Raw genomic sequence first — 57,671 nt, 5'->3', positions numbered from 1 at the left:
CCATTCCCAGCGGTGTATGGCGATACATCAAGGAGGGGCGGATGGTCTGGCCTCTGACATGGGCCGTAATTATAGGGACCCTCCCGGGGGTCTTTGTCGGGGCCTGGGTCCGGATCCGTTATCTTCCCGATCCGACAAACTTCAAGTTCTTTGCCGGGTTTGTTCTCCTCTATATCGGGCTCCGACTTCTTCTGGATATGCTCCACAGCAGGACGGATCGTCCCGGCTCGGGCGGAGCGGGGGACTTTGTTGCGGGAGAAACCTCCTTTTCACTGCGCCGGGTACGCTTCACCTTCAACGGAACGGTCTATTCCTTCCCCGTACCGGGGGTGCTGGCGTTTACCTTTATCGTGGGGATCGTGGGGGGGATCTACGGGATTGGCGGCGGAGTAATCATTGCTCCTTTTTTTATTACTTTTCTCAAACTCCCCGTCTACATAGTGGCGGGGGCCTGCCTGATGGGAACGCTGATTACCTCCATTGCCGGTGTGGGTTTTTATCATCTGTTGGCGCTCCTCCATCCGGAGATGTCGATTGCCCCGGACTGGTCCCTCGGGGTGCTCTTCGGAGCCGGAGGGTTTGCCGGGATTTATCTCGGCGCCCGCGTTCAGAAATATGTTCCCGTCGTCGTGATCAAATTGATCCTGACTTTGTCTCTCCTCTTTGTTGCCCTGCGATATCTTGCCGGGATCTTTCGTTGATTTTATACAAATCCCTTGAGTTTAAAGGGGAACTTTGCTACAGTTCATCAGATTTTATCCTTAGGAATCGTAAAGTTCGGAAAGACAGGGAATCGTAGTTACGGGAAAAAAAATGATCGATCTCCACACACATACCCTTTTCAGTGACGGGGTTCTCATCCCCGCAGAGTTGGCGCGGCGGGCTGAAGTTGCCGGATACCGGGCGATTGCCTTTACGGACCATGCCGATCATTCCAACATCGAACAGATCCTCCATGGCATTGTCAACGGCTGCAAGGCATTGAACGAAAGAGGAAGCCTTCGTGCGATCCCCGGTGTGGAGATTACCCATGTCCACCCGGACGATTTTGCCGTCCTGGTACGGCGGGCAAGGAAGTCAGGGGCGCAGATCATCGTCGCACATGGGGAGACCCTGGTTGAGCCGGTCAGGGCGGGGACCAACCGGGCGGCCATCGAGGCCGGTGTCGATATCCTGGCCCACCCGGGGCTGATCACGGAAGAGGAAGTCAAAAAGGCGGGGGAACGTGGAGTTCTGCTGGAGATTACTACCCGTAAAGGGCATTCTCTCTCCAACGGTCATGTGGCTTCCCTGGCCGTCAAATTCGGAGTGCCGCTGGTGTGTAATACCGATTCCCATGCGCCGGGTGATCTGGTGACGAAAGAGATGGCTCGCAGGATCCTGCAGGGAGCGGGTCTGCATGGAGCAGAGGTGAAAAAAGTATTTGAACATTCAGAACGATTCATCAATGAACTTTCGTAAGTTCACAGGGAGGAACAATGGCAAAACATAAAACAAATACACAGGAACCGGATGAATTTCTGGAGGCACTGAAACGGGGCTACATGTATGTCCGGGAAAACATAAAGTTTGTCTCGATGATTGCCGGAGGAATCCTTGCGGCGGTTCTGATTATCCTGTTCGTTCTCTATCAGGTCAAATCCGCCCGCATTCAGGAAGCAACCGCCCTCGACAATGCCGTCTCGGCTTTCCATCAGGGGCGCTTGAAGGATGCACTGGAGTTCCTGAAAGCGTTTTCCGGGAAGGAGGATCTCGCTGCGGCCCGGGCGGAGATGTACCGGGGGAATATCTTCTACGACCAGGCGAAGTATAAAGAAGCCTTACAGCATTACCAGGCGGCCCTGAAAATTGCCCGAAGCAAGAAAATTGAAGTGGTTCAGGACCTGGCCCATCAGGGGATTGCCGATACGGAACTCGCTTTGGGACATCCCGATCAGGCGGAGGCGGCCTTCCATAAAGTGGGGGAGCGGTTCCGGGATTTTGCCCTGCTGGAACTGGGACGAATCTACGCTGCTCAGGGGAAGATACGAAAGGCCGTCAAGGCGCTTGACGATTTGATCAACAACTACTCTGATTCTCCCTGGGTTCCCGCTGCCAAAGAACTGAAAGGACAGCTTGTACCGTGACCCGGCCTGTTTTCTCTCCGGATTGTGAGAAACCGTAATGTCCCCATCGGCTGTACTCGATTTGGGCACCAATACCTTCCGCCTCCTCATCTTTCGTTCGAATCCTGCTCGGAAATTGACTCGGCTCCGCGTGGAGCGGCACACTCCACGGATGGGGGAGGGGGCCGCTGAATCGGGCCGGATTTCTCCGGCGTCCTGCAAACGGGGAGAGACCGTGCTCAGACAGTATGATGCGATCCTGCGCAAAGAGAGGGTCGCTGAGGTCCGGGCGGTTGCAACGGGCATCTTCAGGGTTGCAAAGAATGCCGGCGCAGTCCTCCAGCGGTTGTCCCGGGCGCTGTCTCATCCGATTCGTGTGATTTCCGGAAAAGAAGAAGGTCGGTATACCCTCTCGGGGCGGGCTCGATCCGTCCGACCGGTCGGCTTGCTTCTTCTTTGATATCGGCGGGGGAAGCACCGAACTGATCCGGCAGGACGGGAGGAGTGGGGACCGCATTGTGAGTCTTCCCATCGGGGCTTTGACTCTGAAGGAGCGGTTTGGCTCCGGCGATCCCCTGACGCAAAAAGAGTATGACCTGATGCGGGAGAGGATCGGGGAAACACTGGACGGGGTTGACGACTTCTTCTTTCCGGACCGGCGCTTGATGGCCGTCGGTACGGGCGGGTCGGTGACGACCGTGGCCTTTATGCTCCGGCGGGAGCGGCAATATCGTTCGGACAGGATCCATCGGACGGTGCTGACGGCCCCTCATGTGGTTTCCCTTCTTCAAACCGTACGCCCCCTCACCGCGGATGCGATCCGGGAACGTTATTTTCTGGAACCGGGCAAGGCGGATATTGTACTCTTCGGGGGAGTTCTTCTCCTGGAAATCTTGTTGAGGATTCCCGGGCAGCGTATTACCGTGAGTGATTATGGTCTTCTTGAAGGGGTGGCACTGGAAAGAGGAAGATGGGAGATCACAGGAAAGACGGTGAGGATGCAGAGAAAAAAAGGATAAGATCAAAGACGGAAAGCATCAACCGCAAGGGTATCTACCCGGCAATTTTGCCGTCCACCATCTGGACGATCCGGTCGCTCTTCCGTGCGAGATCTTCGTTATGGGTGGCCAGAACGAAGGTGACGTTCTGCTTTCGGTTGATCTCCTTCAGCAGTTCGTGAACGGATTCCCCCGTGGTGGTGTCGAGGTTGCCCGTCGGTTCGTCGGCAAAGACGATCTTCGGATTCATACAGAGGGCCCGGGCAATGGCGACCCGCTGTTGCTCGCCGCCGGAGAGTTCCCCCGGCTTGTGTTCGGCCCGATCCTCAAGTCCCACTTCAGCCAACTGTTCCCGGCCGCGGGCCAGACAGGCCCGGCGTGATGCACCGGCAATCAGATGGGGCATGATGACGTTCTCCATCGCTGTGAACTCAGGCAGGAGGTGATGGAACTGGAAGACAAACCCGATATCCCGATTCCGGAATTGAGACAGCGCCCCGTTGTCGAGTGAAAAAATATCCTTTTCTCCGTAGAGTACCTGTCCTGCCGTGGGGCGTTCCAGCGTCCCCAAGATATGGAGGAAGGTGCTCTTTCCCACGCCCGAGGCGCCGCAGACGGCCATCATTTCCCCTGTGCGGATGGTGAAATCAATCCCTTTGAGGACCTCCAGCTTTTTCGTACCGGACTGAAATGATTTTTCCAGCCCCCGGACTTTGATCAGTACATTGTCGGTCGCCATTGTTTCTCCTCACCTTTAGGAGGTTTCTACCACAGGGGCAATCAGGAAGTAAAGCAATATTGATATCTCTCAATGACAGAGTTGTTCAGACCGCTTCATTGTCGAGTTCAGGATATTTCATTGTCCATGGTTTGTGCGGCGAGGGTGCTTTGCAGATCCAGGGATTTTACCCCGTTCCGGGAAGCGGATGCAGTCGGGTGCCGGAGATGGTTCCGGAATCAGTACTCGTTGATGGCCTGAAAGAGTACTTCCGGATCGAACTTGACCACGTAGTGATCACATCCGACCTGCTTCCCTTTTTCCGTATTGGCTTCTCCGCTCAGGGAAGAGTGGAGGATCACGGGGATTTCTTTGAACCGTTCATCGTCTTTGATTTTTTCCGTCAGGGTATAGCCGTCCATCTCCGGCATTTCCACATCGCTTAAAACAAGATAGACGACCTCCCGGAATGAGCTTTTTTTACCTTCGGTGGCATCATACAACTCATTTAATCGGTTCCAGGCCTGCTTGCCGTCCACAACCAGATCAACCTCATAATTTGCTTTCTTTAATATGTTGGCGACCTGTTTCCGGGCGACGAGTGAGTCGTCGGCAACGAGGATTCTTCGTCGGGCGCCGTCCTTTTTCTTTGCTGCCTGGAGTGCCCCTTCCGAATTTTCTTTGTTGGATGTCAGTTCCGCCAGGATTTTTTCGAGATCCAGAATCAGCAGGAGCCGATCATTTTCGATCATCGTTGTGCCGGTAATATTCCCATCGTATTTTTCATTCATGATATCCGGTGGGGTACTTATTTTCTCCCATTCGATCCGACGGATCTTCGTTGTCTGATGCACGACAAAGCCCAGGGGGGTGTTGTTGAATTCCGCGACGATGATCTTATTTTTTTCCATGGGACGTTTGGGTTCGGTAATCCCCAGCCATTTTGCAAGGTTGATGATGGGAATGGTCTTCCCTCTCAGGTGAATGATTCCCATGAGGAAGGCCGGGACGTGGGGAACTTCCGTAATATCGGTCATCCGGATGACTTCGGTTACTTTGGAAACATTGATTCCGTAGACTCCCTGCGAGACCGTACCGTCATCGCTCTCTTTGTCAATGTGGAACTCCAGCAGTTCGATCTTGTTGGTTCCGACTTTCAGAACGAGTTCGTCGTTACAGAGCCCTGTACTCATCGTTTCCCTCAACTTTCCGGATTCCCCGAAGTCCTGTGGGTTAAAAGTCAAAGCAGTGCAAACAAGAAGAGATTCTGCTTGATACTTTCTTATCGAATTTGTGCTGGAAATACTTGAGGAATTTATTTTCCGATTTTGCAATCGGATATCGGGGGCAGAAGACGACGGGGATAGGCAAAATCTTCCTATCTCCTTGCGGGGAATTATTGATGGATTGCTTTATAGAAAGGATGAAGTAAATGTTCTAAGTTATTGTAACAATATGTGTATTGGTGTATTTACAATACATGCTTCCCGGTGTCGGTATTTGGCACGGACCTTGCTTTTATGAGAGGTGTTTTCAGTAATTCGTCGGCATAAAACGGATTGGAGGAGTCCCTTATGTCCAACCAGGGTGGTTTTTATGCAGCCGTATCGGGCGGAATGGCTCAGGAAAAGCGGCTGGAGATTCTGACGAATAACCTGGCCAATATCAACACGGATGGTTACAAGAAAGATGTTCTCTCCTTCCGGTCTTTTCTGAATAATGCCCAGAGTGCCCGCGGCGAGACCGATCTGGTGGGAATTTCCGATTTTCGTACCGACTTCAGTCAGGGAAAAATCGTGAAGACAGGGAACACCTTCGATCTGGCCCTGAGCGGGAATGGCTTCTTTGAAATTGATACGCCTCAAGGGGTCCGTTATACCCGGCAGGGAGACTTCACGTTGAATTCCGACAACCAGCTTGTTACGGCCGATGGGGACCCGGTCTCCGGTTCCAGTGGTCCTCTTGTGATCGATGGGGCGCATGTGACGATCGGCACGGATGGAGAGGTCACGGTCGATCAGTCCTCGGTGGGACAGGTAAAAGTGGTTTCCTTTGCCGATACGTCGAAGCTGGAAAAAGCCGGGGCCGGACTCTTCATCAACAACGGCGGTCCGGGGAATCTTACACAGGATCTGAACGTGAGTGTTCGGCAGGGCTATGTTGAAAAATCGAATGTCAATATGGTTGAAGAGATGCTGCAGTTAATTGATGTCTCCCGTTCTTATGAATCCTATCAGAAGGTGATCCAGTCAATGGACGATGCGTCCAAGGCGGTCACATCGGAATTGGGAAGAGGGTAGGGATAACGCAGTAGAAAGGAGTCGATTATGATCCGTGCATTATGGACGGCTGCGTCCGGAATGGAAGCCCAGCAACTGAATATCGATGTGATCGCGAATAACCTGGCGAATGTCAACACCACGGGATTCAAGCGCAGCCGGGCGGATTTTCAGGATCTTCTCTATCAGACCCTCCGTGAGGCCGGAGCGAGTTCTTCCAGCAGTACCATCTATCCGACCGGGATGCAGATCGGTCTCGGCACCCGAAATGCCGCCATACAGAAGATTTTTCAACAGGGCGAATTCCAGCAGACCCAGAACCCGCTGGATTTTGCCATTGAAGGGCGTGGATTTTTCCAGATCCTCCAGCCGAACGGTGAGACCGGGTACAGTCGTGCCGGTTCTTTCAAGCAGGATGAACAGGGGCGTCTCGTGACATCCGATGGCTTTCCGCTGGTTCCGCAGATTACGATTCCCGCAGATACTTTGAATATTACCGTCGGATCGGATGGAACGGTATCCGTGATGCAGGCGGGACAAAACGCATCGACCCAGGTGGGTCAGATACAGCTTGTATCCTTTGCCAACCCCTCCGGACTGAAAAGTATCGGAAGGAATCTTTATACAGAGACCGCCTCCTCCGGTAGCCCGACAACGGGGACACCCGGTGAGAACGGGGTCGGGACGCTCGCACAGGGGTTTCTGGAACTTTCCAACGTGAACATCAGTGAGGAACTAATCAATATGATCGTCGGCCAGCGGGCCTACGAGATCAACTCCAAAGCGATTCAGACAGCCGATGAAATGATGCAGACTGCCAACAATACCAAGAGGTAAGAGCGAATGAAACGACCGGTGCAGATGGTTCTTTACAGTTTTCTTCTCTTGATTCTTGCTGACGGGGCGGTCGGTGCAAAGATGAACATTACTCTGCAAAAGCGTGTTCATGTGCGAAAGACAGTCCTCTATCTTCAGGAGATTGCCCGGGTCCATATGGATCCCGGCACCGTCGTTCCCGACCTTGGGAGCCTGGAAATCGGTCCTGCACCGCTTCCCGGGAAAAAAATCATCATCACACGGTCTCGCCTTCTGCTGCTCCTCAAATCTCGGAAGATCCGGGCCCGCGACGTACATTTTTCCGGTGCGGAACAGACCGTCATCCTCCGAGATGCACAGACCGTTACGGCCAGGCAGATCCGCCGGGTGGTCAAACAATACCTTGTGAAAGAAATTCCCTGGAGATCGAACGAGGTCGAAATCGGCCGGATTACGGGGCCTCGTGATCTGCTTCTGCCCGCTGGCAAGATTGCCTGGCAGGTGATTTCCCAACCGCATACGGATTTTCTCGGGACCACACCTCTACAGGTGATCCTTGAGACGGCGGGGGAAAAGAAACAGATTTGGGTGAACGCCGATATCCGGGTTTATGTACCGGTCGTGACGGCACGCCATCCCATTGCCCGAATGAGCCAGATTGATGCAAATGATGTTGTTGTGGAACGACGGAATCTGGCCGGCATGAACTCGGATTATTTTTCCTCCGTCAAGGACATTGTCGGAACCCGAAGCCGGAGTTTTATCCGGGCCGGGGAACCGATTCGTAAAAACGAGGTCGAGATTCCTCCGGTGGTCCGGCGGGGCGATCTGGTCACCATGCAAGTCGAGAACAATCTGTTCAGGATTATTGCACGGGGAAAGGTGCTGGAAAACGGAATTCCAGGCGCCGTGATACGGGTTCAGAACATTGCCTCCAAGAAGGAAGTCTACGGCAAGGTGATTGACGGCAGCACGGTGCGGATCGAGACATGGTAGCATGGAGTGTACAAACCACAGAGGAACAGGTGAGATGATGCGGAGATATCTTCTGATTTTGTTCATGATATTCATGGCGGGGTGTGCCGGAACAACCCGGCTGTTTCACAAATCACTTCGCGAAAAAGCAAAAATGCCGACGCCGATTGTGCAGACCCCGGTTGTGTCGGCCCCGGCTCAGGCTACCGGATCTCTCTGGACGGGGGAATCGAATCGGAACATGCTTTTTGTCGACAACAAGGCCCGGACGGTCAATGATATTGTGACGATTGATATTGTGGAAAGTTCTACAGCGACCAAAAAGGCATCAACCAAACTTGGCCGTTCCTCGCAGATTTCTGCCGGGATGCCACATCTCTTCGGTCAGGAAACCCGTCTGGACTCGAGACTCTCCCGGCTGCAAACCTCCAATGGTGCAGGAACGACCAGTGCCAACGCACTTGATCTTGCCAACATTCTCGGGGCGTCCACCAAAAACGACTTTGATGGAAGCGGAGAGACAACCCGCAGTGGAAAGCTGAGCGGCAAGATGACGGCGATTGTGACGGAGGTCCTCCCGAACGGCAATCTGAAAATCCGGGGCAGACGTCTGGTCACGGTAAACGGGGAGGAACAGATTATGGTCCTGACCGGGACGGTCCGTCCCGATGATATCAGTGCGCAGAACATCATCCTGTCCACGTTTATTGCGGATGCCAGTATTTCCTATTACGGCATGGGAGTCGTGGGGGATAAACAGCGGCCTGGGTGGCTGGCCCGGGGATTCGACAAGTTCTGGCCCTTCTGAGTTTCGGAAAGGAATGACTTCGTGAATGAAAACGATCAAAATTTCCCATGGAGTGAAACCATGATCCAGCCTCTTAAAGTGTGGATACTGTTGTTGGGGATGCTGTTACTTCCGGGGTTCGCTTTCGGTGCGCGCATCAAGGATCTGGTGAACATCGAAGGGGTCCGGGATAACCAGTTGTTGGGGTACGGCCTGGTGATCGGGTTGGACGGCACGGGGGATGATACCTCCACGATCTTCACCAACCAGAGCCTGGCCAGTATGCTCCAGCGTCTTGGGGTAACGGTGAACCCCGCTAAGGTGAAGGGGATCAAGGCGGAGAATGTCGCTTCCGTGATGGTGACGACGACGCTTCCTCCTTTTGCCCGGAATGGCAACCGGCTGGATATCAAGATCTCCTCCATCGGGAATGCGTCAAGTCTGCGGGGGGGGACCCTTCTCATGACGCCGTTGAAAGGACCTGACGGTAAGGTTTACGCCGTAGCACAGGGGGAGGTTTCGGTCGGTGGTTTCTCTTTTGGGGGTGCGTCGGGCGGAGGAGTACAGAAAAACCATCCCACCGTCGGCGTCATCTCCGGCGGGGCACTGGTCGAACGGGAGGTGCCGATGACCGTTTTTCATCAGGGACGCATTCGTGCAGCCCTGCGGACTGCTGATTTCTGTACCGCAAACCGGATTGCTAAAGCCGTCAATCAGTACTTTGGAGCGCATACGGCGAATGCTCTTGATGGTGGAACACTGGAGGTGATGCTGCCGAAAGACTTTCAGAACAATCCGGTCTCCTTTATTTCCCGCCTGGAAGCGATTGATGTGGCTCCTGATACCTATGCCCGTGTCGTCCTGAATGAGCGGACCGGAACGGTCGTTATGGGGGAACACGTACGGATCTCAACGGTGGCCATTTCCCACGGAAATCTCAGTATTGAGATCAAGGAACGGGTCGGTGTTTCCCAACCGAGGGCACTGGCCTCGGGGAAGACCGTGACGGTTCCGGATACGACGGTTAAGGTCTCGGAGGAAAAGAGAAAGTTGATGCTCGTTCCTGCCGGGGTCAGTATCGGTGAGGTCGTGCGGGGCCTGAATTCCATCGGGGTCTCCCCTTCGGACTTGATCGCTATTTTTCAGGCCATCAAGGCGGCGGGGGCCTTGCAGGCGGAACTGAAGATTATTTAGATTGGAAACCGTATGAAAAATATTTCGCCCCTTCAATCCGGGTTCGCACAATCCGGGTTCATGGAAAAGTCTGAACGAATTGAAAAGACCTTTGCCGGCACCTCCCCTCACTCCCAAGACAAAAAAGAAGCCATCAAGGCGGGACATGAGTTTGAATCCTTCCTGCTGACTTATATGATTAAAAAGATGCGCGATACGGTGATGCAGTCGGATCTTCTGGGTAACCGGAAGGCGGAAAATATTTATCGTTCCATGCTCGATGAACAGATTGCGCATGAACTTTCTCAACGGGGAGGACTCGGTCTGGCCGACATGATCAGCCGTCAACTGGAACGGCAAACCGGAGCAAGACATGCGTCGCCCCTGAAAGTCGAATCATCACTGCAGGGGGTGGGACATTTGAATCAGGATTTAGGTCTTACCGTTTCGGCACAAATTTCATCCGGTTACGGGTGGCGGCGGGATCCCTTCACCGGAGAGCGGAAATGGCACGACGGGATCGACATTGCTCTTCCAGCCGGGTCTCCGGTGCGGGCGGCCGGCAACGGAAAGGTGATATTCAGTGGGGAAATACGGGGGTATGGAAAGGTTGTTATCCTGCGTCATGCCGGTGGTGTGGAAACGGTCTATGCCCACAATCAAGAAAATGAATGCAGGGAAGGGGAGTATGTCCGGAAAGGGGAGATCCTCGGCCGTGTCGGTTGCACAGGCCGTGCCACCGGGCCTCATCTCCATTTCGAGATTAGAAAAGCTGGAAAGGCAGTCAACCCCTCCCGCTATATTCATTCCCGGATGGCAGTGATATGAGGGACCGACGGAAATGAAAAATGCGGCAGATCATAAAGTTTCGGGAAGAGTTTGCCGATAAGAAAAAAAAAAGCCTTGCTGTGAGAGGCGGAGACGGGTGCAATATGAAAAGGAATGAACATGCAATCACGTACAGTGTACTTCCGGGACAGAATCGACATTTCCGTCACATGAAACCCCATCCGACCGGGGAGGTTCCCATGAAGAAAATGGAAACTTTCGAGGCCCTTCTTGATGTTTTGCAGGAAGAGGTCCGAATTTACCGTTCCCTCATTGATCTTCTTCAGGAAGAGCAGAAAGGGCTGATCCTGGCCGACCTGGAAGTGATCGAAGAGGTTGAAAAAAAGAAAGAAACGGTCTATCTGAAAAGCAAACTTCTGGAAGAGAGCCGTCAAACCCTTGTGGAGAAGATCTGTTCCCTTTGCGGCATTCCCGGAGAGGACCCTCCTCTTTCCCGGATCATTCAAGCCTCCGGCGGCCGCTGCTCGGTACCTCTGTCCGCCTGTCAGGGGGAATTGCGTGAACTCCTGACGACTGTTCAGAACCTTGTGAAGATGAATGAAGGTCTTGTAGGGACCTCCCTGGATTTTATCCGCGGGTCCCTCTCGATTTTTCAGCATCCCTCCGGTCAACCGGTCTACAGCCCGGACGGACAAATCGAGACAAAAGAGGAATCGGAGTGTCGTGTGAATCAGCGGGCATAGAAAGGCAAGGACAGCATGGGTGCAATTCTCGGGATTCTCGATACAAGCTTGAAATCGCTTCAGAGCCAGCAGATTGCGCTGGAAGTGAGTTCGCATAATATTGCCAATGTTAATACGCCGGGCTATTCAAAACAGTCTGCCGTGATGGAGACGACCAATCCTGCCTCTCTTGGATCGGTCGGTCAGCTTGGTACGGGAGTCATGGTTTCACATATCGAACGGACTCACGATAATTTTACGACCAACCAGATTAATCTTCAGGAACAGTACTACGGGAGTGCAACGGCAAAGAAAGCGACCCTGACGGCAGCAGAGATGGTCTTTAACGAATCGAACGGGGGAGGGCTGGGAAGCGCGATCAGCGATTTTTTCAATGCATGGGAGAGCCTTGCAGGACGTCCGGAGAGTTCGGCGGAACGGACCGGAGTGGTACAAAGCGCGAACAATCTGGTATCGGAGTTCTCCCGTGTCTATGAGCATGTCAGCGGTGTCAAGGATGAATCGGATCGGTCCATTTCCAGCGTCGTGGACCAGATCAATGACTTGTCGTCGGAGATTACCGATCTGAACGTTCAGATTCAGTCGATTGAGGCCGGGGGACAACATGCCAATGATCTGCGTGACAAACGGGACTTGTTAATACAACAGATATCGGAACTGGTTGGCGTTCATTCTCTGGAGGCGGATGACGGGCTGGTTTCCATCGTCCTGCCTGGAGGAATCTCTTTGGTCCAGGGAATTTCCTATAACTCCCTTTCCGTCACGAACGGCAGTAGCGGCAGTGTTGTGAATCTGGTTGATTCTACGGGAACGGTCACTGATATTACGAGCCGGATCAGCGGGGGAAAGTTGGGCGGCAATATCCAGGCCCGGGATGATGATATAAAAAGCTATCTTGATACCTTAAACGATCTGGCTGCACGGATCGTCATTGAAGTGAATAAGGTTCACTATGGCGGGTACGGTCTCGACGGTTCTACAGGCAATCTCTTTTTTACCCAGGTTCCTCTGACGAGCTCCGCCGACAGTAGTAATACCGGCGGAGCCTCGATTAGTACCGGAACGATCAGTGACCCGACCGCGTTGACGGCTGACGATTATGAAATTCGATTCACCTCGTCTTCCGCCTATGATGTCGTCAATACCACGACAGGGACGACCGTTGCCACCGGTTCCGGCTATACCTCGGGAGGAAACATTACGGATATCCCCGGCATTACGGTGGTCATCACCGACGGGGGGGGAGCGCCGGCTGCAGGTGACATCTTTTCCGTTGGGATCAATAAGACCGGTATGGCAAAAGGAATTTCCGTGAGCAGCGCCGTGGCCTCCTCGACGGATAAAATTGCCGCGGCCACGGAAGATCCCATCTCCGTCAGTGGAACAGGGGACAACCGGAATGCACTGGCCATCGGAGATCTGACCGACAGCGACACCATGAATGCCGGTACGGCGACCTTTGGAGAGGCCTACAGCTTTCTTGTGTCGGACGTCGGATATGCGTCCAGCCAGGCGGAGAAGGATGAGAACCTCTATGACCTTTCCATCCAGGAACTGACGAACCTCAGGGATTCGGTCTCCGGGGTCTCCATTGATGAGGAATCGGTCAATCTGATAAAATATCAGAATGCCTATAGTGCTGCCGCCCGAATGTTCAATGTTGCCAAGGACTTGATGGATATTTTGGTGAACCTGGGACGTTAGATGCGAGGGACATGATGCGTGTTTCCAACAGTCAGATCTACAATATGGCCAATCGTTACCTGGAGCAGACTTCCACGGCCTATTTTAATGCCAACGAACAGGTCTCGTCCGGGAAGAGAATCAACCGGCCTTCCGATGACCCAAACGGTGCCGGACGCGTCACCCGTTACCGGGCGGATCTTTCACGACTGGCCCAATACCAGGAAAATATCAGCCATGCGAGAACCTTTCTCAATCAGACGGAATCGACGCTGAACCTGATTAATAGTCTACGGGTTTCCGCCAAAGAGATTGCTTTGCAGGGGGCCAACGGGAATCATTCATCGACGGAACTGGATAACATGGCACAAAGTATCGCGACGATCAAATCGCAGCTGGTAAGCTTGGCAAATACCCAGGTAGGGGATGAGTACATTTTCGGCGGATATGACGTCTCCTCCCCTCCTTATGACAGCAGCGGTAATTATTCCGGCGACGACGGCGAAATCGAGATCCGGATCGGGAAGAACAGTACGATCAAACTGAACTTTCCCGGCGAGAATGTGTTGGGGGCGGCCGGGGGGGTTGATCTCTTCCAGACGTTGACCGACCTGCAAACCGCGTTATCCGGAAATGATCTTTCCGGCATCCAGACCAGCATCGGAAATCTTGATGCGTCGGAAGAACAGATCATGTCCGCCTGGTCCATTACGGGCTATCGGGTGAACAATCTTGATGGTGCTTCCAACGTTCTTGATCAGATCAACCTTGACACGACGGAGTTGATTTCCGATACGGAAGATGTGGATATGAGTCAGGCCATGATGAATTTTTCAAAACAAGAGGTTGCTCTTCAAGCGGTGATGGCATCCTCGGCAAAAATCCTCCAGACCAATTTATTGAATTTTCTGAAATAATCTTTCCCCGGTTTTGCGCCGGAGAGGATGGTGAGGTCCCCATGCTGGTCTTGACAAGGAAGTTAGGCCAAGATATTTTTCTGAACGACGAGATTCGTATTGTTGTCAAAGAGATCAAGGGAAAACAGGTGCGGATTGGAATTGAAGCGCCGGCCTTCGTTTCCGTTTACCGCGGCGAAATTTACCGCCAGATTCAGGAAGAAAATCGCCGGGCTTCTGCAATGAACCTGGAGGAGGCCCGGGATATGGCGGAATTCCTGAACCGTAAAGAAAAACCGGAATAGTGTTGAGAGAGGAGAACCTTTTGATTATCCAAACAAGGTTGTTCGGCGAGATTGAAATCGAAGAGGAGAAGCTCCTGACCTTTCCGTCCGGACTTGTGGGAATGCCTCATCTCAAAAGGTTTATTCTGCTGGACCGGGAGGAGGACAGCCCTTTCCGGTGGATGCAGTCGCTGAACGATCCTTCCATTGCCTTCCTGACCTTGGAACCACAGGTTTTTCGTTCCGACTATCATGTGATGGTGCAGCAGGAGGAAGTCGCCCATCTCGGGATTACGGAGGAGACCGAAACGCTGGTCCTCTGCATTGTGACCCTTTACCGGGAACCGAAGACGCTCACGGCGAACCTTCAGGGGCCCCTGGTGATTAATGTGGAAAAACGGCAGGGAAAACAGGTGATCCTGCTGGAGAATCAATATACGCCCCGTCACGATATTCTGCAGGAAATCGGCCATGGGCGAGGTGACCGGCATGGGGAACCGGAAGGCAATGTTCTGGAATTAAAGCAGGGGAGATGAACTGCCTGGCGGACGAGCAGAGTATGAACCAAGACGGAAAAAGCCGGAGATGAACCTCGGCTTTTTTGATTGGCCATAATATCATGCCGTGATATCAAGCAGTGTCCCTACGGGTTCTTCCTCGGTCCGGAAAAAAGCGGCGTTGGCCTCGAAGCCTCGCTGGGCATTGGACATTTCGAATATTTCTTTGCCGAGATCTACATCATTGGAACTTGCGGTATTGCTGTTTCCCTCCACCGGTTGAGAAAAGGCCTCCTCGGTATTGACCTGCTCCACCTGAGAGCTGACGCCTCCTTCGCTGTTCGTCTCGAAGGCGAGGCGGCTTCTCTTGAAGTCCTTTGATTCAGCATTGGCGATGTTGTTTGCGCCGACACCGACCTTTTTTCCCTGTGCAACCAGACCTGAGTAGGCGGCGTGCAATCCATCAATCATGATGTCTTACCTCCGATCTACTCCCGAACCCTCCTGCGGAAAATCCGCGATCAATCGAGTGGTGCTACATTTCCAGCAGTTCCTCCCTTATTTGATCCAGCATCCGGCCTGCGACTTTATTGCTGTCCACCCGGTAGATACCCTGATCGACGGCCCGTTTAACCTCTTCGACTTTTGAGGCTCGGATCTCCGGGGTCGTCCGGACAATTTCGGAGGCCTGCAGGATGCCCTGAGCCTGACCGGAGATCTCAATCCGGTCTCCCTGCAGGGTGTTGTTGACCTCCGTATTTTTCCGTCCCTGAGTGGAGGATGGTTCAATGCCCTGCGTCTCGGGTTTCCGTTGCAAGGGATCCTGACTATGAATCTGGTTTGAAGAGGGGATCTTCATTTTTTCTCCCATGAAGTAACGTGCAATAAAAACAGATAGTTAAGGGGTTAACCTCATGTTTGGTGTTAAGTTTTGCATTTCTTCCTCTCCTTTCTCTTACATCTTATCGGCAGTCTCGGCGCGAACTTTAGAAAAAAACGAAGAAATGTTAAATTTTTTTATCCGATGAGAAAGAAGAAATATCCCTGAAGTGTCGGTTCTGCGCGGGAGAGCGGTCGTACCGTCAGAGGAGATTGCCGTTATCGAAACTTCCCCGGTATCTTCTCCGTTCTTCCATCAGAACGTCAAAAACATTGGCGTTGAAGGCCGGGATGACACCGGCTTCACCGGAATCGGGCTGAATCATGTAGCGGAAGGAGGCCAGTTGCCCATGTTTTTCCGCCATGTTTTTCCATCCATTAACGAAGAGAGGGCACTCATCGTTGGTGCAGACCCAGAGAAAATTGCTCCCCCAGATCGGAATCTCGGAATACCGGAGATCCGGCATCTGATATTCTTCCATCGTACGGCTGCAATGTGGACAGGTGGGGTTGGTTTCGTTTTTCAATGGGGCTCCTTTTTCTTTCATTGAAAGTGCTTAGATCATACCTGCATTGAACAGGGATTGCAACCTTCAAAAGGTATTTATTCGTCCATCAAAAGGAAGGTGTTCGGATTCAGACGAAGCGGCAGATCTTCCTCAACGGGATGGTCATGATCTTTCAGGAGCTTGAGTTGAATCACCGCCTCTTTCGGTTCCAGAAAGATGATGACGGAGAAGAGGTCATCCACCTCGTGACAGGGAGCGGGAATTCCTCGCTCGTTGATGATTTTTGAATCCCGGTGTGTCCGGGCGGAGAACCAGACCTCCAGTGATCGATCCTTGGCCAGATATTCAAAGGCCGCCAGCGTATCCCAGCCGGAGTCTTCCTTTTCAAAATCGAAACCGTCGATCAGGAGAATCTCCGGCAGAAAACCGCCGTCTTTGGCGAGGTCCTCCAGATCCAGGGCGAGCTTTCGTACGGTAAAGGTCTCCGGAGTATAGGAGAGAATGATGCGCTGCCGTTCCAGCTCTTCGGAGAGCTTTTCCGGGTTTTGGATTTCGAAACCGGTGCAGAGGTCGGAAAGTATCTCACGATACCAGAGCCGGATCTCCTCCACCGATTCCCCGATTCCTACATGGACGGCCTTCTGGTTCTTGAACAGACTGTCCAGCGCTACATGGATCAGGCAGGCCGTCTTGCCGACTCCCGCCCGGGCCATGAAGACACCGAGGTTGCCTTTTCCCAAACCTCCCTGTGTTGCTTTTTGCAAGATTCTCATCGGACTCTTCAAGGTGAACTCCTGTTTCAGCATCGTCCGGTCTCCCGGTTCAGGATTCCTCAGACGGGGGATCTTCAGAAAGAAGAACGTGCGAGGTTACACAAAACCTTATGCGCTCTTTTTCTGCTCGGAATATTCTTTGACCAGTTCTTCCGCAATGCTTTGCGGGACCTGCTTGTAGCGGGCAAACTCCATGGTGAATTCCGCCTTTCCCTGCGTGGAGGAGCGGAGTACCGTAGAATATCCGAACATTTCGGCCAGCGGGACCTCGGCTTCGACGACGGAGAAGCTTCCGTCTTCCGTGACCCCGGAGATCATCCCCCGGCGTTGATTCAGGGTGCCGAGAATGGAACCCTGGAATTCCGAGGGACCTTCCACTGCGACCTTCATGATCGGTTCCAGAATGACTGGTTTGGCTTTGGCGTAGGCCTCCAGAAACGCACCTCGGGCGGCCTGTTGGAAAGCAACGTCGGAAGAGTCCACGGAGTGGGAACTTCCGTCATTGATCGTGATCTGAATGCCGGAGATGGGAAAACCGATGAGCCGTCCCTTCTCCATGCATCCCTTGAATCCCTTGTCGCAGGAGGGGATGAATTCGGTCGGAATTGCCCCGCCTTTAATTTCATCGATAAAGTTGTATTCGCCGTCGGGATAGGGTTCCATGAACCCGGCTACCCGGCCATACTGTCCGGAACCGCCGGTCTGTTTTTTATGGGTATAGTTGAAATCCGACCGCACGGAAATGGTTTCCCGATAGGCCACCTGGGGCATACCCGTTTCTACAGCGGCACTGTATTCCCGCCGCATCCGTTCGATGTAGACATCCAGGTGCAGTTCACCCATCCCGGAAATGATCGTTTCGCCGCTTTCGGGATCCACATAGGTACGGAAGGTCGGGTCTTCCTTGGTGAAACGATTCAATGCCTTGGACATGTTCACCTGAGACTTGTTGTCCTCCGGTGTCACCGTCAGGCTGATCACCGGTGCCGGGACATGCATGGAGGTCATGGTGTAATTCAGTTCCTGGGCGGTGAAGGTGTCTCCCGAGGAGCAGTCCACACCGAAGAGTGCAACAATGTCGCCGCTTGCGGCCTCTTCGATATCCTCCATATTGTCGGAGTGCATCCGGACCAGCCGACCGACCTTGATCTTCTTCCCGCTCCGGGTATTATAGAGAGTATCTCCCTTGGCGATCTTTCCCTGATAGATCCGGATATAGGTAAGCTGTCCGTAGCGGCCGTCCTCAAGTTTGAAGGCCAGTGCGACCGTCGGATCCTCCGGAGAGGAACTGAGGGTGACTTCCGCTTCGTCCTGATCGAGATCAAGGGCCGTATTGGTGACTTCTTCAGGATTGGGAAGATAGTGAATGACGGCATCAAGAAGATTCTGGACCCCCTTGTTTTTATAGGCCGATCCGATGAAGACCGGTGTCAGTTCCAGAGAAATCGTCCCCTTGCGGACGGCTTCGTGAATCAGCTCCTCCGTGACGTTTTCTTCGAGGATTGCCTCCATCAATTCATCGGAAAACATCGAGACGGCATCAAGCATCTCTTCCCGTTTCGCATCCGCCTCCTCCTGCAGTTCCGCCGGGATCTCTTCGATGTGCAGCTTCTCGCCGTTATCACCGTCGAAGTAGCAAGCCTTCATCGTGACCAGGTCGACGACCCCCTGCAAGTCGGCTTCGAGGCCGATGGGAATCTGCATGGCCACGGCATTGTGTCCTAATTTTTCCCGCAACTGGGTGATGACACGGTTAGGATTGGCTCCGGAACGGTCACACTTATTAATGAAGGCAATCCGGGGGACGTTGTAACGCCGCATTTGGCGGTCAACGGTAATCGACTGGGATTGCACCCCGCCGACCGAGCAGAGAACGAGGACGGCGCCGTCGAGGACGCGCAGTGCCCGTTCCACCTCGATGGTAAAGTCCACATGTCCCGGGGTGTCGATAATGTTGATGAAACTGTCCTTCCATTCGCAATAGGTCGCGGCGGAAGCGATCGTAATTCCCCGCTCCTTTTCCAGTTCCATGGAGTCCATGGTGGCACCCACGCCGTCTTTCCCCTTGACATCATGAATGGCATGAATCCGGTTCGTGTAAAAAAGAATCCGTTCCGTCAGGGTCGTCTTCCCGGAGTCGATGTGTGCGCTGATCCCGATGTTGCGTACTTTGTTTTGGTCTGTTCGTTTCATCTTCCTGCATCCTTTATGTTGCTCAATGTCATGACAATATAGATTGCCCAAACGCCGACAACCTTTGACGGCGTTACCTGATCGTTGATGTTTTCGGGTGAATCCGCAAGAAACACGCAGGCTCAATCAGAGGTGGGGTGATACGGTTTGCCCTTGGATTCCAACTCCCTGCAAAATATTGTTTAAAACCCCTGAATCCGACCTTTCCTTTCCAGCCGAATCCAAACACTGCATATTACTATTACAAAAAAATAAAGTCAACCAAATAATTTTCCTGGACTTCCCCCAATTTTCCAGCTGGGTTCAAACATCTGTTCAGTCGATGCTACACACAGGCAGGTGTGACAGAGGAGAGTATTGGGAAAAACGAAAAACAAATGCAAAGATCATTCGCCACATGGAAAAAATGTATATCAGATGATGCTTTTGCCCCCAATCGCCGAGACGGATGCGGCCCGGCACCCAGGCCTGGCCGACTTTCCCTGAGTTTCTCTGCAAGGTTCCCCTCATGAGGAACCCTGCACGAACCCGAGCAAGTCGATGGATCATTATTGTTTGGGGGGATATTTGCGCAACTTTCTCTGGAGGGTGCGCCGATGTACACCGAGTTTGCGGGCCGCAGCGGAAATGTTCCCCTGGCAATCATGGAGGACACGGTTGATGTGCTCCCATTCCGACCTGGCCAGTGACGGGGAAGAAAAATCGCTTTCTTCAAGCTGCAAACGCAGATCAGTGTTTCTGGCAAAAGCACTAATGATGTCATCTACATCCGCAGGCTTTGGGAGATAACAGACGGCCCCTAATTTGGTTGCTTCAATGGCGGTAGCGATACTGCCATACCCGGTGAGTACCACTATTTTCATGTTCGGATGGATCTGCTGCGTCTTTTTGATCAGTTCGATGCCGTTTTTTCCTGGCATCCTGAGGTCAACCACCGCCATGGCGGGCTGATGGAAGCGGATTTTGCTCACGGCTTCATCGTAATTGCCGGCAGAAAAGACCGTGTAACCCCTGCTTTTGAATGCACGGGTCAGACGATTTCTAAAAACGACCTCGTCGTCGACCAGCAAGATCGAATGCTCCATTTTACAATTCCTTTCCTGGGGGAAGAGCGTTCGCTTTCGCCGGTTTTATGGCGATTTTTTCAAGAGCGAAAGAGAGGGTGGCCGTGGTGCCTTTTCCCAACTCGGAATCAAGGTGGAGAGATCCTCCGAATTGTTCCGCAACGGTTTTGGCAAGAAAGAGCCCCAAACCGAGATCCTTGCCCGGACTTTTCGTGGTGAAGAAGGGATCGATCGCCTTGTCGAGGGTTTCCGTTTCCATGCCGGTTCCGTGATCTTCAACAATAATATACAAAAATCGACTGTCCGTGTTGCAGTAAAGCCGGATTTGTCCATCCGGTTTTGAGGCGTCGAGGCCGTTCTTGACAAGACCTCTGATCACTCGTGCCAGGGTTCGACAAGGGATACGAAACACAAGGTTGCCGGCCGCGGAGTCAAGCAGAATCAGGCGGTGCCCTTGTTCCGAAAACGGCTCAACGGCTTCGGCAAGCAATGCATTGATGCTGATCTCCTCCAGTTTCTCTCCCATCGGCTGGCCGGCATCCGTGGCCATCTGGTTGAGGATCCTACGACAATGCTCCACCTGCTCCCGGATCAGGATTGTGTCGTCAATGTGTTCCGAACTTTCCCCTTGCCGTTTGAGTGAGTGTAACATTTCTCCGGTGGCCACAGCAATCACGGAAAGAGGTGTGGAGAGTTCGTGGGCGGCGCCGGCGGCCAGCGTCGCCAATGATGCCAGCTTCTCGCCCCGCATCTTCTCTTGCTGCAAAGAGATCAAGGTTTCCTGATGATACTCCAATGTTTTGCGGATCTTGCCGACAAAAAAGACAATGAAAACGGCGGTGATCGCAAAGGCGACCCACATCCCCTGCAAGTGCATGACCATGGGAAGCTCAAGATGTGAACCGTGGGCCATGGGCAGATGAAAAGGGCTGCCGGAGAGGGTTTCCCACTGAGGAAAAGGCAAGGGCAGTGGACTGAGTGACGACAACAGAAAAAAACTGCCGTAGCAACAAATAGCGAAGAGGCTCATCCCCCAGGCCCAAGCCGATTTCATAAGGATCGTGGCAAGCACGATGTACACGAGATAAAGAAAGGTGAAGGGGTTCATCGGACCACCGGTGTCAGCCAAGAGGACAGTGAGTAAAACCAAATCGAGGAGGATGACCGGGTTGATGAGCCATCCCGGAATGGTCGACCCACGATGCACCAGCCATTGGAAGAAGATGTTGCTCCCCGCTTCAAAAAGAATGATGGCGGCAACGATGCCCCAGGGCAGCTCAATCGCAAAAGCGAGATGGACGATCAAGACCAGGAAGGTCAGACAAGCCACCGCCCCCCAACGCAAATGCAACAGCCATCGGAATGCAATCTGAGTCGGGGCGGTAGCCATCTGCCTTCCAGGGTGAAAAGCGGCATTTTGCATGAAGACCTCCTGCGTGAAGGCAATGAGTAAATCGTTTTCAATAAAACAAGGGCCTGTACTTGGAAGTCCGGATCAACGTATTTCGGCAATGGCTAAAGAGCAAAATAGCATAACAATAAAACAAATGTAACATGAATCCTGGATCATTGCATTCAGGGGCCTCACGCGAACAGGTCGCACAGTGATTCAATTCGTTCTCTTCGCCGGGCGAGTCATTACCGACCGTCCCCTCAGCAATTTTTCCCTCTTGCGACAATTTGCCGCATTCCCGGATCACGACCTTGTGTTATTCTGGATTCCATTAATCCGTACATACTCCAGAACGTTAATACAAGATCAGGAGGTGAAATTTATGGAAGAAAAATATTGCATCCTTCCTCTGTTTTTCTGTCTTGTTTTTGTAACTTCCTCCGCCGTGGCCGACCCTCTGCAGCCGGGGCCGAAAGTACGCTGTCCCGTCTGCGGGATGTATGTTGCCCCCTATCCCGGCTGGGTCAGCTCGCTCACATTCTCCGAAGGCTCCCGTCTCTTTTTCGATGGTCCCAGGGACCTCTTTACCTATATCTTTCAACTTCCTGCCGAGGGGCGGAAATCCTCGGACATCACCGTCATTCGCGTGACCGACCACAAAACACATGATTGGATTGATGCACGATCGGCCTGGTTCGTTTTGGGATCCTCTGTTTCCGGACCGATGGGGGAAGAGCTGATTCCCTTCGGATCCAAGGGCGAGGCGAAGGCCTTTCTTGCCGAACGGGGGGGAACAGCCCTGCTCGCCTTTGACGAGATCACACCGACCACCTTGGCGGAACTCTCCGCTACGGGGGGCTTCGCCCACACGGGCGGGTTCGAGCCGATCGGGGTCATGGGGGCACATACCCACCATCCTGGCGGGATCATGCTCTCCTACCGCTATATGACGATGAAGATGGAGGGAAACCGGGACGGGACCGAGCGGATAGGGAAAGATGAAGTTCACAAGACATTTATGGTCGTCCCCGAGAAGATGACCATGGAGATGCACATGCTCGGTGCCATGGTTGCCCCTGACCCCGACCTCACCTTCATGGCTATGGTCCCCTATCTTGTCATCAAAATGGACAACGAGCGGAAGATGATGATGAATGTGCAGAGGTTTACAACAAAATCGGAAGGGGTCGGTGACGTGAAGGTGAGCGTCCTCTGTCACTTCTTCCATCAAGACACGCACGACCTGATCGCAAAGGTTGGCCTCAGTCTCCCCACCGGCTCCATCGACCGGAAGGATGATACCCCCACCGGGAAGAACCAGCATCTGCCTTACCCCATGCAACTCGGATCGGGGACCTTCGATCTCCTCCCCGGCATTACCTACCTTGGGAGAAGCAACCCCTGGTTCTGGGGCGCCCAGGGGATCGCCACCTTCCGGCTGGGGGAAAACAGCAACGACTATACCCTGGGGAACCGAATCGACTTGACCGGCTGGCTCACCCGCAGGGTGAATCGGAAATTCAGCCTCTCCGTACGGCTCGACGGAACATCCTGGGGGAAGATCGATGGCGCCGACTCCGACCTCTCCCCGACGATGACCGCCATGACTCCTACGGCCGATCCCGAGCGGCGGGGAGGGACCCGTCTCGACCTCCTCCTCGGGTTGGCCTTCGATACTTCCGGGGGCCGTCACCGGGGGCACCGTCTGACCCTCGAAGGGGGACTTCCCCTCTACCAGCGTCTCGACGGACCCCAGTTGGAGACCGACTGGAAGTTGACCGCCGGGTGGCAATGGACCTTCTGAAAGGACCGGGAAAGAATGAGAGTTGAAAATTTGGAATTGAAAAGCCAAATCAAAACGCTGAAAGCTTCCGGCTCGTAAGGATTTTGGTTTGACGGTGAACAGGGCGTGTGCTTGAATGCCCCGAGCAGAAATGGGGCGGACCTTTTATAATATTTCCCGGCGGGAAAACCGGAATGAAAACAACAACCATCCTGCGAATGCTCTTCCTTTTTCTCACCTTTATGACTCCGGGGGGGATCGCCCATGCTGACCCGGCCCACCCGGGTCCGAAGGATCATTGTCCGGTCTGCGGCATGTTTGTCGCGAAGTATGACCGATGGCTCGCACAGGTGGTCCTTCCCGACGGCCGTCACCGCTTCTTTGACGGCCCCAAGGACCTCTTCCGTTATATCCTGGAACCGAAGAAGTACGACCATGATGTGGACAAGAATCAAATCCGTGAGGTCTATGTCACCGACTACTATACGACCCAAACCGTTCCTGCCGAAAAGGCCTTGTTTGTCGTCGGAAGTGACGTGATGGGCCCCATGGGGCCGGAACTGGTGCCGGTGTTGGGCCAGGAAAAGGCTGAAACCTTCAGGAAGGACCACCGTGGGAAACGGATCCTTTCCTTCCACGAGGTCACCCTTTTAGACCTCCCGGGGATGCAATGAAGAAGCACAAGATCTTTCTCGGCATCACCATCGTGGAGTGCCTCGTTCTGGGGCTGTTATTCTTTTTTTCCCGCGTCTGCCTGACCCGGGAAGAACGGGTAATCCCGGCAAAGAGAGAACTGGTGAAAACTCTTGAACTGACGGACCTTGCGATCTGGACGGAGGCCCGTTATACCCGGCATCCTTCGCAGGCGGACTGCTTCACCCCTTTTCAGGATTCCCCTTCCGCCTTCGAGCATTTTCCGGCCGGCTCGATCCTGGCACCGGGGAGGCCGGCGGATTCAACAACCACCTTGCAAATCCGGCGGTAAAGTCTATATCATGCGACGTCTGAAGATCCTCGAATACGCCCTTTCCTCCCTCCTGCGGAGAAAATACAAGAACCTCTCCCTCGTGATCGTCTATGCCTTGACCATCTCGATCCTGGCCTCCATTCTTTTTCTCACCCATGCATTGAAGCAAGAGGCCGAAGCGGTTTTTTCCGATGCGCCGAACCTGATCGTCCAGAAGCTCTTCGCAGGCAGGCACGACCTCATCTCGACGGACGATATCCATTTGATCCGCAAGATCCCCGGTGTCGGCGATGTCCATCCGCGATACTGGGGCTACTACTTCGACGCCCTCTCCCAATCGAACTATACCTTCATGGGGATCCGGGAGGGCCTTCCCGGACTCAAATTGGTGGAAGGGCAAATGCCTGCCGAAGAGGGGGAATGTACCATCGGCCGGGGGGTCGCCCGGGCGCAGTTCACCGGCCTGGGGGACCAACTGGTCCTCATCGACAGCCGGAACAAGAGTGTCAAATTCCGCATCGTCGGCATTTTTGATGCCGCCTCCAACCTGCTGAGTAACGATCTGGTCCTGATGACCCGGAAGGGCATTCAGAAATTCTTCGACTTTCCCTCCAACCGGGCGACGGACATTGTTGTCGAGGTTTACAATCCCGAAGAAATTTCCACGGTGGCCGCAAAGATCAGAAAGATGCTGCCGGGCACCCGCCCCATTGCCAAAGACGAGATCTTCCGGACCTATGACTCGGTCTTCAACTGGCGGAGCGGCATGATGCTCACCCTCTTCTCCGCCGCCCTCTTCGCTTTTTCGATCCTCGCCTGGGACAAGGCCACGGGGATCAGCGGCGCGGAAAAGAATGAGATCGGGATTCTCAAGGCCGTGGGATGGGACACGGCGGACATCCTGGAACTGAAGTTTTGGGAGGGGATCGTCATCTCCTTCACGGCCTTGCTGGGGGGACTGACTGCCGCCTTCGTCCATGTCTTTTTCTTCAACGCCCCTCTGTTGACCCCGGTCCTTAAGGGGTGGTCGGTCCTTTTCCCGACCTTCCGGTTGACGCCTTATATCGATCTCTACCAGGTGTTCGTCATCGCATTGTTGACGGTTGCTCCCTACATTGCCTGCACGGTGATCCCTTCCTGGAAGGCGGCGGTAACGGACCCGGAAATGGTAATGAGGAGTTGATCATGAGGGAAACGAATCTGATCCAAACGGAAGGAGTGACGAAGATCTACAATGCCCACCAACCTGATGAGATCCGGGCGCTGGAGGGGATCTCTCTCCATATTGCACCGGGGGAGACAACGGTTTTCAAGGGACCGAGCGGCTCGGGCAAGACCTCTCTTTTAAGTCTCATCGGCTGCATGGCCCGTCCAACCTCCGGCAGGGTGATCGTCCGCGGGAAGGATGTGGCTAAACTTCCGGAGCGTTTCCTGACGCAGATCCGCAGGAGGACCTTCGGTTTCATTTTCCAGCAGTTCAACCTGATTCGGAAGGCCGATGTGCTGGAAAATGTCACCCTCCCCCTGTTTCCGGGAAGGAGATCCTTCACCGAGATCCGGGAACGGGCGGAGTCACTCCTCGACCGGTTCGAGCTGACCGGGAAAAGACATCGGAAGGTCCATCAACTCTCCGGCGGAGAACAACAGCGGGTCGCGATCGCCCGGGCGCTGATCAACAATCCGGAAGTTCTCATCGCCGACGAACCGACGGCCCATCTGGATCGAAAACTGGCGGAGGACCTCGTGGAGATCCTCTCCTCCCTCCACCGGGAAGGTAAAACGGTCATAATGGCCACCCACGACCCCTTTCTCTATGACCATCCCTTCGTCAACCGGATCATCGAGATACAGGACGGACGGATTGAAGGAGCCCTCCCGTCGTGATTCTCCATCCCGGCATCCTCGCCCTTCTTGCAGGCTCCGTCATCACCTTCGCCATGCTCCTCTACGCCGCGGGAACGGGCATTCAGATCCTTCGGGGCTGGGATTTCACAAGCAGTTCGGAAAGACAACTACTGCTTGAACGCAAGACCTTCCTCGTCTCGACGATTGTTAACTACACCTTCGGTTTTCAAATTCTCTCGCTCCTTCTTTTTCTCTATACCGCCGATAGGCTTCATCCGCAATTCGTCGGTGCCATGTGTGCCACGGGTTCCCTCAACGCCAACCCTGCAGGATGGAATGTCCTTTTTCTGAAGATCATCCTCGGTTTCGCCTCCGCCTTCTGGATCACCGGAAACATCCTGGACCAGCGGGCCGAAGACTTCCCCCTGGTTCGACCGAAATATACGGCTCTTTTGTTCCTGACGCCCCTCGTCGGTCTCGACCTCTATTTCCAACTCCGTTACTTTACGGGACTTCATCCGGAGGTCATCACCTCCTGCTGCGGTTCCCTCTTCAGCGAAAGGGGATTTACCATCGCCTCCGGTCTGGCGGCCCTTCCGCCCCGGCCGATGATGCGCCTCTTCTACGGGACCCTTCTCGCCGACCTGGGGGTTGCCCTGCTCTGTCTGAAATCGTCCTCCGGAACGAGTCGGATACTCCTCGCGCTCTTCTCCGTGGTCACTTTTTTCGTTGCCATCGCATCGATCGTCTCTTTCGTATCGATCTATATCTACGAACTCCCCTCCCACCACTGCCCCTTCGACATTCTGCAGCAAGGTTATGACTTTGTCGGCTACCCGATCTACCTGACTCTTTTTGGCGGGGTCTTTTTCGGGATCCTGCCGGGCCTCTTTCATCCCATGAAGAAGATCGCAACCCTCCAGGGGTTGATTGAGGGGACGGAACAGAAATGGATTCTCCTCTCCATCCTGTTGATCTGCTCTTTCGTGGTGCTCTGTTCCCGGCCCGTGGTCTTTGGGGCCTTTACTCTGCAGGGGTATCGGTAATCCTCTACGCCCATAGGATAGGGTGAGAGTGGGGGGTGCTACGTTTCTTCCACCACATTCTTCGCGGTCCTATTCGTAAACAGGTGACCAATCTGTACGGACACGCACAGAGCCTCTTAGAACTTTGTTATTTTTATATTGATACCTGCATATGAGTCTGTTACTGGTTTATAATAGCCGAAAAACCTCAGGTACAATATCAGGGAGTTTTCTATCATGTTATTGTTAGGGGTAATCAGCGTCAAGAGGTCTTCCTTTATGCCGAAGATTACCAGCAATACCGGAACCGCCTGATAACCTATCAGAGATGCTATTCGTGTACATTCTACGCTTAGGTCCTCCTGTCGAACCATGTTCATCTGTTGATTGAGCAAGACGAAACGGACCTGTCCAAAATCATGTAGGGGCTTCAGTAAAGCCTGAGTCCAGGACTCTCCCTTTTCAAAAGTGAAGAATTCCGATACGATTGGATAGAATACTGTATCACTCTTGGATGGACGAACAAGGGAGGGATAACTATTGTATTTTCAACAGGTTTCGGTAGGAAAGATGCGGAATTTCGCCTATCTTTTCGGTTGTGAGAAGAGCCGGGTTGCGGCGGTCGTGGATCCCGGATTTGAGGTGGAAAAGATCCTGGACTTGTCCAGAGCTGATGAATACCGGATCGGGTACATCTTCATCTCCCACGGCCACGGGGACCATATCTGCGGTTGTCGGAAGATGATCGATGTGACTTCCGCCCGGGTGGTGGCGCACCGTGCCGAAGTGGAGGGGCTCCGGCAAGCGGGCCTTCCTGTCGATCTTGCGGTGGATGAGAATGATGTCGTGAAGGTGGGCGATGTTTCTGTTCGGGTTCTCCATACCCCCGGTCATACGCCGGGGGGGCTCTGTCTGCTGCTGGACGGGGAAAAACTGATTACCGGAGATACCCTCTTTGTAGGGGACTGCGGGCGGGTGGATCTTCCCGGCGGGGATGGAAAGGCCCTCTACGACAGCATTCAGGGAAAACTGATGCTGCTCGATGATGCCGTGGAGGTCTGGCCGGGACATGATTACGGGGAACGGCCTTCTTCCACCATTGGTAAAGAAAAAAAGGGGAATGCCGCGATGACCTGCCGGAGCTTTGAGGAGTTCATGGCACTTCCGTGAAGGTGAGTGAGAAGAAGGGACAGGTCTTCAGGGACGGTCCTGAACCGAGCGGGTTTCATTACTGTATCAATTCGGCGGCTCTGCGTTTTGTGAAGTAAATCCCTGGGGCAGGGCGGTCTGTCTTTCCTCGGCTTCCAGCCTTCCCCGGATCGCCCGCATAATCTTGTAGGTCTGGGTCCGGGTGTACATTTTGATAAACCAGCCGGGGTAGTACCGCCCGATATTCAGATAGGTGACCTGCTTGACGTGGGAGTGATCCCCCCGGTCGGTGATCTCAATGGTTCCGTCGTTTCGAAGGATGTTCCCGCCCACCTTTTGCCACCGGGCGATAGCCTTTTTCTTGTCGAACCGTACCAGAAGGGTACTTTTCAGATCTTCGAAAGGCCAGGGGAGATCCATGACGACCTCCAGGATCAGCCGGTTTGAGGATCCATGAAGGACTTTCGACCGGATATCCTTCGGCATGAAGGTGTTCAGGTTGTAATAGTCGCAGATGACCCCGCAGACCTTGTCCTTCGTAGCCTGAAAATCGGCTTCCATGGTGTACTTCTTGACCCCCTTTTCCCCGGTATCTTTCAGGGAATAGGTGACGTTGGTCAGCATGACCCCTTTTGCAACTGGTTTCACGGCCGCTGCCGGCTCAGCCGCAACAAAACAGGTTAAGAAAAGTATCTGGAAGATCCATCCTGTCCCGGCATTTGGTTTCCGCATCGATTTTCTCCTTTTTCTCTCTCAGTCAAACTATAAAATCTACCGGGAGAATGTCAAGCGATGAATTGATACAGGGGATGAATGAATCACCTCAACTATCGGAAAATTCAACGGTTTCGTTGACAGGGAAAGACCCTGTGGGGTATACTTGTTCAGAAGGTTGCCGGGCAGATACGACGTTTGTTCGGTGATTTGACAAACGGAAGATTTGAGGTCATAAAGATGTAACAACGTCCTTCCTGGGGAGGCTCTATGAAAAAGAAGAGGGTAGTGATCGTGGATGGGGTTAGGACCCCTTATATCAAGGCCTGGACCCTCTTTGATAACCTCTCCGCATCGGAACTCGGCTGCATCGCTGTCCGGGAACTGCTGGAGCGTCTTGATCTCGACCCTGCCGTCGTCAATGAAGTGATCATCGGAAATGTGGGCCAGCCGGCAGATTCGGCGAATATCGCCCGGGTAATCTCTCTCAAGGCCGGAATCCCGAGAGAGGCCCCAGCCTATACCGTCCAGCGGAACTGCGCCTCGGGGATGCAGGCCGTCATCAATGCGTATCGCCAGATCATCCTCGGCGAGTCCGGGGTCATCATCGCCGGCGGCGTGGAGTCGATGAGTAACATCCCCTTCTTTTATTCGAAATCCCTTCAGGGAATTATTCAGGCCTTCCAGCGTGCGAAATCTCTTCCCGCCCGAATCAAGGTACTCTCTTCCCTCCGCCCGGCTCATTTCAGGCCGGTGATCGGCCTCCTTCTCGGTCTGACCGATCCGGTCTGCGGCCTGAACATGGGGCAGACCGCCGAAGTCCTCGCCAGGGAGTTCGGGATATCCAGGGAGGATCAGGATGCCTTTTCCCTCGTGAGCCACCAGCGTGCCGAAAATGCGATTGAGGAGGGCCGTCTCGGTGATGAGATCGTTCCGGTCTACGTGCCGCCGAAATTCAAGGGGGCTGTTGCGCAAGACAACGGTGTCCGGAGAGGTCAGTCTCTGGAAGCGTTGGGTAAACTTAAGCCCGTTTTTGATAAACGCCACGGCACGGTCACGGCGGGGAACTCCTCCCAGATTACCGATGGTGCGGCGGCCGTCCTTGTCATGTCGGAGGAGAAGGCCGCCGAACTCGGTTACGAACCAATGGGGTTCATCCGCTCGTACGGATTTGCGGGTTGCGATCCCGGCCGGATGGGGTTGGGACCGGTCTTTGCCACGGACCTGGCCTTAAGAAAGGCACAGCTTGCCTTTGAAGACCTTGACCTTTTTGAGATCAACGAGGCCTTCGCCGCCCAGGTCCTGGCCTGCGAACGGGCGATCTCCTCAGAGGATTTTGCAAAAAAACATCTCGACCGGAAATCCCCTCTGGGAGAGATCGACCGAAAAAAACTGAATGTCAACGGCGGGGCGATCGCTTTGGGCCATCCCGTGGGCTCCAGCGGCACCCGGTTGATCCTGACCCTTTTGAAAGAAATGAAGCGGCGGAAGTTGCACCTCGGCCTGGCCACCCTCTGTATCGGCGGCGGACAGGGGGGCGCCGTGATCGTGGAGAGATGAACCGGTGCAAACGGCTCGAGCGGTTTAAACAGCTTGAACGGTTTGAACGGTTTGAACTGATTTTATACCCCCGGAGGAATCATGATGGATTCTCCAATCGATGTTCAGATTCGTGAAGACGGCATTGCGCTTTTGACCTTTGACCTTCCGGGTGAAAAGGTGAACAAGCTCACCTCCGCCGTGATGGAGTCCTTTTCGCAGGCGATCAACGACCTTGCTGCGAATCACGATGTGCAGGCGATCATCATTAAAAGCGCGAAGAAGGGAATCTTTATCGCCGGAGCCGATATCCGTGAGATCGAGGGAATTGCGGAGCCCCATCACGGAGAGGATCTGGCCCGGCGGGGGCAGATCATCCTCGACCGTCTGGAGAGCCTTCCCATCCCGGTGATCGCCGCCATCGACGGTGTCTGCCTCGGCGGCGGGATGGAACTCGCCCTGGCCTGTCACTACCGTATCATTACGGACCATCCCAAAACCGTCCTCGGTCAGCCGGAAGTGAAATTGGGGATCATCCCCGGGTTCGGCGGCACCCAGCGCCTCCCCCGCCTAATCGGGATTCAAAAGGCGCTCTCCTGCATCCTTACGGGGAAGAATATCTATCCGGGAAAAGCAAAGCGGTTCGGACTTGCCGATGATGTCGTTCCCAGGGAGATCCTCTTCGATACGGCCGTCGCCTTTGCAAAGAAGGTCATGGGTTCCGGCTGGCGACGTCCCGAGGGGATGCGCCGGAAGATGGATCTCATGGAGATGCTCCTCGAGACCACTCCCATCGGCCGGAAGATCCTGTTCAGGAAGGCCCGGGAACAGACGGAGAAGCAGGGCCGGGGACACTACCCGGCGCCTTTGCGCGCCCTCGACGCCATGGAGCAGGGATTCCTCCGGGGCATGAAAGAGGGGCTCGTCATCGAGGCCCGTTACCTCGGCGAGACGGCGGTGACGCCGGTCTCGAAGAACTTGATCTCCGTCTTCTATCTCCGGGAGGAGTTCAGGAAAGACCGGGGCGTGTCCGATGATTCGATCGAACCCCTGCCGGTCCGGAAGGTGGGGGTCCTGGGCGCTGGCATCATGGGGGGCGGGATTGCCGAACTCTTCGCCGAAGGGGAAATCCCCGTCCGGATGAAGGATATCAACACGACCGCCGTTGCCGGCGGGCTCCGGGCCGCCTACCGGGTCCTGGCCGGGAAGAAGAAAAAGCGGATAATCGGCCGCAAGGATCTGGACCGCAAGTTCGGTTACATCAGCGGGACGACGGAGAAGACCGGCTTTGCCCGTACGGACCTTGTGGTCGAGGCGGTCGTAGAGAAGATGGAGATCAAGAAGGCGGTCCTCCGGGAGATCGAAGAGGTCCTGCCGGATCATGCGATTTTCGCCTCGAACACCTCTTCCCTCTCCGTGACGGAGATGGCCGCGGCCTCCCGCAACCCGGAGAAGGTCGTTGGGATGCACTTCTTCAACCCCGTGGACAGGATGCCCCTCGTAGAGGTGATCCGGGGGAAACAGACCTCCGACGAGACGGTGGCCACGATCGTCGCCCTTTCACAAAGACTCGGCAAGACCCCGATCGTGGTGCGCGACCGGGAAGGGTTCCTCGTCAACCGGATCCTCATGCCCTACCTGAACGAGGGGGCGTTGCTCGTTGAAGAAGGGGTCGGGATCGGGAGGATCGACCGGTTCATGCTCGATTTCGGCATGCCGATGGGGGTCTTCATCCTCCTCGATGCCATCGGTCTCGACGTCGCCTTCAAGGTGGCCGGGATCCTTCATGAGGCCTACGGCGACCGGATGCGGCCCTCCGTGATCCTCGAAAAAATGGTTGAGGCGGACCGGCTCGGGAAGAAGAACGGCAAGGGCTTTTACGTCTACCGGAAAAAAGAGAAGAGCGTCGCTCCTGAGACGGAGAAGATTGTCGCCTCCGTCCGGAAGGGTGCGTCGGGGATCCTGGAAAAAGAGATCTCGGGGCGGCTGGTCCTGTGCATGATCAACGAGGCGGCCATGATCCTGGAAGAGGGGATCGCCGACCGGCCGTCGGTGGTCGATGCCGGAATGATCTTCGGCACCGGTTTTCCTCCTTTCCGGGGCGGGCTTCTCCGGTATGCCGACACCCTGGGGCTTGCGGCGATCCGGAAAGACCTGGAGGATTATGCCGAACGGTTCGGCGAGCGTTTCAAACCGGCGGCCCTGATCGTTGAGATGGCGGAACAGGGCAAAACATTCTATTAACCGTTTCCGTGCAACACAGGAGAGTCTCATGACCGACCAGGAAAAAAGGAGCTTCTGCAAGGCCCTCTTCGCGGGGAAGATCGAAGAGGATCTCCTCTTTCCTTATCCTCACCTTGAGGGGGAGGAACTGGAAAATCTCAACATCATTGTCGATTCGGTGGGGAAGTTCTGCCGCGACCGGATCAATCCGGAGAAGATCGACAGGGAAAAGAAGATCCCCGACGAGGTGATGGCGGGGCTGGCCGAACTGGGTCTGATGGGGATGGTCATTCCCGAAGAATATGAAGGGTTCGCCCTTTCCCAACGGGCTTACTGCAGGGTGATTGAGGAACTCTCCCGTCACAGTGCCTCTGTGGCGGTGACCGTGGGGGGGCACCAGTCGATCGGTTTCAAGGGGCTCCTCCTCTTCGGAACGGAGGAACAGAAACGGAAGTACCTGCCGAAACTGGCCACCGGGGAGATGATCGCCGCCTTCTGTCTGACCGAGCCCGGCGCCGGGTCCGACGCGCAGGGGCTGAAGGCCACGGCCGTCCGGAAGGAGGATCACTACCTCCTCAACGGATCAAAGCAGTGGGTGACCAACGGCGGGATGGCCGAATATTTCACCGTTTTCGCCAAGACCGAGGTGGAGGTGCAGGGAGAGAAGAAGAACCGGGTTACCGCCTTTATCGTGACGAAGGATCTGGGCGGGATTACCATCGGACCCGAAGAGAAGAAATTAGGCATCCGGGGTTCCTCCACGACGCCGGTGATTTTTGAAAATGTCAAGGTTCCTCTCGAAAACCTCTTGGGTGCTGAAGGGGAGGGGTTCAAGGTCGCCATGGAGGTTCTGAACTCGGGACGGCTGGGACTTGCTTCCGGCTGCGTCGGTGCGGCGAAGAGAATGATCGAGGCCTCCGTCGCCCATGCAAAGGAACGGGAGCAATTCAGAAAACCGATCGCCGAATTTGAAATGATCCGGGAGAAGATCTCCCGCATGGTGGTCGATACCTACGCCATGGAGAGCGTCACCTACATGACGGCGGGACTGGTCGACCGGGGGGATGTCGACTATTCCCTGGAGTCGGCGATCTCCAAGGTCTTTTCCACCGACCGTGTCTGGGAAGTCATCAACGACGCCCTCCAGATCATGGGGGGAAACGGTTATATGGAGGAGTACCCCCACGAGCGGTTTCTCCGGGATGCCCGGATTAACATGATCTTTGAAGGGACCAACGAGATCCTCCGGCTCTTCATTGCTCTTTCCGGGCTGCAGGGGCCGGGAGAAGAACTGAAGGAGGTTGCCCGGGCCATCAAGGACCCCCTTCACAACATCGGACAGCTGGCCGACTACGCTGTCCGGAAGATTACCTCCCTCGCGGGGGATCGGATCGGGAAGGCCGATCCCCTCCTGGAAGAGGAAGTCCGGCGGGTGGAGGAGTCTGTCCGCCATCTCCCCGAGGCGGCGGAGAAGGTCCTCCGCCGGTACCGGAAGAAGATCGTGGAACGGGAATACATCCTCGAGCGGATAGCCGGGATGGTGATCGATTTATATGTAATGACCTGCGTCATCTCCCGCGTGACCGACTCCATCCGCAGGCGCGGCGCGGAGCCTTCAGCGACGGAGATCGACATCTGCCGGACCTTCTGCAATTTCGCCCGGCGCAGGGTCCGGCGCAACAGCCGGATGATCGACGGAAACGACGATGAACTTCTCACGAGGATCGCGGGGGCGGCCCTGGAGAAGTCCGCCTACCCGGTACAATCCCGTGACCGGGCCGGGGAGGGGTGATGGACTTCCACTTCACCGACGAGCAGCGAATGATCCGGGAGATGGTGAAGAAGTTCACCGACCGGGAGGTCCGCCCCCTTGCTGCGCTGATCGACCGGGAAAAAGAGATCCCGGGGGAACTGATCGCCAAAGGGGCACAGAACGGTCTCTTCGGGATCGCCATCCCCGAGGCTCACGGCGGAAGCGGCTTCGGTGAGGTCGGTTACTGCATCATGATGGAGGAGCTCTCGCACGGCTGTGCGAGTTTCGCCATCACCGTTGCCGCACACCAGAGCATCGGCTGCATGCCGATCCTCCTCGACGGTACGGAAGAGCAGAAGCGGACCTTCCTTGTCCCGATGGCAGCGGGGGAGAAGTTGGGCGCGTTTGCACTGACGGAACCTTCGGCCGGTTCCGACGCCGGGAGTATACGGACCCGCGCCGTCGAGGACGGCGGCGACTTCGTAATCAACGGAAGCAAGATCTGGATTACCAACGGGGGGATCGCCGACATCGTGATCCTCTACGCCGTGACCGACCCGGAGAAGGGGCCCCACGGAGGGATTACCGCCTTCATCGTTCCGACGGACACCCCCGGATTTTCCGTGGGTACGATTGAGGAGAAGATGGGAATTCGCGGCTCCAGCACGGCGGAGCTGATCTTCGAGGAGATGCGGGTCCCGAAGTCCCAGGTCCTGGGCAACGTCGGCGGCGGATTCAGAAACGCCATGCGGACCCTCGACTACGGCCGGCTCGGTCTCGGCGCAGCGGCCCTCGGCGCGTCGAAGGAGATGCTGGTCCTCTCCATTCGCCATGCCGGGGAGCGGGAGCAGTTCGGCCGCCCGATCGCCGATCAGCAGATCATCCAGTTCTATCTCGCAGAGATGGGAGCGAAGATCTTCGCGATGGAGAGCATGGTCTACCGGACGGCGGCGATGGCCGACGCCGGGGAGAACTTCTCACGGGAGTCGGCGACGGTGAAACTTCTCTGTACCGAGTGGCAGGGTCAGATCGTTGATCGGGCCATGCAGATTCATGCCGGGATGGGGTACATGACCCATATGCCGATCGAGCGGTTCTACCGGGACGCCCGGATCAACCGGATCTTCGAGGGAACCAACGAGATACAGCATCTCGTCATCGCACGGGACCTGCTGAAAAAAGGCGGGTACTGAGCGGCCCTATTCGTAAATACGGTGACGCGCCGAGAGGGTTGCAGTATTTACGAACAGGACCACTGATAAATTTTCTGTTTACCCGGGGCGTTGCAAATACTGATTCAGATATGGAATAAACAGAGCGGTATGTTGTTGATGGAGGATGGGGATTTCTATGAAGATCATCGTATGCGTAAAACAGGTGCCCGATACGGCGGCACGGATTACCGTCTCCTCCGACGGGAAGGGGATCGAGACGGGGGACTTGAGTTACGTCGTCAATCCTTATGATGAGTACGGCGTGGAAGAGGCCCTTCGGATCAAAGAGAAGCTGGGCGGCGAGGTCATAGTAATTTCCCTCGGGCCGGACCGGGCAACCGAAGCAATCCGGACCTGTCTCGCCATGGGGGCAGACCGGGCGGTCCATGTCAAGGATGAGCTATTCGGAGATGCCGATCCTTTCGTGACGGCCAAAGCCCTGGCGGCGGCAATTTCGGGAATCGAGTACGATCTGATCTTCTGCGGGAAGGAGGCCGTGGACGACAATGCCGGCTTCGTGGGGCCGGCCCTTGCAGAGTTTTTAGGAATTCCCCAAGCCACGATGACCACAAAGCTCACCCCCGCCGATGACGGCAAGACGATCACCGTGGAGCGGGAAGTGGAAGGGGGAAAAGAGGCGCTGGAGATTCCTTTGCCGGCACTCGTGACCGCGCAGAAAGGGTTGAACGAACCCCGCTATGCGTCTCTGCCTGGGATCATGAAGGCGAAGAAGAAAGAAATCAAAGTTGTTGACGCGGCGGCATTGGGGTTCGATGATGTGCCGGCGGCCAGGGTGAAGGCCCAATCCTGGTCACCGCCGCCTGAGCGGAAGGGTGGAACCAAGATCCCCGGAGATCCGGCCGAGGCGGTGAAGGAACTGGTGAGACTGCTGAGAGAGGAGGCCGGGGCACTGTAAAAACCGGGAATCAGGAAATAGAAATTTTGGGGAAGGGGACCGGGGATCCGGAATCGGGAAGGAGCTTAAAACATGGAGGGTGAAGGTTTGCATGATCAAGAACAGGGAGAAGAGAAAAACAAAGATACTTTCTGGGGGCGTTACGGGTCGTACATCCTTCTGGGTGTGCTGGTTGTTTATGTGATCCTCTTGGGGATCGGGACCTTCGCGGAGTTGACCCATAACGAACAAATACTGCACTGGTGGATCTTTCGCTGAGGAACATGAATGGCTGGAAGAAAACAGAAGCGAAGTCAAAACCGAAAAGCATACAACCACGGGGAACACGGGGAGTCACAGGGAAAAACCGGAAAGCTTATTAAGTATATCGATTGCTTCACCTTCTCCCCCGGGGAGAAGAAGGTTGGGATGAGGGGGCGCAGGTGTCATGCGGATAGCCGATTGCTGAAAGCTGACTGTGGAATTTGAGATCCGGGGCCCAAAGCACCGTTCGCCGGCTTGTCGAAGGGGGAAGATTGTGCGGACCTCTCCGGGATGGAAGGATCATTTACAGGAGAAGAGGGTATGAGCGGAGTCATGGTCATCGCCGAGATAAAGGATGGAAAGGTCAAGAAGAGCAGTTTTGAGGCGGTATCGGAGGGGCGGCGCCTTTGCGGCGAGAGGGGTGGTGAACTGTCCGTTCTCCTCGCCGGTGACGGGGTGGAAGGTTTGGCCGGTGATTTCGGAAAGTACGGGGCCGGCCGGGTTTTCGTGATTGAGGACCCTGTGCTTTCCACCTATTCGACGGATGGCTATGCTTCCGTTTTTGCTCCCCTCATCGTGAAAGAAAAGCCGGCGGCCATACTGATGGGAAACTCGATCCTCGCCCGGGACCTGATGCCCCGCCTTGCCGCGCGGCTTGGGTGCGGGCTTATGACAGACTGCGTGGAACTTGCCTTCGAAGGAGAAAAGCTTTCCGTCCTTCGTCCCGTTTTCGGAGGCAAGGCCCTTGTTCGTGAGACGGTAGAGGGGGACGGCCCCGCCTTTGCGACGATTCGGCCGAACGTCTTTCCCGCCGACCCCGCCGATCCGCCGGAGAAGGTGGAGCCGGAGAAGGTCCCCTGTGATTGTGCTGAGATCCGTACCCGTTTGATTGAGAGGGTTGAGGAGGGGGACGGACGGATCGACCTGACCGAGGCGGAGGTGATTGTCTCGGGGGGACGGGGGATGAAGAATGCCGGGAATTTCAAGATGTTGGAGGAGCTGGCCTCCTTGCTGCACGGGGCTGTCGGCGCATCCCGGGTGGCCGTCGATTCCGGGTGGCGGCCCCACTCCGACCAGGTGGGGCAGACGGGAAAGGTCGTAAGCCCGAAGCTCTATATCGCCTGCGGGATCTCGGGGGCGGTACAGCATCTGGCGGGGATGGGGACGGCCCGGACGATCGTGGCGATCAATTCCGACCCGGAGGCTCCGATCTTCGAGAAGGCCGATTATGGGATTGTGGGGGACCTGTTCACGGTTCTTCCTCTTCTGACGGAGGAGCTGAAAAAGGTGCTTCCCGACTGATATCATGAGCAAGACACTCCATTCCTATTTTATCGAGTGCGCCCGTCACTACGGTCCGCGGACCGCCCTGATGTACAAAGCGGATGGGGCCTACCGGGAGATCACTTTCCGGCAGTTCGAGGAGCAGGTCCGCAATTTCGCCCTTGCCCTCTGGGACCTCGGGGTGCGGCGAGGCGACCGGGTGGCGATCCTCTCCGAGAACCGTCCGGAATGGGCGGTCTCCGATCTTGCCATCCTTTCCGAAGGAGCGATCACCATTCCCGTTTATCAGACGAACTCCCCGAAAGAGGTCGGTTATATTCTGAACGATGCCGAGGCAAAGGTTGTGATCGTCTCGACGAAGGAACAGCTCGAAAAGATCGACTCCATCCGGTCCGATCTTCCGTCGCTTGAGCGGATCATTATGATGGACCCCGTTGACGAGAAGGATGTTGATTTCTTCGATGCCCTTCTGAAGTCGGGACGGGAGCGTTCCGGGGCGGAGCCCGGTCTTTTCGGAGAACATCTACGGCGGACCGTATCGTCCGATGTCGCGACCATTATCTACACGTCGGGCACGACCGGGGAACCGAAGGGGGTGATGCTGACCCATGAAAACATCCTCTTCAATGTGCAGGCATCCGAATCGGTCGTCCCGGTCACCGAAGAGGACCGGTGTCTTTCCTTCCTTCCCCTGAGCCATGTCTTTGAACGGACGGTGGGGCAGTTCTTCATGATCTTTCACGGGATCGCCATCGCCTATGCCGAGTCGATCGATACCGTTGCCGAGAACATGATGGAGGTCAGGCCTACCATCGTTGTTTCCGTCCCCCGCCTCTATGAAAAGATGTATGCAAGGGTTATGGAAAAAGTGAACGCGGCGCCCTCCCCGCGGCGGAAGATATTTTCCTGGGGTATTGAGACCGGCCGCAAGCTCACGCCTTACCGTCTGCAGGGGAAGAAAGGACCCCTTGGATTACGACTTCAGTACGGCCTGGCGGACCGGCTTGTCTTTCACAAGATCAGGGAACGGATCGGGGGCAAGCTGCGGTACTTTATCTGTGGCGGTGCGCCCCTCTCCCGGGAGATCGCCGAGTTCTTCTATGCGGCGGGGGTCACCATTCTCGAAGGCTACGGCCTGACGGAGACCTCGCCTGTGATTACGGCGAACCGGCATGACATGATCCGTTTCGGCACGATCGGTCCCGCGCTGCCCGGGGTTGAGGTTGCAATCATGGACGACGGCGAGATCCTGACCCGGAGTCCCTCCGTCATGAAGGGGTACTTCAAGAACGAAACGGCGACGAAGGAGGTTATTGATCCGGACGGGTGGTTCCACACAGGAGATGTAGGACAAATAGACGAGGATGGATTCGTGCGAATCACCGACCGGAAGAAGGATATGATCGTGACTTCCGGCGGCAAGAATGTCGCACCCCAATATCTCGAAAATCTCCTTACCTCCGACAAATATATCAGCCAGGTGATGGTCTATGGCGACAAACGGAAGTACCTTACCGCTCTGGTGATCCCCGATTTCGGTGCCCTGTCGGAGGTTCTGAAAGGGGAAGGGCTTACCTTTGCCGATGACGCAGAGCTTTCGGTAGCTCCCCGTGCCCGAAGCTTTCTCTTCTCCCGGATCCGGGAAAAGTTGCGTGACCTGGCCCGTTTTGAGCAGATCAAGAAGATCGCCCTCCTCGATCATGAACTGACCCGGGAGGCCGGAGAGTTGACCCCAACTTTGAAGATCCGCCGCAAAGAAGTCACCCGGAAATATTTCGATCTTTTGGATGCCCTGTACGAAAAAGAATTTTGACCTCCCTCATCCGGGGAATGGTGAGGAGCTTCGTTTGCTGCACATCTTTGTAGATGCTGATGCGTGTCCGGTCAAACAGGAGGTGTATCGCATTGCGGGCCGATATCGTCTTGATGTCACTTTGGTGACCAACTCCTGGATGCGGGTACCGAATGAACAATGGATTGCACTTGAAGTTGTAGAGGACGGTTTCGACGCTGCCGATGATTGGATTGTCGATCATGTGCAACTGCACGACATCGTGGTCACCGCGGATATTCCGCTTGCGAGCCGCTGCCTGAAAAAGGGTGCACATGTCATGGGTCCAACCGGCAGGCCGTTCACGGATGACAATATCGGAGATGCCGTCGCGACCCGGGACCTTTGGTCGGTACTGCGCGGCGCAGGAGAGATAACGGGCGGGCCGCCGCCGCTGAATCAACGCGACCGATCGCGCTTTCTTCAACAACTCGACGAAGTGATTCAATCCATCCGTCGTCAGTAATCATTCGCGAGCAAAGGGATCAAATCTGCTTTTGACTTTTCCTACAGGCCTTTCCACTCTACCTGCTTCTACGCAAGATGTCTTTGCTGGTTGTTGACAGCAGCGTTCAGATCAGTTTGTTCAGTGCATACTCAATAATTCCTTGCGCACCCGCCTTCATCAGCCTCGGGACCAGTTCCCGTACCTCCGCTTCGGAGATGACCGTTTCCACGGAGACCCAGTCACTCTGGTAAAGGGAGGAGACGGTCGGTGCTGTGATGCTTGGCAGGGTATCGACGACATGATTGATCTTGTCCTCGGGAACGTTCATTTTTAATCCCACCATTCTGTCGGCCCGCAGTGCCCCCTGCAGCAAGGTCGCAATCTGGCTGATCTTGTTCCGTTTCCACGGGTCGTTCCAGGCGTCCCTGTTGGCCACGAGCTGGGTGTTGGTCTCCATCATTTCGTGAATGATTCGGAGGCTGTGGGCCCGGATTGTACTCTCTGTTTCGGTAATCTCCACAATGGCATCGACCAGTCCTTCTACAACTTTGGCCTCCGTCGCTCCCCAGGAAAACTCGATATCGACATGGATTCCCCGTTCCTTGAAGTATGCTTCGGTATATCGGACCAGTTCCGTGGAGACCTTTTTCCCCTCCAGGTCTTCGATCTTTTGGAGGAGGGAATCCCCGGCAACGGCAACAACCCATCGGGCCGGTTTCTGACTGGCCTTGGAGTAAATCAGGTCGCAGACAACTTCCACGTCGGCATTGTTTTCCAGGAGCCAGTCTTTCCCTGTCAGTCCCACATCAAGGGTGCCGTCCTGCACGTAGCGGGGCATTTCCTGGGCCCGGACCAGTGCGCAGGAAATTTCCGGGTCGTCAATGGAAGGAAAATAATTCCGGGAATGGGGCCGGATTTTCCAGCCGGACTTATCGAAGAGAGCGATGGTTGCTTTTTCCAGGCTTCCCTTGGGGATTCCTAATTTTAATCTATTTTTCACCGTAAACCTCCTGGGGGTCAAAGACCCGTTCACCGACAGGTGTCAGTTTGTTTTGGTCGACTCTCTGATAAAAACAGCTTCGGTATCCGGTGTGGCAGGCGGCACCGCCGACTTGTTCCACACGAAGAAGAATGGTGTCCCGATCGCAGTCTACAAAGATTTCTTTGACTTTCTGGACATGGCCGGAGGTCTCTCCCTTGGTCCAGAGTTTTTTTCTCGACCGGCTGTAGTAACAGGCGCTGCCTGTTTCGAGAGTCTTCTGAAAAGAGGCCTCGTTCATATAGGCCAGCATCAGGACCTCACCGCTTTCAACATCCTGTGCAATTGCAGGGATGAGACCGTTCCCTTTTGCAAAATCGACGAGTTTCATAATTGTTACCTTTCGAAGGTTGATTTTTCCGACATCTTTCCCAATTTTTGGATCGAAGTCAAGGCAAAAAAACTTTTGTATAAGTCTCCCTTTCAAACGATGCTGTCTGCTCCGTATGTCTTGTCCGATGGAAAACGAGGGAATCAATCCGGGCCGTTCCGTTTGCGGCAGAAAATTTTGTCCCGATTTCCCTTGGTTGCAACATGCATTGAAAAAGTGTATATTGACGTCCGTGTTCCCGTCGGGTCTGCAGGGTTCAGACTGTGAGGGGCGGCCGGAAAAGTGTAACCATGCACAGGGATTGAGGAAGGAGAGAAAAATGAAACAGAACGTAGGAGGCGTGGATCGTATTTTTCGTGTGATCGTTGGACTGGTGATCATTGCAGCCGGGATTTATTTTAAAAATTGGTGGGGTGCCGTCGGGATTGTTCCTCTCTTTACCGCGGTGATCGGCTGGTGTCCCGTGTATCTGCCGTTCGGGATCTCGACCTGTAAAAAATAGCTTCCCGGATATTTTTCTTTTTGATCCGTCACCAAAGGATGGTTTGCATGCGCTATTCCAGACTGCTCATTCCCACTTTGAAGGAGGATCCTGCCGAAGCCGAAGTCGTCAGCCACAGGTTGATGATGCGGGCCGGGATGATCCGCAAACTCGCTGCGGGGATCTATACCTATCTTCCCCTCGGATACCGGGTGGTCCGGAAGGTTGAGCGGATCATCCGGGAGGAGATGGACCGGGCCGGCGCCCAGGAGGTTCTGATGCCGGCGGTCCAGCCGGCCTCTCTCTGGAAAGAAAGCGGGAGGTGGGACCACTACGGGAAGGAACTGCTTCGCGTCCGCGACCGGAAAGATACGGAATTCTGTATCGGCCCGACCCATGAAGAGGTGATCACCGATCTCGTCCGGATGAATGTACGGTCCTACCGCGAACTCCCCCTCAATCTCTACCAGATCCAGACGAAGTTCCGCGACGAGATCCGTCCCCGGTTCGGCCTCATGCGGGGACGGGAATTCATTATGAAAGACGCCTACAGCTTCGACCGGGACGAGGCGGGCGCCGACGAGAGTTACCGGAAGATGTACGACGCCTACTGCCGGATTTTCGAGCGGTGCGGCCTTGCGTTCCGGGCCGTTGAGGCCGACACGGGAACGATCGGCGGCAATTTCTCACATGAGTTTATGGTCATGGCCGAGACCGGAGAGGATGCCGTGGCCTGCTGTGATTCGTGCGGTTATGCCGCCAACACGGAGAGGGCTGAGATCCGGAAGGGAACAGCAGAGTCTTCCGGAGATGCGGACGCGGTTGAAGAGGTCGAAACCCCGGGAAAAAAGAGCGTTGAGGAAGTCGCTGCCTTTCTGAAGATAGAACCGGAGCGATTGATCAAGACCCTCATCGTCATGGACGAGGAGGGGCATGCCGCTGTCGGGTTGGTCCGTGGAGATCACGAACTCAATGAGATCAAGCTGAAGAACCGTCTCGGTTGGGAAACAATTACTCTGGCCGATGAAGAAACCGTACAACGCGTGACCGGCGGTCCCTCCGGTTTCTCCGGTCCCGTGGGACTTACCGGTGTCCCGGTGATTGCCGATCACGGGATCCTTTTCGTTGCGGACGGGGTGACGGGTGCGAACCGAGCTGATCTTCACCTCCGGCATGTACGGGTGAACCGTGATTTTGCGCCCGACGCCTTCGAGGATATCCGGATCGCCCGGGAAGGGGATGGATGCCCCCGTTGCGACGGGACGCTCCGGATCACCCGGGGGATCGAGGTGGGCCACATTTTCAAGCTCGGGACGAAATACAGCGAGGCGATGGGGGCGACCTTCCTCAATGAGGACGGCAAGAGCCGCCCCATGATCATGGGATGCTACGGGATCGGGGTGGGAAGGACGGCCGCGGCCGCCATCGAGCAGAACCACGATGACGACGGGATCATCTGGCCCATACCGATCGCTCCCTTCACGGCATTGATTCTTCCCCTCAACATGAAATCGAAGGAGGTGACCGAACTGGCGGAAAAATTCTACGACGAACTGACGGAGAAGGGGGTCGATGTCCTCCTTGACGACAGGAACGAACGCCCCGGTTTCAAGTTCAAGGATGCCGACCTGATCGGCATCCCCCGCCGGATCGTGATCGGTGACCGGGGACTCAGGGAGGGGGTCGTGGAGATCAAGGAGCGTAAAAGCGGGGATGTGACCAAGGTCCCCGTGGAGGAAGCGGTTGCGAAGATCCTTTCATGAAAGGGAGGATGAGCGATGTTGTTCCTGATTGTTAGAAAGAGGAAAGGAGGAATCCATGAGCAAATCGGATGACAGTCACAGTTGTCGGCAACACAGTCACTCTGTACTGATACAAGACGAACCCGATGACCCTGGACCGCGATGCCCGCGCCTTGCGACCGGCGACCTGACCGGACGGCACTTTCTCACTTGATCGTCCCTCCTTCACCTCCGGCCGTGTGCGCTCTCTTTGCGGCTGAAATGGAGGTGAACCATGAACACCAGGAATCCACTGCTTCTCCCTGAGCTTCGTAAAATACTTGCGGCCGGGGACACAAAATCCCTTCGAAACTTCTGTAATACGGGTCACCCTGCAACAGTTGCAGATTTTATATCCGCACTCACGCCCGCAGAAATCTGGAAGGTGCTTCGTCATGCCGACCCATCCCTTCGTGCCGATATCTTCAGTCATCTGGACGAGGATCTCCAGGTGGAAACGGTCAAGTCCCTGCCGCGCAGTGAGATTGCTCTACTCCTGACCGGGATGCACCCGGACGACCGGGTGGACCTGTTTCATCAGCTGCCGGAGGAGCTCCGGGAATCCGTACTCCCGGCCCTGGCGCAGGCGGAGCGGGAAGACATCCGCCGCCTTTCCGCTTACAGGGAAGGTACGGCCGGTGCGGTCATGACCTCCGACTACGTTACCCTCTCTCCCGGATTAACCGCATTGCAGGCCATCGAACATCTCCGGCAGGTTGCCCCGGACCGGGAGACGATCTATTACGCCTATGTTGTGAATCCGCGGCGCGAACTGCTCGGATTCGTTTCCCTGAAGGACCTTGTTGTGGCCCACCGGCAGGCCATTGTTCAGGAGATCATGCACAGAGAAGTCATCTTCGCCCGCGTGGAAGACGACCAGGAGGAGGCAGCCAGGTTAATCCAGAAATATGACCTGATCGCCCTGCCGGTGATCAACAGCGAGGATGCCTTACTGGGGATCATAACGCACGACGATGCCATCGACATCATCACCCAGGAACATACCGAGGACATGGAAAAATTCATGGCTATTACCGGAAGCCATGAGGTAGGTGTATACCTGAAGACGTCATCCTGGAATCATTTTAGGAACCGGGCTTACTGGATCGTCGGTCTTGCCGCGCTGGAACTTGTGTCGGGTATGATCATCCGAAGCTTCGAGGCTACCCTGAAGCAGATGTTGATACTTGCGTTGTACATGCCCATGGTGGCAGACACAGGCGGGAATACGGGCAGCCAGTCGTCCACGGTGGTTGTGCGCGCCCTGGCGCTCCGCGAAATCTCATTACGGGATATTTTCAAAGTGCTCTGGAAGGAACTCAAGATTGCAGTCATGCTTGCATTGGTTCTGGGCATCCTTTCATGGGGCAAAGTCATGTTCCTGTCCCACGGGACAGGTCTGCCCGCGGGCTATACCCTTGCAAAGGTCGGGGCGGCCATCGCGATCGCACTCAGCCTGCAGGTGGTGACTGCGACCCTGATCGGAGCAGTCCTCCCCCTCGCTGCCACATCCATGAAACTGGACCCGGCCGTGGTTGCGAGCCCGCGAGCCCGGCCCTGACGACCATCGTGGACATCACCGGACTGTTGATTTATTTTTTTACAGCGAAGTTGATGCTTGGTATATGAAGGTTTGATTGGTTGTGTGGGACCTGATTGCCTACGACGATTCCACCTTAAGGTTAATTTGAAAGTTATACACATTGTGGTAAAGTTTTACATAATAATGGTAATTTTTTTCCTTATAGTGGAAAAATATTTCATATTATGATTCTTTGGGTACCTACTTGGATTTGCTGAATAATGAAATAATAGCATTAATCTTTAGTATGTTAAGATGTTTCATTCCGAGTTGTGTCAAGTTTGGCAACAAATTTGCATAACATTTTCTCATTACAATTTAAATTTACTTATGTTTTATGAAAGGAAAACGCGTCAATATTGCTTTCTAAAATTTACAGGATGTAGATTTGTATTCTTTGAAAACAGGAGCAAAGAGGGGCATTGAATACATTGAAAGAAATAGTTATCTCTTGTGTCATATTGCACCTTTCCATAATCAACATTCAAGCGTTTGAGATTCAAACCAGGTGTTTGCTCAGCAAAATAGAAAGTAATGATGGACAGGTTGGCTTCTGTGTTTACGATGCTTCTCACCGCCGATTCATTATAGACTATCACTCCAACGATCCATTTCCTCCTGCTTCTCTTGAAAAACTTGTTATCACCATCCTTTTACTGGGAAAACTCGGGTCCGATTTCCGTTTTCAGACCCGAATACTCTCGGAAGGCAGGGTTCGGGAAGGTGAGCTTTCAGGAGACCTGATACTCGTTGGATCAGGCGACCCTACCTTAGGCACGGCTTCACTTGAAAAATTAGCCCGGCGAATACGTGATTCCGGCATTGTCCATGTGAAGGGGGACCTTATCTTTGATGATTCCTTTTTTCGCCCCGCAATGGCAAAAGGATGGCCCGAGAATCGTCATGCGGACCCCTACTTGGCGCCAAGCAGTGCATTGTCATTGAATTATAATACGGTCCAGGTCAGTCTCCAGGGAGATGAAATTGCCGGCACAAATGTCACCTTCGATCCTCCACGTTCAATCAGCAAAGTGATCGACACAGCATCCGGAGAGCGCCTCCCTTCCTTTCTGTGGACGTCGAACGGCTGGTTGGCGGTTTCCGGAGGGAACAGGAATCATCAATCCTATCGGCGCCGCATCTCAGTCGCCACCCCTTCCTTTTACACGGCAACGGTCCTGAAGCAGCAACTCGAAAAAGTCGGCATCACAATCAAAGGATCCATTCGCCGGGGACATGCTGACAGGGGCACACCGATTGCGGAGATCACATCCGTTCCCCTCCCTGAAATCCTGGCCAAAATGAACAAATACAGTAATAATTTTATCGCGGAACAATTGCGTCACACCCTTGAAAAAAAGTGTAATGCCCCGATACAAGATCTGACGATATCGTTTCTCAAGGCTCATCACATCCAGGCGGATGCGTTGAATCTCAAAGACGGTGCGGGCCTGAGCCGCTTCAATTCCGTGACGCCGGAGATATTGGCGCACATCTTCATTGCAGCGATTCAGGATGAATCCTACGGCCCATCCTTTATTCGGACGCTTTCCACGTTGGCTGAAAGTCCGATCTATCATGCATGGGGGATCAACGTGCCCGCAAAGCCGGAAATCAGGATCAAAAGCGGGCATCTACCGGACAGTTACAACATGGCAGGTCTTGTGGGGGCTCCCGAAAAAGGTCTGCTCTTTGTTTTCATGATGGAAAAACAAGCAGTGCAACAAGGGACCATCAAGAACGTCACGGAGGATGTTCTGAATCAATTGATCGCCCTACAAAAAAATGTGAAAGAACCAGAGGAGATTGTCCATGACAAAGCGGATCCTGTCCGTAAGTTTGCTGTTCATAATGCTGTTTGCAACACAAGCTTGTAACCGGACGGAGCAGAAACAAGCCTCCGGTCAGACTCAGCCGGGATTGAAACATCCCGTTGAAGAAACCGTTCTGGTCGAAGTCAATGGAACTCCTGTAACAGAGGGAGATGTTGAGAAAAGACTTGAATCGCCTAGACACCGGAATGAGGTACATGCCCCGAGTAAAGCGGAAAAACAACGGGTCCTTCAGGAGCTGATTGATGAAACACTCCTCCTGCAGGAGGCCGAACGTCGAAAGATGGATAAAGACGCAACCATTAAGGATCGTGTGAAGCGCTACGAGAAGAAACTGATTATCGAGAAACTTCAGAACAGCTTGAGAGATTCCGCGAGCCGGGTCGGCGAGGAGGAGATTGCGGCCTACTATAAGACCCATCGGGATCAATTTAATATCCCCCCCATGCTGAAACTCCGGCAGATTGTGGTATCCGATCCGGTCACGGCGAAGAACCTCTACAACAAATTGAACAAAGATGATGGCAGCTTTGTGGAAATGGCACGAAGGTATTCCGTCGATGCAGCGACAAAGGCACGGGGCGGCCTGATCGGTCTTTATCGGAAGGGAACCGGAGAAAAGAGCTTCGAGGACGCCGTGTACGGCATCAAGAAACCGATGCAGTTTGCGCCCGTGTTTCAAACGCAGCAAGGTTATCACATCGTCCAGCTTCTCGAACGAAGAGAAGGAATTTCACGTTCCCTGGAACAGTTCAAACCGATCATCCAGCGAAGAATCACTGTAGAAAAAGAGAAGAAACTTTTAAAGGAATTACTTACAAAATTGAAAGAAAAGGCAAAAATCCGGATTATAAATAAACCGGATGTCTGACAACGCAACGGTCGGAACCCTGAAAAGTCATATTTTCTCTCCCATGCGGGAGAGGAGGGAGAGCACATCGATCCGCTCAAGGGGATCACCATTTTCCCCTCCCCTGGTGGGAGGGGATAAAGGGGAGGGGGTTGTAACAGACTGAATTTGCAGCATTGCTCAACCTCAACCCTGCCCTTGCTCATCCCCGTAAGTTCAGCGGGATCTACGACAAGGAAGAGAGCCCTTGGAATCATTGGAGACCATCAAAACAACCAAACCCATGAGGGACCTTATGAGGCACACCGCTGTCAAGAACATTAAGATGAAGTGCATGCTCTTTGTTTTCCTGGCGTTATGGTTGGTCACATTCCAGGAAGCAAGCGCCACTTACATCACCACGGATATCAGCAGTGCCGCCAATGCACAACTGATCAGCGATTATCTGTCGAAACCACCCAGTCCTCTCGGAGGTGTCCCCTTTGATATTCCCACCACCGGGAACGATGTATTTAGCTTTTCCGATATTTGGATCACAACAAACGGAAATAGCCTGACATTAAGTACGAATGCACCGGATGCAACAACGGCTTATTTGCTTGTCAACTCCAATTGGGGTGTCTCTAATTTTGCCGCCGGGAGTGTCACATTTACAACCCAGGGGGGGCAGTCTTACACAATTAACCTTGTCGGTGGAGTAAATATCCGGGACTGGAATAACGGTACCTTCGTGAACACTGTTTCCGACCCGAATAGTACCCCCGTCTTTGAAGTAACTTCCGGTAAGTATAATCTGCCAGGCCGGATCGATATGCTGAAAGTCGCACTGCCCGCTTCTTTTATCGGGGATACGGTCACTTCCATTACGGTCACGGATAACGGTTCGGACAATTATTCCCATATCCGGTTGGCCGGCGTGACGATGGAGACTGAACCAAAAGCTTATAGCTCATATTCAACAGTGGATTTGAGAGGTCTTTTTAATGAACAACTTTCTAATTACTATCTATCTTCACCTGTGAGTCCATTGGGAGGTATTCCTTTTGATATTCCAGCCAGCGGGAGTGATTTTTTTTGTTTTTCGGATTCATGGATTAATACGAATGGAAATACAATCTCAATAACTACCTCTGCAAACAATGTTCAGAAAGTCTATCTTCTTTTGAATACATTTTGGGGACGTACACCATTCAGGGCAGGGAGTATTACTTTTCGAACGCTACGTGGTCAGTTGTATACGGTTGATTTGATTACCGGGTTTAATATTCGGGACTGGAACCAGGCTGGGAATGCCAATGCTGTGACCGATTCCAACAGCGTTCCTGTATTTGTAACCCAACATGACGTGAATGGTGTAGAAGGCCGGCTTGATATGCTGGGTGTGGATTTACCCCATTCTTTTTGGAATGATTCAATAACTTCTATCGAAATCGTTGATCATGGATCCGATTCTGTCTCTCACTTAATGTTAGCAGGCATTACTTTTGAAAAACATATTCCGGATATTAACTTTCTGGATTTTTCTGACACTACAGATTTATCTTTGGCCGGAAGTGCTACCCAATATAATAACAAAATACGACTCACAAATACAGGTTATCAAGCAGGTGCGTTTTGGTATCAAAACAAGCAACTGGTTCAGAAGGGGTTTGATACCACTTTTGATTTTCAAATTACTCCCACGAATAGTGGTGCCGATGGATTTGCATTTGTGATTCAAAATGATAGTGCAGCAGCATTAGGTGGAAATGGTGGGGGACTGGGGTATAAGAATATCCCGGCTAGTCTTGCCGTTGAGTTTGATACTTTTCTGAACAGCAGTTGGGATTCTGATGATAACCATATTTGCGTACAATCAATGGGGGTAGCACCCAACAGCCAGGATCAGTCTGCCGCTTTGGGATGTGCATCCAACATTCCGAACTTGTCTGACGGGAATATCCATTCTGTGAAAATATCATACAACCGTGGAAACATAGATATCTATATCGATGATCTTTCCACACCGGTGCTGTCTGTGAGTCTCGACTTGGAAACCCTGCTGAATTTGCAAAGCGATTTAGCATGGGTTGGCTTTACCGGTGGCACAGGAGGTCAATGGGAAAATCATGATATATTGAATTGGACCTTTCAAGTTGATTCCAGCGATTTGCTTGCTGATTCAGTCAGAGAATTTTCCGGCGTCCAGGGTCAGGATAATTTGGAGTATGGCTATTATAATAAGACAGGTGATAGTGATGGTATATTCCAACAGGGAGATTTTACTCTTTTTCCAGATGATGACGGACCCGGCGTAAACTCAACGGACTTCTGGAATAATCTGGAAGAATTCTGGGGCTGGTACGTCAAGCCACCGTATGTGGAATTATATTCTGAGGTATTTCATCCCAATAGTGTTCAATCAGGTAATGAACTTTGGGCAATGAAACGTTGGATAAGTGACTATGAAGGGGATGTGACTATTTATGGAGTGTTGGCAAAGAATCCTCTCGCGACAGCCGGTGGAGATGGGACGGTAGGTTATATTTTTGTAAACGGTGTGGAGAAATTTTCCTTCCCTGTAGCTTATAATGATTCAACGGGCATTAATTATTTGATTAAATTTCCGGTCACTGTTGGTGCAACAGTTGATTTTGCTATTGCTCCAAATGCAACGGAAAATTATGATTCAACCAATTTTACAGCAAAAATATTTTCTAATACTGCAATTACCGATTCTGTATCAGGATTTTCCGGCGTCCAGGGCCAAGATAATTGGGAATATGGTTATTATAATAAGACTGTGGATAGTGATGGTATATATCAACCCGGCGATTTTACCCTTTTCCCAGACGATGATGGTCCTGGGACAAGTCCAAATGATTATTGGAATGGAATAGTGTGGAATTGGTATAACGGTAACCCGCCTTGGACTAGTCTATTTGCAGGTGGGGGGCATCCGAACGGCATAAATAATGGACAGGAGCATTGGGCAATCCGACGATGGTTGAGTAATGTTAATGGTAATATCAATATTTTCGGCCATATTGCCAAAAGAGCTGATGCAATTGTTGGTGGAGATGGAATCATCGGTTCTATCATAGTTAATGGATCTGTCGTTTGGACTCAATCGGTTTCCTACAACGATTCTGTGGGGTTCAACTACGCAATAACGGTTCCCGTAAATTTGGGTGATCCAGTGGATTTTGTGATTGCTCCCAAAGCAGATGATTCTTATGATGCGACCAATTTTACTGCAACAATATCTGCTTCAACTACCTTATCAACATATAATATTACAATTACGGATGACAAGGCCTCGAATGTCTTAACCGTAGCGGCGACCTTCAACGAAGACATGGATACCGGTGTCTCGCCGGTCGTCACCTTCGGTACGGCTGCTCCTTACGACATCTATGTCTTAAGCGGCGTGTGGCTCGATGCCCGGACCTGGGAGGGGACCTATTCGGGGACGGTTGCCGACGACACATATACACTCTCTTTTTCTCAGGCTACGGATTGGGCTGGAAACGTCATGGCTCCCGATACGTCGCACACCTTTATCGTGGACCGTGTCACCACCCTGCTGAATGATTCCCTGGAAGGATCCTCCCTGGGCGTGATTACCGGCGGTCTCTTCGACTACGGTTATCAGGGCCAGGGACTATCGCTCACCGGGACGGACCGGGTCGATTATGATCCGGCGGTAATCCATGCCGCAGCGGGGACCCTGGAATTCCATTTCCTCTGGTACGAAACGGACGGCCGCATCCTGAGCATCATCGACGGCGCCGGAACCCCCGTGACGCTCGATATCCAATCCGGAACCCTCATGCTCGACATCAATGGAACGCAGATCCTTTCATCGACGGTCCTGGTGCCGGGAGCCTGGTACCAGGTTGCCGTAACCTACGGCGCCGGAGGTTCATTCCTCTATGTAAACGGTGTTTCGGAAGCCGATAGTATAACGCCGGTGGATCTCACCGGAGCCACGGGCCTGGTCTTCGGTGCGGAAGGAATCAATGCGTCCTGCGATATGATTGTGGATAATATCCGCTCGTCGTCCCGGGAGCCGGACCTTCGCCTTGCCGTCCCCACGGACTTTCAAGCCCCCTTTATTACATTCACACAGCTTTCACCCGCCTCCCCTGTGAAGGCGGAGACCGTGACATACACCCTCGACTTCTCCGAACCGATGGATCCTTCGATTTTGCCCGCCGTTTCCGTGATCGATCCGAACGCTGTTCCATATACCATTACCGACGGCGCCTGGCTCGACACCGACACTTGGCAGGGGACCTATACCTTTACGCCGGCCATGCAAAACGGCACCTATCATCTGTCCGTTTCCGGCGCCCGTGGTCTTGATCATAACAGCATGCTCCTTGCGAACTCCTATTCTTTTGAACTCGATACGGTTCCGCCGGCCGACCCCACGGTAGATGTCCCCGTTCCCGCTCTGACCGGCACGACCATGTTGCCCCTCTCCGGGACCAAGGAGGCCTATTCCGATATCCGGATCAACGGGGCCCAGATGGTTCCGCCCAGTGTGAATACCGCCTGGTCCGTGAGTTACCGGCTGAATGAGGGAGCGCAGAGCCTGATCATCACGAGCCGGGATGCGGCGGGCAATGCAAGCGGTGCACTGACCTACAACGTCACGCTGGATACGATTCCGCCTTCCCTGACCATTAATCCGGTAACCAGTCCGACGGATGTCAATACGCAAACGATCAGTGGTACGACGGAGGCCGCTGCCGCGCTGACCGTCAATGTGGCCACATCGATTACGGTGAACCCCGATGGGGCCTGGTCCTACGACACACCTGCTATGAGTGACGGGCCGAATCAATTTACATTCACTGCGGTGGACACCGCGGGCAACTCTGTAACCAGGAGTGTCACCATCGACTATGATGGCTCTGCACCGCAACCGATCCCGCTCAATCTGTTCCAGGTAGACGAAAATGGAGACGGAAGCACCGTCCATCTTTCCTGGGCCGGTTATACCGAAACGGATGTGGCCTTCTATCAGATATATAAAGAATTGTCGAGCTTTAACACGGTGAGTGGCTTAAACACGGTTCAGACCGTCAATGCCGGGACACAGACCGCATCCGTTGGTGGACTCACCAAGGGGCAGACCTATTATTTCGCGGTGGTTCCCTTTGATGACATGGGTCACTTTGATCCGGCGGTTACCTCCAAACCGGGTACCCCGATGGATACCCAGGCCCCGGCGGAAGTGACAGCGCTCTCCGTTCTGTCCGTCACCGAAGACGGCAGCCGGGTCAATACCGTGACTCTCGGCTGGACCGGAAACACCACGGAACCGGATGTGGCCGGGCAGACCCTCTACTTCAATGACGGCACCGGTTACGATTCGGGAACGCCGGTTCCTCTGGGTGATAATACCTACACCAAACCGGGACTGTCCGATGAAACACAGTATACCTTCCGGATCACGCTGACCGACCAGGATGGGAATGAAAGCAACGGCGCCGTCATCCAGCCCGTGACCCTGCTCAGGAATCCGGCCAATCTTGCCGTAACGCCGGCAAGCGGGCAGGTGACGCTGACATGGGATGATCTGCCGAGCAGCCTGCTCGGTTATGTGGATCACTACAATGTCTACTACGACGTCAACCCGATCAGCGATGTGACCGGTCTCACCCCGGCTGCTACGGTTTCGGTTAGCGGCATGGGTGGCCAGGCCGTGATTACGGGCCTGACCAACGGTCAGCAATATGATTTCGCCGTCACCACGGTGAACATCAGCGGCGGTGAACGAAAGACCGTCATACCGGTCTCCGCCGCTCCGAGAAGTGATACGACCCCGCCGGAAATCAGTTCCATCAATATCACCGACGGACAGGTGATTGATCAGCCCTACAATATCAACGTGACGGTGGCCGATACCGAAAGCGCCGTTGCATCGGTAGCCATCGGTGTGGACGGGACCAATCTTGCGACCAGCGCCACCAATACCGCCGCCGCCTTCTACAATATCGGTCTGCCGTACCTCATTTACGCGGATGGGAACCACACCGTCGAGATCACGACTTTCGATGCCGCCGGGAACCAAGCGGTCTATAGCTACGGAATCGTCGTCAGCGGCGCCCAGCCTGATCCCCCCGTCCTGACCGGCACGGTTCCGAGCGGCACGGTCTCAACGCCCACGCTGACGTCGGTGGACGGGACCGCCGAAGAGGCGCAGATCATCACCCTTCTGGTCAACGGCGTTTTGTGGGATTCGATAGCTGTCGTGAAAAGTTCAAAACAGTTCAGCTTTCCGGATGTGATCATTTCTGAAGGGAGTAATGAGCTGAAGGCCATTGCTACGGACCGGCGAGGGGACAGCGCACCTTCGATGCCGTTCTATGTCACCCTCGATACCGGTGCGCCCGGTGCGCCTCTTTCGTTGACCGCCGGAGCTCAGGCAGGCGGCGTGATCCACTTCCAATGGTCTCCACCAACGGGCGAAGTTCCGGATCATTACGTCCTTTATCAGTCCGCTGCCGGTTTCACATCTCCTTCGGATCCGGGTGTCACGGCCGTGAGCAGCGCTATCACCGTGGCCGACACCGATTACCTGCCTGCGGATGACGACCTTTATTACTATGCGGTGACATCCGTGGACGGGACCGGAAACGAAAGCCCTATCTCTAACGTCGTCTCCCTCGCAGGCGACCGTTTGCCTCCTGCGGCAACAATCAGTGTCGATCCGGACCGGTTGATCAGCGGGAACGTGACCATCACCGTCAATGCCGCGGAAGACTTGGCGGAACTTCCCTTTGTGAGTGTGATTCCGGCGGGCAGTACACCCATTCCCATCGCCATGAAGGCCGCAGGCTCCAACACATGGACCGGGACCTTCACCGTGGACGGTCAGACCCCGCACGGCCCGGCGGCCATCACCTATTCCGGCAAGGATTACGTGGGGAACCGGAGTACCGTTGCCACCGGCGAGACCACGGTATTTGTTGATCACCAGGGTCCCAGGGCCACGATTTCACTCTCGTCGGCGGCGCCTTTCAGCGTGAAGACAAACGTGAATGTCGGAGTCACGGTTCAGTTTGATGAAATCGTTTCCGGGACCCCGCTCCTCGACCTCAACACGCCCGACGGCACTGTTTCCTCCATAGCCTTGACCCGGCAGATTGACGGGTCCTGGACCGGCGCGCAGACCTTTACTCTTTCCATGCTGGGAGGCCTGGAGAACGGCCAATGTCTCTTTATCCTCTCCGCCACGGACCTGGTCGGCAACACCGATACCGTGATCACCGAGGGGGAGACCTTCGTCATCTATAACAAGCAGCTGCCGCCATTGGATGCTCCGGTACTCACCGCAGTGGCCCTGGCCGGAGGGCAGGTGGATCTGAACTGGACGCAAGTGAACGGCGCCGTGGGGGGGTATGATATCTACCGCCGGACGGCCGCCCAGCTCCCCTCGGAAGCGGTCCTCGTTATCGGTGGTGTGAACTCGACAACATATAAGGACGTCCCTCCGTATGAAGATACCTATTACTACAGTGTGGAAGGGATCGACCTGGAGGGGGACCCCGGCCTGTCGTCGGTTGAGGTCCCGGTCACCCTCGATTCCACACCGCCTGCCGCCCCGGCCACACTCACCCTAACGGAGCAGGGAAGCGGCATCAAGGCGGCCTGGGATGCTTCGGTGGATGCCGATGTCGTAGCCTACAGGCTTTACCAGGATGCAACAGGTACGATCGTTCCGGGGGTCAGTCGGCTGATTGGTGAGACCGCGTCCCTCACGCTGATCGACAACATGCCTGCCGCCGGGCCCAATACCTACGGTGTCACGGCCGTGGATGCCGTGGGGAATGAAAGCGCTCCCACCACGGCCCAGATCGGCGTCACCCTGCCGCCGGTGTCTCAACTGACCGTGACGCACACCTCCCTGGGAGAAGTCCGCCTCGATTGGGCGGTGAGCACGGGCATGAGCTATTTCGTCTACAGAAACGGCGTCAAGGTTACTACCACGCCGCTGGCAGGGGGCCCCTATCTGGATAATTATTACACCGGCGGCTCAGTGATCTACGGAGTCTCCGTAACCGATGGAACCAATGAAAGCCCGGTCCGGGAAGTGACCCTGCCCGATGTCTCCGTCTCCCTCGCATCCGGCCAGGTCCTGCGGCGCGGGTCCCTTTCCAGGCTTAATGTCTCGATTCTGAATCATGAATCTCAGGATTGGACCTTCAATGAACTTGAAGTCACCGTGGGGACAGACGGCGTGACGAATCATATCCCGCTTTCCAGTCCCGTTCCCGCCGGTTCACAGTTGACCGTGGCGAAGGTTGTGGCGGTGCCCGATTCCGCCGCCTCACAGGAGACCGTCGATCTGGCCCTGGTGGGGCGGCCCGAACCCGGTAGTACCGTCCGACTGGAGACCGTCTCCACAGTCGGTCTGACGGATGCGGACGTTACCGTGGAGATCCTGAACGATCCGCTGCTTCGAGGTGGGCAGGCTTCCGTACAGCTCAAGGTATCAAACAACGGTGACATTCCCATTCAAATCGTCACAGCCGAACAGGACGGAGCGAAACCCTCACCTGATATTCGCGTTGATCTTGTCGATGTAGACGGAAACATCCTGGCGACCGGCGCCCTGAAACAGTCCCTCGGCGGGCCGGAATTCATCCTTAAATCCAACCATGTGATTGTGGCGGCCATACAGCCCGGGAAGAGCCTGACACTGGCCCCCATTCAATTTGTCGTTCCCTCGGCCTCCCCCAATCTTGTTAAACTGAGTGCGAACATTGCAAACATCTATTACGACTATAACGGGAGCAACCAGGTCCAGGCCCCAGGACCGGCCCGGGAGCAGGAGGTCTTCCTCTCCGACACCAGTTATTCGGTGTCCGCCCAGGTTGCGGGAAACAAAACCCTCTTCAAAACCGACCCGGTGCTGATCACCGGTCTGGCTGTAAGCAACACCACGGGTCAGCCCATGCCCTATGTGCCGGTCAAGGTCGGGGTTTCGGTCCAGGGATTCGTCCGCTACCTCACGGCCACCACCGACGCTTCCGGGAATTATCAGGTGATGTTTGTGCCGCGCCCCAACGAGGCCGGTGTCTATACGGTCTGGGGCGCCCATCCCGACATCTACGATCACTATGTCCAGGATACCTTTACGATCTCCAGTTTTGTGATTTCTCCCTCCATTGAGACCTGGCAGATGAGCAAGAACGGTTCCATCGTCGTCCCGATCAAGCTCAGCAACCCCGGAGAGACCGACCTGAACAACCTGACCTATACGGTCGTAGGTTCCGATCCGGAGATCACGG

49 protein-coding genes and 2 pseudogenes (1 of these 51 only partly in view) are annotated in these 57,671 nt (G+C 54.4%); 39 read left to right on the top strand and 12 right to left on the bottom strand.

The window, feature by feature from the left end; translation table 11 throughout:
- The 5 genes from GXP58_02100 to GXP58_02080 form a co-directional block, all read left to right on the top strand.
- On the top strand, positions 1-701 hold the 3' portion of the coding sequence (locus GXP58_02100; GenBank protein NOY52393.1) for a sulfite exporter TauE/SafE family protein. The gene continues 202 nt to the left of window position 1, outside the view; the window shows 701 of its 903 coding nt (coding positions 203-903); its start codon lies off the left edge, out of view; the stop codon is at positions 699-701.
- A 112-nt stretch (positions 702-813) separates the two neighbouring features.
- A complete protein-coding gene (locus GXP58_02095; GenBank protein NOY52392.1) occupies positions 814-1,461 on the top strand; it encodes a histidinol phosphate phosphatase domain-containing protein in 648 nt (215 codons plus the stop codon).
- 17 nt (positions 1,462-1,478) lie between these two features.
- A complete protein-coding gene (locus GXP58_02090) occupies positions 1,479-2,126 on the top strand; it encodes a tetratricopeptide repeat protein (GenBank protein ID NOY52391.1) in 648 nt (215 codons plus the stop codon).
- A 37-nt stretch (positions 2,127-2,163) separates the two neighbouring features.
- Entirely contained in the window at positions 2,164-2,565 is a 402-nt protein-coding gene (locus GXP58_02085; GenBank protein NOY52390.1) for a hypothetical protein, read from the top strand.
- Positions 2,510-3,124, top strand: a complete 615-nt coding sequence (locus tag GXP58_02080) for a hypothetical protein (protein ID NOY52389.1) — start codon at positions 2,510-2,512, stop codon at positions 3,122-3,124. Before GXP58_02085 ends, GXP58_02080 begins: the two co-directional genes overlap by 56 nt.
- A 34-nt stretch (positions 3,125-3,158) precedes the next feature.
- On the opposite strand, the gene GXP58_02075 is transcribed toward GXP58_02080, so the two are convergent.
- Together GXP58_02075 and GXP58_02070 are read right to left on the bottom strand one after the other, a co-directional pair.
- Positions 3,159-3,842: an ABC transporter ATP-binding protein gene (locus tag GXP58_02075; protein NOY52388.1), complete on the bottom strand. Its 684-nt coding sequence runs from the start codon at positions 3,840-3,842 to the stop codon at positions 3,159-3,161.
- Between the two features lie 218 nt (positions 3,843-4,060).
- Positions 4,061-5,014: a chemotaxis protein CheV gene (locus GXP58_02070; protein NOY52387.1), complete on the bottom strand. Its 954-nt coding sequence runs from the start codon at positions 5,012-5,014 to the stop codon at positions 4,061-4,063.
- Positions 5,015-5,395: 381 nt separating this feature from the next.
- Here GXP58_02070 and flgF point away from each other — a divergent pair, with 381 nt between their 5' ends.
- The 11 genes from flgF to GXP58_02015 all read left to right on the top strand — a co-directional run bounded on the left by flgF (position 5,396) and on the right by GXP58_02015 (position 14,782).
- Positions 5,396-6,121, top strand: coding sequence for a flagellar basal-body rod protein FlgF (gene flgF / locus GXP58_02065; GenBank protein ID NOY52386.1), 726 nt, complete (start codon positions 5,396-5,398; stop codon positions 6,119-6,121).
- A gap of 27 nt (positions 6,122-6,148) precedes the next feature.
- Positions 6,149-6,937 carry a flagellar basal-body rod protein FlgG gene (gene flgG / locus GXP58_02060; protein ID NOY52385.1) on the top strand — a complete coding sequence of 263 codons (789 nt, stop codon included), beginning with the start codon at positions 6,149-6,151 and terminating at the stop codon, positions 6,935-6,937.
- Between the two features lie 6 nt (positions 6,938-6,943).
- Positions 6,944-7,912, top strand: a complete 969-nt coding sequence (flgA, locus tag GXP58_02055; GenBank protein ID NOY52384.1) for a flagellar basal body P-ring formation protein FlgA — start codon at positions 6,944-6,946, stop codon at positions 7,910-7,912.
- A 34-nt stretch (positions 7,913-7,946) separates the two neighbouring features.
- Positions 7,947-8,699, top strand: coding sequence for a flagellar basal body L-ring protein FlgH (locus tag GXP58_02050; GenBank protein NOY52383.1), 753 nt, complete (start codon positions 7,947-7,949; stop codon positions 8,697-8,699).
- Positions 8,700-8,759: 60 nt separating this feature from the next.
- Complete coding sequence (locus tag GXP58_02045) at positions 8,760-9,872, top strand: flagellar basal body P-ring protein FlgI (GenBank protein ID NOY52382.1); 1,113 nt, start codon at positions 8,760-8,762, stop codon at positions 9,870-9,872.
- 60 nt (positions 9,873-9,932) lie between these two features.
- A complete protein-coding gene (locus tag GXP58_02040) occupies positions 9,933-10,679 on the top strand; it encodes a peptidoglycan DD-metalloendopeptidase family protein (GenBank protein NOY52381.1) in 747 nt (248 codons plus the stop codon).
- A gap of 200 nt (positions 10,680-10,879) precedes the next feature.
- A complete protein-coding gene (locus tag GXP58_02035; protein ID NOY52380.1) occupies positions 10,880-11,383 on the top strand; it encodes a flagellar protein FlgN in 504 nt (167 codons plus the stop codon).
- A gap of 15 nt (positions 11,384-11,398) precedes the next feature.
- Positions 11,399-13,087, top strand: coding sequence for a flagellar hook-associated protein FlgK (flgK, locus tag GXP58_02030; protein NOY52379.1), 1,689 nt, complete (start codon positions 11,399-11,401; stop codon positions 13,085-13,087).
- Between the two features lie 11 nt (positions 13,088-13,098).
- Entirely contained in the window at positions 13,099-13,983 is an 885-nt protein-coding gene (gene flgL / locus GXP58_02025; protein ID NOY52378.1) for a flagellar hook-associated protein 3, read from the top strand.
- A 41-nt stretch (positions 13,984-14,024) separates the two neighbouring features.
- Entirely contained in the window at positions 14,025-14,267 is a 243-nt protein-coding gene (csrA, locus tag GXP58_02020) for a carbon storage regulator CsrA (GenBank protein ID NOY52377.1), read from the top strand.
- Between the two features lie 20 nt (positions 14,268-14,287).
- Positions 14,288-14,782: a flagellar assembly protein FliW gene (locus tag GXP58_02015; protein NOY52376.1), complete on the top strand. Its 495-nt coding sequence runs from the start codon at positions 14,288-14,290 to the stop codon at positions 14,780-14,782.
- Positions 14,783-14,863: 81 nt separating this feature from the next.
- Here the strand turns inward: GXP58_02015 and GXP58_02010 are convergent, their stop codons facing one another.
- The 7 genes from GXP58_02010 to GXP58_01980 form a co-directional block, all read right to left on the bottom strand.
- Positions 14,864-15,214 (bottom strand): hypothetical protein, encoded by a 351-nt coding sequence (locus tag GXP58_02010; protein NOY52375.1) that lies wholly within the window; start codon positions 15,212-15,214, stop codon positions 14,864-14,866.
- Positions 15,215-15,278: 64 nt separating this feature from the next.
- The gene (gene flgM / locus GXP58_02005) at positions 15,279-15,602 is read right to left on the bottom strand and encodes a flagellar biosynthesis anti-sigma factor FlgM (protein NOY52374.1); all 324 of its coding nucleotides are present in this window, start codon (positions 15,600-15,602) and stop codon (positions 15,279-15,281) included.
- A gap of 223 nt (positions 15,603-15,825) precedes the next feature.
- The gene (locus GXP58_02000) at positions 15,826-16,149 is read right to left on the bottom strand and encodes a hypothetical protein (GenBank protein ID NOY52373.1); all 324 of its coding nucleotides are present in this window, start codon (positions 16,147-16,149) and stop codon (positions 15,826-15,828) included.
- A gap of 77 nt (positions 16,150-16,226) precedes the next feature.
- Positions 16,227-16,937: a hypothetical protein gene (locus GXP58_01995; GenBank protein NOY52372.1), complete on the bottom strand. Its 711-nt coding sequence runs from the start codon at positions 16,935-16,937 to the stop codon at positions 16,227-16,229.
- Positions 16,938-17,012: 75 nt separating this feature from the next.
- The gene (locus tag GXP58_01990; protein ID NOY52371.1) at positions 17,013-19,097 is read right to left on the bottom strand and encodes an elongation factor G; all 2,085 of its coding nucleotides are present in this window, start codon (positions 19,095-19,097) and stop codon (positions 17,013-17,015) included.
- A gap of 548 nt (positions 19,098-19,645) precedes the next feature.
- Entirely contained in the window at positions 19,646-20,182 is a 537-nt protein-coding gene (locus GXP58_01985; GenBank protein ID NOY52370.1) for a response regulator, read from the bottom strand.
- Between the two features lies 1 nt (position 20,183).
- Entirely contained in the window at positions 20,184-21,584 is a 1,401-nt protein-coding gene (locus GXP58_01980; GenBank protein ID NOY52369.1) for a HAMP domain-containing histidine kinase, read from the bottom strand.
- Between the two features lie 352 nt (positions 21,585-21,936).
- Here GXP58_01980 and GXP58_01975 point away from each other — a divergent pair, with 352 nt between their 5' ends.
- The 8 genes and pseudogenes from GXP58_01975 (at position 21,937) to GXP58_01940 (ending at position 28,442) form a co-directional block, all read left to right on the top strand.
- A complete protein-coding gene (locus GXP58_01975; protein NOY52368.1) occupies positions 21,937-23,358 on the top strand; it encodes a transporter in 1,422 nt (473 codons plus the stop codon).
- Between the two features lie 191 nt (positions 23,359-23,549).
- Positions 23,550-24,011 (top strand): nitrous oxide reductase accessory protein NosL, encoded by a 462-nt coding sequence (locus GXP58_01970; protein NOY52367.1) that lies wholly within the window; start codon positions 23,550-23,552, stop codon positions 24,009-24,011.
- A gap of 47 nt (positions 24,012-24,058) precedes the next feature.
- Positions 24,059-24,322 carry a hypothetical protein gene (locus GXP58_01965; GenBank protein NOY52366.1) on the top strand — a complete coding sequence of 88 codons (264 nt, stop codon included), beginning with the start codon at positions 24,059-24,061 and terminating at the stop codon, positions 24,320-24,322.
- A gap of 10 nt (positions 24,323-24,332) precedes the next feature.
- A complete protein-coding gene (locus tag GXP58_01960; GenBank protein ID NOY52365.1) occupies positions 24,333-25,487 on the top strand; it encodes an FtsX-like permease family protein in 1,155 nt (384 codons plus the stop codon).
- 2 nt (positions 25,488-25,489) lie between these two features.
- Positions 25,490-26,188, top strand: a complete 699-nt coding sequence (locus tag GXP58_01955; protein ID NOY52364.1) for an ABC transporter ATP-binding protein — start codon at positions 25,490-25,492, stop codon at positions 26,186-26,188.
- The gene (locus tag GXP58_01950; protein ID NOY52363.1) at positions 26,185-27,195 is read left to right on the top strand and encodes a hypothetical protein; all 1,011 of its coding nucleotides are present in this window, start codon (positions 26,185-26,187) and stop codon (positions 27,193-27,195) included. The genes GXP58_01955 and GXP58_01950 overlap by 4 nt, the downstream gene beginning before the upstream one ends.
- A 549-nt stretch (positions 27,196-27,744) precedes the next feature.
- Complete coding sequence (locus GXP58_01945; GenBank protein ID NOY52362.1) at positions 27,745-28,344, top strand: MBL fold metallo-hydrolase; 600 nt, start codon at positions 27,745-27,747, stop codon at positions 28,342-28,344.
- 17 nt (positions 28,345-28,361) lie between these two features.
- A pseudogene (locus GXP58_01940) lies at positions 28,362-28,442 on the top strand (peptide-methionine (R)-S-oxide reductase).
- On the opposite strand, the gene GXP58_01935 reads toward GXP58_01940, so the two are convergent.
- Entirely contained in the window at positions 28,411-29,055 is a 645-nt protein-coding gene (locus GXP58_01935) for a hypothetical protein (GenBank protein NOY52361.1), read from the bottom strand. The pseudogene GXP58_01940 and the gene GXP58_01935 overlap by 32 nt on opposite strands.
- Before the next feature lie 252 nt (positions 29,056-29,307).
- On the opposite strand from GXP58_01935, the gene GXP58_01930 reads away from it, so the two are divergent.
- From GXP58_01930 to GXP58_01890, 9 genes are all read left to right on the top strand, one after another.
- Positions 29,308-30,597, top strand: coding sequence for a thiolase family protein (locus tag GXP58_01930; protein NOY52360.1), 1,290 nt, complete (start codon positions 29,308-29,310; stop codon positions 30,595-30,597).
- Positions 30,598-30,678: 81 nt separating this feature from the next.
- Positions 30,679-32,820, top strand: coding sequence for a hypothetical protein (locus GXP58_01925; GenBank protein NOY52359.1), 2,142 nt, complete (start codon positions 30,679-30,681; stop codon positions 32,818-32,820).
- 28 nt (positions 32,821-32,848) lie between these two features.
- Positions 32,849-34,591, top strand: a complete 1,743-nt coding sequence (locus GXP58_01920; protein NOY52358.1) for an acyl-CoA dehydrogenase — start codon at positions 32,849-32,851, stop codon at positions 34,589-34,591.
- Positions 34,591-35,745, top strand: a complete 1,155-nt coding sequence (locus tag GXP58_01915) for an acyl-CoA dehydrogenase (GenBank protein NOY52357.1) — start codon at positions 34,591-34,593, stop codon at positions 35,743-35,745. Before GXP58_01920 ends, GXP58_01915 begins: the two co-directional genes overlap by 1 nt.
- 157 nt (positions 35,746-35,902) lie before the next feature.
- Complete coding sequence (locus tag GXP58_01910; GenBank protein NOY52356.1) at positions 35,903-36,682, top strand: electron transfer flavoprotein subunit beta/FixA family protein; 780 nt, start codon at positions 35,903-35,905, stop codon at positions 36,680-36,682.
- A 72-nt stretch (positions 36,683-36,754) separates the two neighbouring features.
- Positions 36,755-36,940, top strand: a complete 186-nt coding sequence (locus tag GXP58_01905; protein NOY52355.1) for a hypothetical protein — start codon at positions 36,755-36,757, stop codon at positions 36,938-36,940.
- 306 nt (positions 36,941-37,246) lie between these two features.
- Positions 37,247-38,227: an electron transfer flavoprotein subunit alpha/FixB family protein gene (locus tag GXP58_01900; protein NOY52354.1), complete on the top strand. Its 981-nt coding sequence runs from the start codon at positions 37,247-37,249 to the stop codon at positions 38,225-38,227.
- A gap of 4 nt (positions 38,228-38,231) precedes the next feature.
- The gene (locus GXP58_01895) at positions 38,232-40,022 is read left to right on the top strand and encodes a long-chain fatty acid--CoA ligase (GenBank protein NOY52353.1); all 1,791 of its coding nucleotides are present in this window, start codon (positions 38,232-38,234) and stop codon (positions 40,020-40,022) included.
- Between the two features lie 34 nt (positions 40,023-40,056).
- Positions 40,057-40,506 (top strand): YaiI/YqxD family protein, encoded by a 450-nt coding sequence (locus GXP58_01890; protein ID NOY52352.1) that lies wholly within the window; start codon positions 40,057-40,059, stop codon positions 40,504-40,506.
- 106 nt (positions 40,507-40,612) lie between these two features.
- Here GXP58_01890 and GXP58_01885 read toward each other — a convergent pair whose 3' ends face one another.
- Positions 40,613-41,488, bottom strand: a complete 876-nt coding sequence (locus tag GXP58_01885; protein ID NOY52351.1) for an ATP phosphoribosyltransferase — start codon at positions 41,486-41,488, stop codon at positions 40,613-40,615.
- Positions 41,478-41,858: a phosphoribosyl-AMP cyclohydrolase gene (gene hisI, locus GXP58_01880; protein ID NOY52350.1), complete on the bottom strand. Its 381-nt coding sequence runs from the start codon at positions 41,856-41,858 to the stop codon at positions 41,478-41,480. Before hisI ends, GXP58_01885 begins: the two co-directional genes overlap by 11 nt.
- 319 nt (positions 41,859-42,177) lie before the next feature.
- Here hisI and GXP58_01875 point away from each other — a divergent pair, with 319 nt between their 5' ends.
- The 6 genes and pseudogenes from GXP58_01875 to GXP58_01850 form a co-directional block, all read left to right on the top strand.
- Positions 42,178-42,360: a DUF2892 domain-containing protein gene (locus tag GXP58_01875; GenBank protein ID NOY52349.1), complete on the top strand. Its 183-nt coding sequence runs from the start codon at positions 42,178-42,180 to the stop codon at positions 42,358-42,360.
- A gap of 47 nt (positions 42,361-42,407) precedes the next feature.
- Complete coding sequence (locus GXP58_01870; GenBank protein NOY52348.1) at positions 42,408-44,102, top strand: proline--tRNA ligase; 1,695 nt, start codon at positions 42,408-42,410, stop codon at positions 44,100-44,102.
- Between the two features lie 253 nt (positions 44,103-44,355).
- Positions 44,356-45,749, top strand: a pseudogene (gene mgtE, locus GXP58_01865) (magnesium transporter).
- A 375-nt stretch (positions 45,750-46,124) separates the two neighbouring features.
- The gene (gene dacB, locus GXP58_01860; GenBank protein NOY52347.1) at positions 46,125-47,579 is read left to right on the top strand and encodes a D-alanyl-D-alanine carboxypeptidase/D-alanyl-D-alanine-endopeptidase; all 1,455 of its coding nucleotides are present in this window, start codon (positions 46,125-46,127) and stop codon (positions 47,577-47,579) included.
- A 43-nt stretch (positions 47,580-47,622) separates the two neighbouring features.
- The gene (locus GXP58_01855; GenBank protein NOY52346.1) at positions 47,623-48,405 is read left to right on the top strand and encodes a hypothetical protein; all 783 of its coding nucleotides are present in this window, start codon (positions 47,623-47,625) and stop codon (positions 48,403-48,405) included.
- Positions 48,406-48,631: 226 nt separating this feature from the next.
- Positions 48,632-57,671: hypothetical protein (locus GXP58_01850; GenBank protein ID NOY52345.1), on the top strand; the 9,040-nt coding region annotated here is incomplete at its 3' end.

It is taken from the genome of Deltaproteobacteria bacterium, assembly GCA_013151235.1.
Lineage (GTDB): Bacteria > CG2-30-53-67 > CG2-30-53-67 > CG2-30-53-67 > CG2-30-53-67 > JAADIO01.
The sequence above is the reverse complement of the archived record's forward strand: the minus strand, read 5'-3'. Positions and strand labels throughout refer to the sequence as shown.

What these genes read in the sequence shown, in the direction of transcription:
- GXP58_01900 (NOY52354.1), top strand. Translation starts at nt 37,247, where the DNA reads ATGAGCGGAGTCATGGTCATCGCCGAGATAAAGGATGGAAAGGTCAAG.
- GXP58_01925 (NOY52359.1), top strand. Translation starts at nt 30,679, where the DNA reads ATGATGGATTCTCCAATCGATGTTCAGATTCGTGAAGACGGCATTGCG.
- GXP58_01960 (NOY52365.1), top strand. Translation starts at nt 24,333, where the DNA reads ATGCGACGTCTGAAGATCCTCGAATACGCCCTTTCCTCCCTCCTGCGG.
- flgF (NOY52386.1), top strand. Translation starts at nt 5,396, where the DNA reads ATGTCCAACCAGGGTGGTTTTTATGCAGCCGTATCGGGCGGAATGGCT.
- GXP58_01985 (NOY52370.1), bottom strand. Translation starts at nt 20,182, where the DNA reads ATGGAGCATTCGATCTTGCTGGTCGACGACGAGGTCGTTTTTAGAAAT.
- GXP58_01915 (NOY52357.1), top strand. Translation starts at nt 34,591, where the DNA reads ATGGACTTCCACTTCACCGACGAGCAGCGAATGATCCGGGAGATGGTG.
- GXP58_02050 (NOY52383.1), top strand. Translation starts at nt 7,947, where the DNA reads ATGATGCGGAGATATCTTCTGATTTTGTTCATGATATTCATGGCGGGG.
- flgL (NOY52378.1), top strand. Translation starts at nt 13,099, where the DNA reads ATGATGCGTGTTTCCAACAGTCAGATCTACAATATGGCCAATCGTTAC.
- GXP58_01980 (NOY52369.1), bottom strand. Translation starts at nt 21,584, where the DNA reads ATGCAAAATGCCGCTTTTCACCCTGGAAGGCAGATGGCTACCGCCCCG.
- GXP58_01935 (NOY52361.1), bottom strand. Translation starts at nt 29,055, where the DNA reads ATGCGGAAACCAAATGCCGGGACAGGATGGATCTTCCAGATACTTTTC.
- hisI (NOY52350.1), bottom strand. Translation starts at nt 41,858, where the DNA reads ATGAAACTCGTCGATTTTGCAAAAGGGAACGGTCTCATCCCTGCAATT.
- GXP58_02085 (NOY52390.1), top strand. Translation starts at nt 2,164, where the DNA reads ATGTCCCCATCGGCTGTACTCGATTTGGGCACCAATACCTTCCGCCTC.
- GXP58_01910 (NOY52356.1), top strand. Translation starts at nt 35,903, where the DNA reads ATGAAGATCATCGTATGCGTAAAACAGGTGCCCGATACGGCGGCACGG.
- GXP58_01955 (NOY52364.1), top strand. Translation starts at nt 25,490, where the DNA reads ATGAGGGAAACGAATCTGATCCAAACGGAAGGAGTGACGAAGATCTAC.
- flgG (NOY52385.1), top strand. Translation starts at nt 6,149, where the DNA reads ATGATCCGTGCATTATGGACGGCTGCGTCCGGAATGGAAGCCCAGCAA.
- GXP58_02095 (NOY52392.1), top strand. Translation starts at nt 814, where the DNA reads ATGATCGATCTCCACACACATACCCTTTTCAGTGACGGGGTTCTCATC.
- flgA (NOY52384.1), top strand. Translation starts at nt 6,944, where the DNA reads ATGAAACGACCGGTGCAGATGGTTCTTTACAGTTTTCTTCTCTTGATT.
- GXP58_01995 (NOY52372.1), bottom strand. Translation starts at nt 16,937, where the DNA reads ATGCTGAAACAGGAGTTCACCTTGAAGAGTCCGATGAGAATCTTGCAA.
- GXP58_01875 (NOY52349.1), top strand. Translation starts at nt 42,178, where the DNA reads ATGAAACAGAACGTAGGAGGCGTGGATCGTATTTTTCGTGTGATCGTT.
- GXP58_02090 (NOY52391.1), top strand. Translation starts at nt 1,479, where the DNA reads ATGGCAAAACATAAAACAAATACACAGGAACCGGATGAATTTCTGGAG.
- GXP58_02010 (NOY52375.1), bottom strand. Translation starts at nt 15,214, where the DNA reads ATGATTGATGGATTGCACGCCGCCTACTCAGGTCTGGTTGCACAGGGA.
- GXP58_02045 (NOY52382.1), top strand. Translation starts at nt 8,760, where the DNA reads ATGATCCAGCCTCTTAAAGTGTGGATACTGTTGTTGGGGATGCTGTTA.
- GXP58_01895 (NOY52353.1), top strand. Translation starts at nt 38,232, where the DNA reads ATGAGCAAGACACTCCATTCCTATTTTATCGAGTGCGCCCGTCACTAC.
- GXP58_01930 (NOY52360.1), top strand. Translation starts at nt 29,308, where the DNA reads ATGAAAAAGAAGAGGGTAGTGATCGTGGATGGGGTTAGGACCCCTTAT.
- csrA (NOY52377.1), top strand. Translation starts at nt 14,025, where the DNA reads ATGCTGGTCTTGACAAGGAAGTTAGGCCAAGATATTTTTCTGAACGAC.
- GXP58_02040 (NOY52381.1), top strand. Translation starts at nt 9,933, where the DNA reads ATGGAAAAGTCTGAACGAATTGAAAAGACCTTTGCCGGCACCTCCCCT.
- GXP58_01870 (NOY52348.1), top strand. Translation starts at nt 42,408, where the DNA reads ATGCGCTATTCCAGACTGCTCATTCCCACTTTGAAGGAGGATCCTGCC.
- GXP58_01945 (NOY52362.1), top strand. Translation starts at nt 27,745, where the DNA reads ATGCGGAATTTCGCCTATCTTTTCGGTTGTGAGAAGAGCCGGGTTGCG.
- GXP58_01920 (NOY52358.1), top strand. Translation starts at nt 32,849, where the DNA reads ATGACCGACCAGGAAAAAAGGAGCTTCTGCAAGGCCCTCTTCGCGGGG.
- GXP58_02070 (NOY52387.1), bottom strand. Translation starts at nt 5,014, where the DNA reads ATGAGTACAGGGCTCTGTAACGACGAACTCGTTCTGAAAGTCGGAACC.
- flgM (NOY52374.1), bottom strand. Translation starts at nt 15,602, where the DNA reads ATGAAGATCCCCTCTTCAAACCAGATTCATAGTCAGGATCCCTTGCAA.
- flgK (NOY52379.1), top strand. Translation starts at nt 11,399, where the DNA reads ATGGGTGCAATTCTCGGGATTCTCGATACAAGCTTGAAATCGCTTCAG.
- GXP58_02035 (NOY52380.1), top strand. Translation starts at nt 10,880, where the DNA reads ATGAAGAAAATGGAAACTTTCGAGGCCCTTCTTGATGTTTTGCAGGAA.
- GXP58_01975 (NOY52368.1), top strand. Translation starts at nt 21,937, where the DNA reads ATGGAAGAAAAATATTGCATCCTTCCTCTGTTTTTCTGTCTTGTTTTT.
- GXP58_02075 (NOY52388.1), bottom strand. Translation starts at nt 3,842, where the DNA reads ATGGCGACCGACAATGTACTGATCAAAGTCCGGGGGCTGGAAAAATCA.
- GXP58_01990 (NOY52371.1), bottom strand. Translation starts at nt 19,097, where the DNA reads ATGAAACGAACAGACCAAAACAAAGTACGCAACATCGGGATCAGCGCA.
- GXP58_01905 (NOY52355.1), top strand. Translation starts at nt 36,755, where the DNA reads ATGGAGGGTGAAGGTTTGCATGATCAAGAACAGGGAGAAGAGAAAAAC.